Source organism: Lactobacillus sp. wkB10, from assembly GCF_000760615.1.
Classification (GTDB): domain Bacteria; phylum Bacillota; class Bacilli; order Lactobacillales; family Lactobacillaceae; genus Lactobacillus; species Lactobacillus huangpiensis.
In genome coordinates this window covers 230,686-288,356 of the sequence record NZ_JRJB01000001.1, presented here as the reverse complement: position 1 = coordinate 288,356, position 57,671 = coordinate 230,686, and the positions used below count along the sequence as shown (strand labels likewise).

Here is a 57,671-nt window from a genome sequence, read left to right as displayed (position 1 = left end):
CAGCTTGCTGGGGACCAGCATGAACAAAAGAATTATAATCTGCTACAGATTCTCCCTTACCATCTTCGTTCCATCCGCCTTCAATTTGAAAGGCTGATGAAGATACGCCCCATAAAAAGTCTGGATTAAATTTTTCCATATTTACTCCTCTAATAATCATATTTTAGATTTGGATATTATGATTTCGATAACAGGTATAACAACTGGTCGTTATTAGTGACGTTATCCTTGTTCGTCGATCCAATGGCTGCATAGTTTTTCGAATTAGTCACTACAACGGTCGTGGTTAAGTCGTAACCTGCCTGCTCAATCTTTTGCATGTCAAATGAAACTAGCAACTGCCCCTTCTTGACATGATCTCCATCTTGAACGTGCTTTTCAAAATACTTTCCACTTAGTTTAACAGTGTCGATGCCAATATGGATCATCATTTCAATTCCACTGTCTAATATTAAACCAATTGCATGTAAAGTCGGATATATCATGCTGACTGTGGCATCTGCAGGAGCTAAAATTTTTCCTGAAGCAGGTTGAATTGCAATACCTTTACCCAAAACTCCGGATGCAAAAACTTCATCTGAAACTTGAGTTAGAGGTATCGTTTTACCTTCAACAGGAGAATTTACAGATAAGTCGCAATCATCTGCAACTAAATCTTCATCAATCGTTTTAGCAGGATTTTCTTCCTGATCATCCTCAATTTGATCCGTCCTTGAATTACTTTTTTCTACAGGAGTTTCATCACTAGGTAAATCATTAAATCCTAATATAACTGTTAAAATGCAAGCTCCACCAAAGGCAATCAAGCAACCCAAAATGTAACAAATAAATGCCTTAGTTCCGGCAGAAGCATAAACAGGAATGGTCAAGACACCTTGATTGGCAAAAGCATTTCCATAAGAGCCACCCCAGCCCATCAAGGCACCGCCTAAAGCACCACTAATTACTGCATAAACCATAGGTTTTTTCAGACGCAAGTTAGCACCATAAATAGCCGGCTCGGTAATACCAAACAATGCTGTCACTGTAGCTGAAGCTGCCACAGTTTTCAGATTTTTGTTTTTAGTTTTGAAGAAAACTCCCAAAGCCGCACCAGCTTGTGAAAAGTTTGCTGCACCTGCAAAGGCAAGCAGGTTTTGCCGTCCTGTTTTAGCAACATCGTTTATACCAATTGGAATGATTGCTCTGTGAGCACCAAAAATAACAAGTACACACCAAATACCACCAACAAAGGCACCTAATAAAATCGGACTCAAGTTCATGATATAGTGATATGCCCAGTTAACTGCGTTACCAATATAAATACCAATTGGGCCGAAAATCATTAAGGTTGCAGGTACCATAATAAGTAAAGACAAAGTTGGTACCATAATTATTTTGAGCACATCCGGCATTATTTTTTTAACAAATTTTTCAACGTAAGCCAGTACAAAAACCGCTATGATGATGGGAACAACCGAGGAAACATAATTTGCCTTGGTAATTCCGATCCCAAACAGCGTTACTGCTTTGTTTCCCGTCATCAACTCTACCAAAGTGGGATAACATAGTGTTGCTCCCAGAGTCATAGCTATGTATTCATTTGTTTTAAAAACCTTAGCAGCCGATCTAGCCAAAATCACTGGCATAAAATAAAATAGAGCATCTGACGCGGCATTCAAAATAATATAAGTATTAAATGTCTTTATATCAACGTGATAGACATTTAAGCCAATTAATGCTGCAACAGCCAAAATACCCTTTAACATTCCCGAAGCGGCAATGGCCGGAATAGTTGGCGTAAAAATAGCAGTTACAACATTTAAAATCTTTGTCCCAATACCAACTTTTTTGTCTTGCTCATCATCTTCCGTAGCGGTATTTTCAAGCAGCGGCATGATTTCATCATAAATTGCTTCTACTTTATTACCTAAAACTACTTGAAACTGACCACTGGCCTCAACAACCTGAATCACTCCCTCTATACTGGAAACTTTGTCTTTGCTTGCTTTACTTTCGTCCTTTAAAACAAATCTCAATCTGGTAAAACAATGCGTTAAACCAGAGACATTTTCTTTTCCGCCCACTCCATCTATGATTTGTAGCGCGATCTTATGATTATCCATAATTTTCCTTCTTTTATTTAAATAAAAAAGACCAAATATACGTAAATAAAACCGTCCATCTCGGTTATTAATTACATACACTTGATCTTGCCTGCATTACCAGTAACACGTCAAATAAAAGTTCTTTTATTTTACAAACTTAAATTTAACATTAGAAATCAATTTATGCAAGCGATTACATAAAATTTACCATTAAATCTATTTTTTAACATTTAAAATTTCATTCACACTTATTTGGAAAAATAAACCAACGAATTGTATATAATATAATTAGAAATATTAACTGAAAGACAGATTTTATGATTGACTACTCAAACACCCAAAATTTAATTGAATCAATGGTTACGGAACGCATTGTACCGGGCGTAAACTATGCGTTTTTTAAAAATGAACAAGTTTTCACTTCAACCGTCGGCTTTGCAAGTACCTACCCGACAGTTACGCAACTTAGCCCGTTTGCTATTTATGATTTAGCCAGTCTGACCAAAGTAATTATTACTGAAAATATTTTGCTTAAATTATATCAAGATGGACAGCTCAATTTTACTGAACCACTGCACGACTTTATTCCTGAATTTAAAGATGAACGTGTCCGCCTTTTTCATTTGCTTACCCATACCAGCGGAATCCGTGGCTGGATTGAAAAGCGCGACCAATTATCCCATGACGAATTAATCAATGCCATCATTCATTTACCTGTCACAGACGAGTTTGAACATAAAATGCGCTATGCCGATACGAATTTTATCTTGTTGGGGTTGGTTGTTAAAAAAATATTTGGTCAACCAGTTCAAGAGGTTGGTCAAAAATTAATAATTGAGCCTTCAGGTTTAAAAAACACTACATTCAATCCCCCTAAGGACTTATGTGTGCCCACCGCTGTTTACCAAGGGAAAGTTTTGCAAGGCGAACCGCACGATCCTAAAGCACGCCAGCTTGGCAGTGATTGCGGGTCAGCAGGACTTTTCTCCACAATGAATGACTTGGTTAAATTAAGTAAAGGATACTTGGGCTTGGATAAACACATTCTGCCCTTCAGTCAAGAACTTGTCGCAATGTTATTCGATAATAAAAATCCGGCGGGTGTCAAGCCACGCTCATGGGGCTGGGACTTGCGCTTTGACCCTCAGTTGCATTACCCGCTGATTCTGCATACCGGCTTCACTGGTGTTCTTATGCTTCTTGACCGCGTAAAAAAGTCGGGTCTAATTCTTTTGACCAATCGTATTCACCCTACTGGTCATAATCAGGTCTTTCTAACTATGAGAGAAAGAATTATTCAGAGTTTTTTAAAAGAAAATGACCAATAAAAAGATAGTTTGATCGCATTACAGCTGAAGTTGCCACTCCTTTTCAAAATTAGCTTGTAGTATACTGGTAAAAGAGGACAGTATTTTACTCCCAGTTCGTTGATATCAGTTCTGCCAGAAAAACAATAGTTTTCTGTTATAATGAGTGAAAAAAAGAAGAATAAACGCATAATCTTCGCAACAATTGCCGCTTTAAGTCTCGCCGCACCAATGACGGCAGTCTTTAATTTTGACAATGTTCAAACTGTTTCAGCCAACCACCAAGGAACAAAGATTTGGCTGCAATACGGTACTTTAAAGCACGCTCTAAAAGGACCACCTGGTCATGTTTACCCTGCTAGTACTATGGTAGTACGTAAAGCAAGTGATGATACTAAACCTTTAATTTCATTACGAGGTTATCCATTTTATTTAACTATGCAAATTGGTGGTATACCTGACAATGAATTATTACAGGATATCGGTGGCGGTGAAATTGCCGAAGCTTATGTTAATTATGAAGATTGGCTTGAAATTGTTTATCCATCAGATACAACAGCCTTAGTACAAAATACTAATGATTATACTGATCTAAAATCTGGTGATTTTCATCCTGTAGATAACAGTAATCCTGATGTACCTTATGCAAATACTGATAAGCTTAATGCAGCATATAACGAATATACATTTAATGTTAATTTTGCTAAATTAAATAAAGCAGATAAGGCTTGGAGCGAGGATATTTACAAACGCTTTACTTCAGCCGAAGCAATGGGTGCTACTCAGTCAACTGTTGACGCACTTACCGATGAGATAAATAGTGCTTACGCTAACTACAAGAAAACTGGTCCTCTCGTAAGTGGCACGTCAAATTCTGGCAACTCTAGCAATTCATCTAATAGCAATAGTGACTCTACCACAGTCACTGCCGCAAAACGCAAATCTAAGTCACGTTTTGTAAAATTACGTAAAGCATCGTACCAGTACACACACAAAGGCAAACGTGTTTCGAAGAAGAAACTCAAGAAAGGCGCGATTGTCAAAATCAACGGCAAAACCTACCGTATTAAGAAGAAGACTTTCTACCGTATTGGTAAAAACCGTTACATCCGCAAAGTGAATGTTGCCAAGAATTAAATTAGCTAAAAGCAAAACCTCGAAACTGGATAAGTTTCGGTGTTTTTATTGTCAAGGAAAACAAAAAAGGACAATTCTTTACCCACTGAGTTAAAAATTAATCCTTAATAAACTTGCGCTATTAAAATTTAAACCTTGTTTAGCACTTTTTACGATTTGGCCAAAAATGATAGACAAGGTCAACTACTGCTTGAGCCAGCATACCGCCTGCCATCCAGTACATCCCCATCATCATGTTGCCGGTAAAGGTATAATAAGCGGTAATAGCGTAAACGACTACCCACAAAATTTTAAAAAACAAATTATCACACATCATTTGTAAAAAAACTCCCTTCAATTCATTTCAAATTATACCTTTTTTTATGCAAAAATTGGGGCTTTTTTTAGTTATTTAATCACTTAAAAGTCGTTTCGCCAAAATTATTTACAATAAATGTTATTATATAAAAATGTTTACATTCGTAAGCGTTAATAAACTTTTTTAAAAATAATTTTTTTGATCAAAGCATTTTAATGCTTTTTATTTTTTATGTAATTTAATTGCTTTTGCAACCATCAAAAAGAACTTTAAGCACAGTAGTTTAAAGTTCTTTTATTATTTAAAAATTAATTGGATTACCGCAATACTCTTTGACGCGATTTAAATATTATTCAGAAAAATTATTATAAAATAACCTTTTACAATTAAAGTTTATTCATCAATATCTATCTTCATCACGTTTTTTTCGTTCCAAGCAATTACTTTATAATAAAAGTAAAAGCTATCCTTAAGTTATTTTTTCATCAAGTGATGAGCTTTGCAGGATGGTATTTCATCCTCATTTACTTGAAAACGGGATTGAAATTTATTCAACCCTCTTATCTCCTGTTAGAACGGTATTTTGCTGGAGAAATACCAAAGTAATGTCTGAAAATTTTATAAAAATAGGACGCATTTTCATATCCAACTCTGGCAGCAATCTTTTCGATAGGTGCCTTAGTGTAAGTCAAATATTCTGCAGCTACATTTACTCTTTGCAACTGAACTAATTTAATAAACGACAATCCAGTTTCATTCTTCAAGTAATCTGATAAATAATTTGGATTAAAGCCAAAGTGCTGTGCCATTTGCTCAAGTGTGATATTAGAATAATTTTTCTCAATATAAAGTAACAATGAGAGCAAATTATTATTTTTCTTTTTTGAATCAGTTACTTGAGCCTCACGATAATAAGTTTTTCTGATCAGCAGGGAAAACATAGTCAACATTTCTAATTTAATGATCTGATCGGACTGAATTTTATTGTCATAATATTCGTCAATGATATCGTAAATAATATCAGTAATTTTGGGGTCATGGTCAATCTCGAACAGACTATATCGACCTTCACCATGATCTTCGTCAGATAATAAAGAAAAAAGTAAGTTGGAAATTGAAATACCTTTGCCCTTTGATTGCAAAAAATTAAGTTCATTTAAAGAGAAAGCAGACGTACGCAATTCAATATTTAAAACCACACCATTCTTATCAATTGGTTCTACTTTGTGAGGAGTTTTGATACCGATAAAAATCATGTTATCCTGATTAACTTTAATACGCTCATGCTCAGTTACTACGACACAGTTACCTACCAAAGGAATGTTGATTTCTACATAATCATGTATATGAAAGGGAATATATGATTTTACAGGTTGAACAGAAATTGTGATAGAACTACTGTTTAATACAAAGTTATCAGAATAAGTATTGAAGAACTCATAAACAGGCTCACTATTGATATGACCAGCAACTTTCAAGTTAAACTCACCTAATTTAAAATCTTGCAACATCGTGTTCCAATCGCGAAACCCATTATTCTGACGTAACATTTGGATTGTTTTTTCGTGCATTTTGATACCTTTAATTTATGAAAGAGATTCTGTGAAATAAACAGTTTTATTATGTAATTTAACAATAGTTTGCTTTTTTACATTAAGTTAAAATGAAGAACAAAGCAAGACTTTTCTAAATTTGGGAGGAAAATATGACTGATTTAACTCAAAGTCCATATAACTTATCAGCTGCAGAGATCGCTTTTGTCAAAAATAAAATAACTAACATGTCTCTTGCTGCTAAAATAGGACAGCTTTTCTTTGTTATTGGTGAAGATGAAGATCAAAAAGATTTAACTAAATTTATTCAGAAATATCAGCCTGGCGGGATTATGTACCGTCCTGATAAAGCTCAAAAATTGCAGCGTGAAATAGCAGTTTCGCAGAAAGCAAGTCAAACTCCCCTTTTTGTTGCTGCCAATTTGGAAGCTGGTGGGAATGGATTATTAAGCGAAGGAACATGGTTCGGCAGACCTTTGCAAATTGCTGCTACCAACAACGAAAAGAATGCATATAATTTGGGTTATGTATCGGGCTATGAGGCTAAACAAGTCGGTGGAAACATGGCTTTTGCACCAATTGTAGATCTTGATTTAAACTTTCGTAACCCCATAATGAATGTACGCACATATGGCAGCAATAAAGAGCGTGTGCTTAGAATGTCTGACGCACAAATCAAAGGTTTTAATGCTAATCATATTATTCCAGTAGCAAAACACTTTCCCGGTGATGGCGTTGATGAGCGAGACCAACATCTTTTGAGTTCAATTAACTCGTTATCTGCTGACAAATGGATGGAATCATACGGGCAAATTTATCGTCACTTAATTCAAAATGGTTTGCCTGCCATAATGATCGCCCACATTATGCAACCAGCTTGGGAACGCCGTTTACAACCAGGTATTGAAAATAAAGGTTTACGGCCTGCTTCTACTTCCAAACTATTAGCTGATGGACTTTTACGGACTGTTTTGCATTTTAACGGTCTCACAATTACTGATGCCACGCCAATGATAGGATACAATGCAATTTTGCCACGCTCAGAAGCATTACCAGCCACCATTAACGCAGGAATCGACATGATCTTATTCAACAAGGATATCGATGAAGATTATCAGTTTGTGACTGACGCAGTTAAAAGCGGCAGGATTTCAAAAAGTCGACTCGAAGAAGCTGTTACCAGAATAATTGCCACTAAAGTTGCACAAGGCGTAATGGATACAGAAAATAATCTTTGCGAACCTGCATCGCAAGATCTTGATTTGAAATTGGCAGAACATGAAAAGATGGCAAAAAAAGTAGCACAAGAATCGGTTACCTTAGTTAAAGACCGCGATAAGCTTTTGCCTATTACTCCGGAAAAATATCCTCGAGTACGGTTAGTTGTTTTAGGAGATACAGACGATGGCGGCTTTAAAGAGGGCGGAAAAGTAACCACAAAATTTAAGGAAAAACTTGAAGGAAAAGGATTTAAAGTTACAGTTTTTGACCGCAAAAATCTTGATTTTAAAGAAGTTTTTGAAGGTGGAGTGCAATACGAAAAGGAACAATTTGACCTGGCATTTTATGTAGCTAACGTTGAAACGGCAAGCAATCAAACCACAACTAGACTTGATTGGATTCATCTAATGGCAGCTGATGCTCCATGGTTCATGAAGAGCATCCCTACAGTTTTTGTTTCTACTTGCAATCCCTATCACCTCTTTGATATTCCAATGGTTTCAACTTACATTAATGCTTATACAGGCAATGATGTCACAATTGATGCTCTTCTAGAAAAAATGATGGGACATGAAAAATTTACCGGGCAAAGCCCTGTAGATCCGTTCTGTGGCCATTTTGAAACTCATTTATAAAGAGGAAAATCAATGTTAAAAATCAAAGATATTTTAGTCAATCACTATACCGAACCTCTTGGTTATGACTTAGACAATCATTTAAGAATTGAATTCAGTGCTGAAACTAATCAAAAGGCAGGTGTTGTACAAAAGCGTTTAACAATAAATGCCAATAAACCTGTTTATGATAGTCAGTGGCAACAATACAACAATAATTATTTTGACTTAGAACTGGAGCTAAAGCCCCGAACCCGTTATGAAATAACAATTTTTCTAAAAGATAATAAAACTAAAACAAGTAAAAATAGCTTCTTTGAGACTGGTAAAATGAATGAACCTTTCACTGCAGAATGGATTGGTAATCAAAATAAAGACATTCAAAATACCTTATTAAAGAAAGCCTTTGTTTTAAACAAAAAGGTGGTAAAAGCCCGCCTCTATATCAGCGGTTTAGGTGTTTACGAAGCTGTTTTGAATAAGAAAAAAATTGGTAATGAGTTCCTTGCACCGGGAGTCACAGCCTATGACAAACTGGTACAGATTCAAACTTATGACGTAACTGAGATGCTGAATGAAAAATCACAACAGGAACTTTTAATTTCCCTTGGGGATGGTTGGTATAAAGGCAACTTCGGTTTCGATGGCGGTAAAGATTGCATCTATGGTGACCAACAAATGGCTATTGCTGAGTTGCATATCGCTTATGATGATGGCAGCAATCAGATAATAAACACGGACGCCACATGGCAAACTTCTGCTGGTAAAGTAACCAAATCAGCCATTTATTACGGAGAGGACTTTGACGATACCAAAAAAATAACTAATTGGCAGCCTGCAATTATATTGCAGCATTCTAAAGAAATATTGCATGATCGTCTAAGCTTGCCCTTAAAAACAAAAGAATATTTACCTGTTAAAGAAATTATACGTACTCCTAAAGGTGAAACAGTCCTCGATTTCGGTCAAAATCATGCTGGTTGGCCAGAATTTTACAATCACGAATCAGCTGGCAAGGAAATTGACTTACAAATGGGAGAAATACTCCAAGACGGCAATTTTTACAGGGATAATCTTCGCCAGGCTCGTGCAGCTTTTCATTATATTTCAAACGGTGAACAAAAATGGATCAGACCACATTTCACCTACTATGGTTACCGTTATGTCAAAGTTTCCGGCAATTCTCAGCCTTTAAGAAAAGAAGATTTTAAAGCCGCGGTAATCTATTCTGATCTTGAAATTACTGGTGGTATCAAAACCTCTAATACCAAAGTTAATCGCTTGCTCCAGAATGTTTTATGGAGTCAAAAAAGCAACTTCTTTGATGTTCCAACAGACTGTCCGCAACGAGACGAGCGTCTGGGCTGGACGGGCGATGCCGACATTTTTTCAGGAACTGCAATTTTAAATATGAATGCATACCCTTTTTTCAAAAAGTATGCTAAAGACATGAAAATTGAGCAGGTTGCCCATCAAGGTATGTTAACAATGTACGCGCCAGCTATGGGAAATGACAATGGCGGTGCAGCAATTTGGGGGGATGCCGCGACTGTTATTCCGTGGACAGCATATCAGGCTACCGCCGATCCAGCTATCTTAAGACAAAATTATTCTAATATGAAAGCTTGGGTAGATTGGGTTGGTCAAGCGACTACGACCAAGAACCTTTGGACAGGATGCTTTCAATTCGGTGACTGGCTTTCTTTAGACGGTGAAAACTCAGCTATGCCTAGTGGAAAAACTGACGAAGACTATATTGCCTCAATTTATTACGCTTATTCCAGTTGGATTGTTGCTCAAGCAGCTCGCATTTTAGGTAATACTGCTGATGCTCAAGAATATGACCGACAAGCTCAAGCTATTAAAAAAGCTGTTAGAGACGAATTTATTACTAAAAATGGCCGTCTAGCAATTGACACACAGACAGCTTATGCTTTAGCTCTTCATTTTGATTTAGTACCAGAAAAACAGAAAAAACGCGTTGTTAAAGATCTCGTTCAGAGGCTAAAAAAGGACCACAATCATTTACAAACTGGTTTTATTGGAACGCCCTTTATTTGTCAGGTTCTGTCAGAAAATGGAGAACATAAATTAGCAACGCAAATTTTTCTAAACGAAGACTTTCCAAGCTGGCTCTATGAAGTTAATTTGGGTGCTACTACAATTTGGGAACGCTGGAATTCAGTCTTGCCTGATGGCTCAATGAATCCCGAAGGAATGAACTCACTGAACCACTATTCAATCGGTGCAATTATGCAGTGGATTTATCAACAAGTTTTGGGCTTAAGGAAACAAAATAATGGCTATCAAAACGTGCTTTTTGCTCCCCAATTTGATTATCGGTTTAAAAAGATTTCAGGACACTATCACAGTTCTTATGGCGATCTCAAAATGGCTTACCAACTTGAAACTGATGCCCAACACACTATCAAGGTCAGCTTAAGCATTCCTTTTGGTCAAAGAGTAACCGTAAAATTACCTAGAGTGAAGGATAAAGTTGAAATTAACGGCAGGCAATCATCTTTGCCATTGGAATTAACTAACGGTGATTTTACAATTTCTTATGTGCCAGAAAATAGTTATATTGAATACTACAATATCAATATGCCCGTAAAAGAACTAATGAGCGATGCGGAACTTGTTAAAGAGCTAAGACCAATCAATACTGTTTTTGACTTTTTGCAAGATCCCGATAATCTCAAAAAATTTGGTGAAAATTCTATGGTAGAATTGAATAGTCTGTTGCCATTTATTAGTATTTCAGACGAAGATTTTAACCAAATTAACAAAATACTTGATACTACGCCAGTAACAAGTGAAAGGAAGTTTTTAAATGAAAGGCGTTCTCTTTGATTTAGATGGAGTCATTGCAGATACATCCGTATACCATTTCCAAGCTTGGAGACAATTAATCAAAAATCATTTTAACCTCGAATTGCCGGATGAACTTGAAAAGCAAACAAAAGGTGTAAGTCGAACAGATTCTTTAAATGCAATCTTAAAATTTTTAAATATTTCCGTTTCACAAGAACAATTTAATGAAATGACCAATGAAAAAAATAATATTTTCCGCAATTTGTTGGCCAGTTTAACTCCTGCAAATATCTTACCTGGAATTAGTGAATTAATTTCATCCCTTAAGAAAAACAACGTTAAACTATCTTTGGCTTCTGCTAGCTTAAATGGTCCATTCATACTAGAAAAATTACAACTGACAGAGGCATTTGATGCAATTGCAGATCCAAGTAAAGTTGCCGCTGGTAAGCCAGCACCAGACATTTTTATTGCTGCAGCTGAAGCAATTAATCTTAAACCACAGGATTGCGTAGGTATTGAAGATTCAATTGCAGGTATCACTGCTATCAACAAGTCAGGTGCTTTATCAGTTGGCGTTGGCTCTAAAACGGATCTAAAAGATGCTAAATTACTTTTTCCTAAGACAGCAGCATTAAATTATGATCAAATCGAAACTGCATGGGAAAAATTTAATTTAAATTAGAAATCAGTTTACAAATAAAAACTCGTGAATAAAACAAAATTTGTTTTTCACGAGTTTTTTGATGTTTAAAATAAATTGATGTAAGTAAGGATTTGTTTTTTATGACAGATTTAAGTAATTACAATTATTCACCTAGATAGGCAAAGGCTACCTTTTCATCATAAACATGAAATACTTTTTCAAAGAGAAAACGGCAAACCATTGCTACTAGAACAGGGAATACTATCCAGACAATCAAGGCCATTACAATATTAATACTTGCTTTGCCAGCATCTAAGGATGCCAGAGGCCCTACCAGGCCAACGAGACCGAAACCAGCAGAAGCTGGAGTGCCACTAACGTGAAATAGAGCCACTGGAATAGCGGAAAGCGCTGCTGTAATTAATGTTGGTAAAACAATAACTGGATGCCTGAAAAGATTGGGCATCATCATTTTCATTGCTCCTAATGCAATTGCAATAGTAACTCCTGATTTATTAGTTCGCCAAGAATGAACGACTAATACCAGTGTCGTTGCCGCGACTCCCATTGCTGCTGCACCTGCAGAAAGACCATTTAATTGGATAGCCATTCCAATTGCCACAGTTGATATAGGTGAAATTATCAGAATTGCAAACATACAGGAAATTAAAATACACATTAAAATTGGCTGTAAATTAGTAAAGGAATTAATTACTGACCCAAGCCAGGTGGTGATTTTGCTTACATATGGCAAAATCATCATGCCGATCCAACCTGCTCCTCCACCAACAACAATCGGAGCTGCAACAATTTTGACAGAGCCAAAACGTTGACCCACTAATAATAAAAGCCCGACAGCCAAGCCAGCCGTAATCATGGTATTAATAAGATCTCCTGTTCCTGCCGAAACAAAGACACCTTGAGCTTTAGTAGCAGGGTTCACAATTTGTGGTACGAATTTTGTAACGCCAGAGCCAACATAAGCAGCGGCCCCTACAATGGCAACATCTAGTGGAACCATTTTAAATTGGATGGCAATTAACGTACCAATTAGCAAAGGTGTAGCACATTGAAAAATCAGTAATGCCTGGTTAATAGATGCCGTCACCGGATTTTGACCAAAAAGTTTTAAGATTGCACTGACAACTGCATTTGGAATCAAGCCCACGATTATTCCAGTTGCGGTTCCTGCTAAAATGTTGTTTAGAAAAGTTTTTACTGTTAGTTTGTTAGTATTGGTTGTATCAGCCATATTTATACTCCTTTAATATAATAGTGATTAGGTATACATTGTCAGCAAAATAATTTGTGACAAAATCGAAATATGCTGATTGCTAATTCGCCTCATTGCTTTTTCCTCCTCAAATTTAATTATTAAGTATTTTATCATTTTATTTAAAAATGTACATAAAAATATTAAAAATATTTAATTTTATACTAGGTAATAAAAAAGTATAACTAGATACTCTTGGTGTCTAGTTATACTGCAAAAATGTATTTTATTTTTATAATATCAATGATAATATCATTAAAATTTCAAAATCAGTCTTTTTAACGAAAAACTTAAGATAACAAAATTGTTACCTATTTAAAAGTTAACGAAACTGGTTCTCACTATTCTTAAGCAAAAAACTTCTTATAATGCACTAAATCCTATCGAAAAATTTTTATTTTTAATTAAATCATCTCAAAAAGTGCATTTGTTGCTTTTAAAAATTTTTTCTTATTCCTGATTCATTTATATATATTTACCATTCGAGTTAATTACTTGTTTATACCAAAAATAACTATCTTTTAAGTAACGTTTTTTACTTCCCTGACCATTATCATCAATATCAACATAAACAAAGCCATAACGTTTTGACATTTGTTGAGAAGAACACGAAACGATATCAATCGGTCCCCAAGCGCAATAAGCTATTACTTCTGCCCCATCATGTATTGCTCTTCCTACTTGTTCAATATGCATACTCAGATATTCTGAACGATAAGAGTCATGTACTTTTTTGTCTCTTTCCAATTTGTCATAAGCACCTAAGCCGTTTTCAGCAATAATAATTGGTTTCTGATAGCGATCATAATATTGAGATAAAGTATTGTATAGTCCTTGAGGATCAATAGCCCAGCCCCAACTACTTTGTTTCAAATTCGGATTTTGTAAATTATCTGCTGGTTGCATTTTATTCTTTGTTGAGTCAACCATACGAGAATAGTAATAAGAGATAGCTAAAAAATCCATACGATTTTCGTTAATTAATTTCATTTCATTTTGCGTAATATCAAGTTCAATATTCTTATCATTAAAATAATTTAAAGCAAATTTGGGATATTTACCTCTAAATTGAACATCTGTAACAAAATATTGCATACGATTTTGCTGCATTGCAAGAATAACATCGTCCGGCTTACTACTTGCAGGATAAACAGTACCATCAGCAACCATTGTTCCAATGTGTATATTAGGATTATTCAAAGAACGTGCATAATTTTTTATTTCTGCTGCTCCCACAATTTGATTATGCATTGCTTGATAAAGAGCTTGTTCTTGATTTAGATATTGATCACTAGCTACTCCGACTGAAAGCCAAGGTTCTATTTGAACCATATTAATTTGATTAACTACAATCCAATATTTTACGCGATCACCGAACCAATCCAACAATACTTTGCCAAATTTCACAAAAAGAGGAATTACTTTCTTATTAGGCCAACCCCCATATTTAAGTGTAATATTAATAGGAGTTTCATAATGATTCATTGTGATAATTGGTTCAATTCCTAATTGCACCATACAATCAATCATGTCTGAGTAATGCCTTAGTGCCTTTTCACTAGGCTTTTCATCGTCTCCATTAGGAAAAATTCTCGACCAATCTAGAGAAGTTCTAAAGGTAGTAAAACCTGCATTAGCTAAAAGCTGTAAATCTTCTTTATAAGTATGGTAAAAGTCAATACCAAAACGTTTGGGATAATAATTTTCAGTATCTTGACTGTTTTTCTTAACTTCGTTTAGCGTCATCCCTTGTGACTCCGCGGCTTGCAACTCTTTATTTGATAATCCTTGAAGATAGGGTTGCACATCTGAGGAATTTAATCCTTTTCCATCTGCCTGAAAAGCACCATCTGCTTGACTGGCAGCTTGAGCACCTCCCCACAAAAAGTTTTTGGGAAAGTATGAAAAATTATTTTTTCTCATTCAGATCACCTTTACACTGACAATCACGCTTTTCAAATATCTTTATTAGATGATTTGCCAAATTATACTCAGTGTTGATTGTCATCAAAGTATCTTGAGCATGTGTAAATAATACTGAGTATTGTATTGGCTTACCTTCAGCTTCTTCTTGAATTTTTTTGGTTTGCAGACGATGAGCTTTTACTAATTTTTCGTTTGCTTTTTTCATGTTCTCTTTTGCGTTATCGTAATTCGAATTTGCCACATCATCCAAGGCTTTACTGATAAAATCACGGGCATCACCGGCATTTAAAATAATGTTCATTGTATTTTTAACATTTTCTTCACTGAATTGATTATTATCTTCCACGTCTATGCCTCACTTTCAGTTTCTTGTTTAACCAAATTTCTGTCATAAACTTTGAAAAATGGATAATAAATTAAACCACCAACGATAAAAAGGATTACTAATAAAATCATAGAGCTGAATGCTGGACTGACAATCCAGGTAACAAAAGGAAATGGAATATACCACATTTGCATTAATGAGTGTGGTATAGGAGAAAGACCTGATTTAAACCAAAAAGCAGTAATCAAAGGCAAAACAATGCCGTTGATCCATAATGGAATCATTAAGTAAGGATTCCAAACTATTGTGCCAAATACAACAGGTTCATTAATATTAAAAATTGTTGGTAAAACACTGGCTTTTCCAAGAGCTTTAAGTCGATTCGATTTTGCCCAAAATAGCATCATTAAGACAAGCGGCATTGTACATCCAATACCACCAATCCAAGGAAAACTAAAAATAAGCTCACTAGTGAATATATGTTTAGCTGCATGTCCCAAAGAATATGCACTTGCATTGGCAGCTATACCAGCCAGCATTACTGGCTTATCAATTCCAGATAATACCCAGCTGGAAATTCCCATTGAATAAATAAAACACTGTAAAAATAAATAAAATGTGAAACCCCACCAAGTATCTAAAGATGTCGCTATAGGTGAAAAAATAGCTACAATTAAGTGATAAAGATTAAAGTGCAAGACATCGGTAAGCAACCAACCTGTTGCTATTACAACAGCAATAGGCAACATTGAATCAAACCAAGCTGTCACAAAATCTGGCATTGAAGTATCATCACTAAAGAAACTAAACTTAGCAAATAGTTCCATAATCAAAGCAACAAAAACACCAACAACTAAGGCAACAAACATCCCTCCTGCACCGAGTTCTGAAAATTGGTATGAGATTACATTACCAGTTTTATCCCATGAAGGGTTAGCAAGCATCAGAAAAAGTGCAACTGAGGATAGGCCTGCTATAATTCTTTGCTTATTGATCTTTTTAAATTCCATGAAATTAAACGGGACTAAAAAGGCAACAAAAATTGAGGTCAAGCCAAAAGTGAAACTATTAATTGGCGAAAGATTTGGCCACCATTTCCAAAAGTTTGTCGGTATATTTAATAAAGTAATTAGTGAACCGACGAAGATAAATGGTAAAACTTCCAAAATAGAATTTTTGATAGTGATAATCCATTGATTATTAGCAACTTTTTGTGCCTTAGGAGCAAATTTTGTATTTAAAAAGGTCATGAAGCCATTCATTCTTAAATTTTCCTTCTTTCTTTATTGTTCTAATTCTTTTTTCAAATGATCTATTGCACCCTTACCATCAAGGATTGCATAATATTCTGGCTTCATTAAGATTACTTTTACCTGTGAAGGTACTCTTTCTTTTATTGCATTAAATTCAGCTTTCAAGTGAGGTCCAACCATTAGTGCATCAATATCATTAGCATAATCTGAAAGCTCTGCTTCGCTTCTTGCTTGAATTTTAAAATCCAAACCTGCTTTTTTTGCAGCTTTACGCATATTTGCTGCCATAAAGCCAGAAGATGCTCCGGAACCACAAATTAATAGAACATTTTTTGTCATTGTTTTTTCCTTTCAAGTATTTTTTGGTGATATTTCTTGACTATTTTTTTAACATACTTTTAGTTTGTTTTATGTATATGGTTTTTTCACTTTTTCACCTCAAAACATAAAACGACTTTTCTACCAAAGCCATGGTAAAAAAGCCGTTTTAAAAACAGAAATCAATGTTTTAAATGCTGATTTATCCATAGTTCGGAATTTACGGTTCCGAGTAGAAACTGTCGTCCGTATTACGACAATATATAGATATCTATATCTCCTGTATTTTAGCAAAGCTTTATTTTAAGTGCAAGATCGCCAAAAATAGAAAAAGGGAATATTTTAGCAAATATTCCCTTAATAGTTCATTTTCAATTTTGATATTTATTTTTGATTTTATTTCAATTTCTTCTCAAGTCTGAATAAATTTAAATAACTAAGCAAAATTATCACACTGACAAATGTCAAAAATAAAAATGCTTCTTGACTGCCTTGTGCCGTAAGTGCTGCATAATTACCAGGTCTTTTTTGCCAAGATGAAATAATAGCGGCCATTACTGTAGTTCCCATTGATCCAGCATACTGTTGACCCGTTTGAAAGACAGCAGTTGCATCAGTATGCAATTTTTCTGGCTGTAATTTCGATGCTTCAGCCATTGTATTATTAAACGCCATCTGGCGACCAATAATCATAATGCCATAAAAAACACCGACCATGAATGTACTGATTTTCAAACTAAACAAAGAAAAAAGCAAACAGGCCGTTAAGCAGAATACTGTTCCCGTAAGTAGTGGCAATGGCGCACCCTTTTTATCATAAATATGACCAAACCAGGGGTTTAAAATACCACTGATAATACAACCGGGAAGCAAAACCAAACCTCCGATTAAAGAACTGGCATGATTAACAATTTGCACATAATTAGGCACAGCGAAACTGGTACCAATATTGATAAACTGCAATAATAGATAAGATATCATGGCAAAAATAAAGGGTTTATTTTTAAAAATATTCAAGTTTATCAGTTTCTTTTTGCTGGAGCGTGACAATTTTATAAACGCGTATACCAAAATTGCCACGACAATCATGCTAAGCCAAAAACCAATATCTCTAAAACCATTACTAATTCTATTGAAACCTAAGTTAAAAATTACCATTGCACTAGCAATAACAATATAACTTAGCCAGTCAAAAGTCGGATGTTTTTTCTCATGGTATTGTTCAATTACGAATAAACCCAAAATCATAATAAATACAGCAATTACCGCTACAATCTCAAAAATTAGTGGCCAGCCAAAATAGTAAACAACTGTGCCACCAAACGTGGGGCCTAGAGACGGTGCAAGAATAATGACTAAACCAGTCAAACCCATATAGAAGCCCCATTTTTCTTGCGGCATTAATTCTACTACCATATTAAACATTAACGGTATTGACAATCCTGCTCCAACCGAAGAAATCAAGCGACCTGCGAGTAAAACCCAGAAATTTGTTGCAAAACCAGCCACAATTGAACCAGCGATGAATGCAATTGCGGCAGTTAAAAACAATTGTCTTGCTGAAAAGCGTTCATTTAGATATGAACTTGCAACCATTATTACAGAGATCATTAATAAATATCCCGTTGTAGTCCACTGAACTAATCCCAACCCAATATGAAATTGTTTCATCAATGTGGGAAAAGTAACATTTAAACTTGTTTCTGTCAAAATGGAAACAAAAGCCATTAAAGCACAACTGATAATTGCCAGAACCCTCTTGGGTGTTTCTTTCTTTTCTTCCATATAATTAAATCTCCCTAATAAAAAAAGGTTAAAAGTCAAAAACTTTTACCCTTTCCATAATGGTTAACATGAATAGATACAATGTACAGGATGATATATATTTTATATTTAATTTATATCAATATAGCTTGTATAAAGTAAGCATATAATTATAATAAGCTTATTTTAAAAAAGTTTCAATAATTAAAAATTATTTTTCTTCCTTGAATCTAGCTGTCAAATCATCGTGTAATTCTTCATAACCTGGTTTATTAAGCAATCCAAACATGTTCCGTTTATATTCTTCAACACCAGGTTGGTTGAATGGATTAATGCCATTAACGTAGCCAGAAACAGCAATTGCCAGTTCAAAGAAGTAAATTAAGTAACCTAAAGTGTGTTCTGTTTGATCAGGAATATTTACTGTCATAACAGGAACACCACCATCAGTGTGAGCAAGAACAACTCCTTCATAGGCACGTTCATTTACAAAGTTTAAACTTTTACCAGATAGGAAATTTAACTGGTCTAAATTACGATCATCAGAAGGGATTTTCACATCATTTGTTGGATTTTCGACTCTAATAACTGTTTCGAAAAGATTTCTTCTGCCTTCTTGAATATATTGACCCAATGAGTGCAAATCAGTCGTAAAGTTGGCACTGGCCGGCCAAATGCCCTTATTATCCTTTCCTTCTGATTCTCCCATTAATTGCTTGCACCATTCACTGAACATTCTTAAAGTTGGTTCATAGTTTTCAACAATTTCAGTGGTGTAGCCTTTGCGATAAAGAATATTACGCAAAGCAGCATATTGATAAGGAGTCGCGTTGCTTAAATCCGTATTAGTATACTCTGCTCTGGCATCAGCAGCGCCTTTCATTAATTGGTCAATATCAGCTCCCGAAACTGCAATCGGCAACAAACCAACAGCTGATAGTACGCTGTAGCGTCCACCAATATCATCCGGCACAACAAATTCTTCATAACCTTCAGCATCTGCTTCAGTTTTTAAAGCTCCTTTAGCACGATCTGTTGTAGCAAAGATTCTATTCTTAGCCTCATTTGCGCCATACTTCTCAATTAATTTATCTTTAAAAATTCGAAAAGCAACAGCTGGTTCAGTAGTAGTACCAGATTTAGAAATAACATTAACACTAAAGTCCTTGTCGCCGAGCCATTCAATCAAATCATGCAAATATGAGCCTGATAAGGAGTTGCCGCAGAATACAACAGTAGGATATTTTTCTTTACCCTTGCCATAAAATGCACCATTTAAAAACTCAATAGCTGCTTGAGCGCCTAAATATGAACCACCAATACCGATACAAACTAAAACTTCAGAGTCACCTTGAATCTTTTGGGCTGCTTTTTTGATTCTGGCAAATTCCTCTTTGTCATAATTAACCGGCAAATCGACCCAACCTAGAAAATCATTGCCTGCACCTGAACCATCTCTAAGTTCTTTATCGGCAACATTAACTAAAGCTTGCATCTCGCCTAGTTCATTATCGTGAACAAATGGTGTCAGTTTTGTACCATCAAATTTAATTAAACTCATAAACACGCTCTCCTTACTGAATTAAATATGTATTTCACAAGAACATTTTAGCAATCTTATTTTACAAATACCAGTGCTTTTAGTTAGTTTTATGGGTCCTTCTCCTGATTATCATTACAAGCCAATAGCAGAAATATCCAATTACCGTTCCGCAACTGTTAAAGAACACATCATCAATATCTGTAACTCCAGTTTCCAGTAAAAACTGCATCCCTTCAATAAAAACTGAAAAAATGATACCAGCGAGAACAACACGCCAAAAGGTTTGCTTTTTGGAAAAAACAAATGGTGATAAAAATCCAAATGGAATAAAGCACAGGATGTTACCCAAAGAATTGTATACAAAGTCTAGCCTGCTGGGGGCATGATACATTTTCCAGGTTTCCCTCAAAAAGACAAAATTCATTTCGTTTAAAGGTCTGTGCAGATTAAGGGTCAGGTTCCAGGGAAAATAAGTGTTACGAAAAGTAGTTAACATCAGCACTAAAATTAAATAAAAAGCAAATAACCATACTGACGCTTCAGATTTAATTGTACGCCGACTCCTAATAGTCATTAGCCAGATTAAGCGTATTACCATAAAAAACAGAAAATAAAAGATGGTTTTATCAAGTGCCAGTACAATCAACTTAATCAAAGCAAAATGATTTATTTTAGTAGCGTAAAGTTGCGAAAGCAGGTTATATAGTGGTCCTAAAAATATCATTCTGATTCAATTCCTAAAATATAGTTCATTTAAATTATACTCAAGTTTCTGCAATTAATTATTAAAAAAGGTCTAACAAAACAGAAAAGATTGTCTAAAAGGACAGAAACTTTTAAAATAGTCTGATAAGGGAGAGTTCATTTTGAATAAAAAAAATCTGACTAACTTCATTCAGACTCGCATAGGCTTTTTCTGCCTTCTGGTTGTTTTATTTGCGCTCAAGTACATTTTTGCAGCCTACCATGATTTCAATTTGGGTATTTCAGATCCTTATCAACATATTATCATGTGGTTAAGTCCTGTCGGTAGTGCAATTTTACTAATGAGCATTGGATTATATTTTTCCAAGCCTCTTGTTTCATATTGTGCAATGGTCCTGCTTGATGTAGCAAATTCGGGACTGTTATTTGCTAATGTTCTTTACTACCGTCAATTTTCTGATTTTATTACGGTGAAGACCATTACTAATGCTGGTAAAGTTGCACCTGGCTTAGGAAAAAGTGCAGTTGCACTGCTTCAACCTTCTGACTTGTTGTTGTGGCTTGACCTTATCATAATTATCATATTACTAATTTCGCACAAAATCAGAATTGATCAAAAATCTTTTGGCCTCCTTACACCTTTTGCTGTTACTTCAGTTGGTGCTTTAATTTTAGTGCTAAATATTTTTTTGGCTGAATCTTCCAGACCACGCTTGTTAGGTACCACATTCGATCGTTCATACATTGTTAAATATCTTGGTATTGATACCTACACGGTTTATGATGCTGTTAAAAATGAACAAACCGAACAGGTAAATAAAAATGCCAATACTGCTGATTTAAATAAAATTTTAGCTTATACCAAAAAAAATAAATTACCAGTAAATACAGAATATTTTGGTAAAGAAAAAGGCAAAAATGTAATAGTAATTCATTTGGAAAGCTTCCAACAGTTTTTAATTGATTTAAAAATTAATGGTAAGGAAGTTACTCCCTATCTCAATTCACTTTATCACAACAAACATACATTAAGTTTTGCCAATTTTTACCACCAAGTTGGAATTGGCCGAACCAGTGACGCCGAAAACATGCTGGAAACCAGTACCTATGGTATTTCTGACGGATCATTATTCACTGCCATGGGCAGCTCAAATACTTTTCAGGCTGCTCCTCAAATTTTGCGTCAACATGGCAACTATACTTCTGCTGTATTTCATGGAAATGTTGGCACTTTTTGGAACCGTGATGATGTTTATAAAAATATGGGTTATAACTATTTCTTTGACCAAAATTACTTTAGTCATGATAAAAATGACCATATTGGCTATGGCATCAAAGATAAAATTATGTTTGCTGAAAGCATCAAATATTTAGAAAGGATGCAGCAGCCTTTTTATACTAAATTTATTACCGTTACAAATCATACTCCCTTTGACATGGACGAAGAGGATCTCGATCCGAGCTTTAAAACCAGTGATACTTCAGACAATTCAATTAATAACTACTTTGAAACAGCTCATTATTTGGATCAATCTATCCGTGAATTTTTCAATTACCTGAAGAAATCAGGTTTGATTAAAAATACTATGGTTGTAATTTATGGAGATCATTATGGACTAACTAATTCTGAAAATGAAACTTTGGCACCAATCGTAGGTGAAAGTTCTGACACTTGGAATACCTATAATAATGTTCAAATGCAACGTGTACCTTTTATGATACATGCTACGAACCTAAAAGGAAAAATCAAACAGGAAGTTGCAGGTGAAATAGATGTATTGCCGACTTTGCTCCATCTTCTGGGAATTTCAAATCGCAATTATATACAGTTTGGCAGTGATCTGCTAGCTCCAAAATATCGCCCGTGGCTTACTTTTAGGAACGGAACTATTGTTAGTCAGAAATACGTTATTATTGGAGGTAAGGGGTTAAAGGGCATTGTTTACGAACGTAAAAGCGGCAAGCAGATCATTAATTTTACTGAACAAGAAAAATATGAAATTACAAAATTGGCAAAAGAAGGCAAGATGTCACTGAAATACTCTGACTTACTAAATAATCATAATTTGTTGCGTTTCTATACTCCCAGCGGCTTTAAACCTGTTGACCCTACACAGTTCGACTATTTAACCAATTACAGACAGATGGAAGAGCTCCGGCAGAAATTGAAAAATAAATCCACAGCTCTTATAAGCAAACAACGCAAATCTACTACCAGATTATACAAAACGGACGCTACTGAGCTTGAGGGTCGTGAAGATGAAATCACAACAATTCCAGAATCTGTTTCGGGCAATCATTTAACTGAAAAGCAGAATAAACCTAGAAAAAATCGTAAAAAGTCATATAATTAAGAAATAATCATAATTTTTTAATTTGGAGGTTAAAATGAAATTTATCATAATTGTCGTGCTGATTTTGCTTTTATTATGCTCTATGTGCCGTGTTGTCCCGCAAAACAATGAAGGTTTAATAGAAACATTAGGCAAATATTCCAGAACCGTAAAAGCTGGTTTAGTACTAATCATTCCGGTAATACAGAGATTGCGCAAAGTTTCCCTGGCAATGTTTCCGGCAGAAATTTCGAAATATTCAATTATTACTAAAGACAATGCAGAAATTACTACCAGCTTAACCTTAAATTACTTAGTAACTGATTCATATAAGTATTTTTACAATAATACAGATTCAGTTAAATCAATGGTTGAACTTATCCGTGGCCATTTAAGGGACATTATTGGGCGGATGGATCTAAACGATGCCTTAGGCTCAACAAGTAGTATAAATAGTCAGCTTTCGGAGGCTATTGGTGATTTAACGGACGTTTATGGCATTCGTGTAGTAAGAGTCAACATTGACGAACTTTTGCCTAGCACCGAAATTCAAAAAGCCATGGACAAACAGTTAACTGCTGACCGTGAGAAAATAGCTGCTATTGAAAAGGCCGAAGGTGAAGCTAAAAATATTGAATTGACTACAAAGGCCAAAAATGATGCTTTAATTGCAACAGCTAAGGCTAAGGCAGAAGCTGTTAAAACAGGAGCAGATGCTGAAGCATATCGGATAGATCAATTGCAAGCGAGTCTGGCTAAGGCTAGTGACGGCTACTTTAAAAATCAGAGTCTGGACAGTTTCAATAATTTAGCCAAGGGACCTGATAACTTAATTGTAGTTAATAAAGACGACCTCACAAATCTGGGAAGCATTCCAGCAACTGCAAAGATTTGGCATGAGACAACTAAAGATAACGAATAAACTCTGAAAACCAAAAAATCATTTCCAAATTTGGAAATGATTTTTTTTAGTTCTCGAGATATTGTTCATATCCACTGTCAAATAAAATAATAGTAAATTCTGCCCCATGATTCATTTCTGACTGCACAGTTATTTTGCCACCGTGCTGTTTGACCAAAGAGGAAACTATTGACAATCCTAGTCCATATTCTCCTTTACCTGAACGGCTACGGGACGGATCGGCTTTAAAATATCTTTCAAAAACATATTTAATTTGTTGCTGGTTCATTCCAATACCATTATCTTCAACAATAATTGTTGTTGCATGTGCAACCCGATAGCCGCTTATTTGAATTTTGCCATCAGAAGTGAACTGAATTGCGTTCTGAACCAAATTGACCATTATTTGAGTAAAGCGATCTTTATCAGCATAAATTGGCAGATCTCTTGGTGCATTGACAATTATTGTGTCATTAGCCTTAGCAGCATTTTGTTTAAGCTGCATTGTCACATCATCGAGCGTTTTTCTAGCATTAAAGGTGGTCTTAACTAAGTTTATTTGATTATTACGAATTTTCTCATAATCCAAATTTTCGTTAACTAATCGAATCAGTCGCTTAGTTTCCCTATTCATCAGGTCAATAGATTTAGGCTTTGCTTTATCAGGAATAGCATCATATTGCAAGCCCTCTAAAATACCATTAATGGTAGTCAGTGGCGTACGCATTTCATGTGCTGCATCAGCCATAAATTGATCACGTCTTTTTTCCTGCTCCTTAACTTCTTGGTTTGATTTCTTTAAAACGCGAACCATTTGATTGAAGTTGTCAGCCAGCTGGGTTATTTCGTCATGTCCACTGTAATTTGTTTGTACATCAAAATCACCAGCTGCAACTTTCTTTGTAGCAAGTGACAGTTTTTTTATTCTGTCCGTTGCATAGAAGGAAAGAATGAAACTAAGTACCAGCCCAACGATTATTGCCGAAATAAGAGCATTAAACAAATTTTGCTTGGCTATGGTCACTGGCCTTTCAACTTTGGCAACTCGCACGCCTAGCCAAATCGCTCCAATGAATTTACCTTTGTTTTTCCATGGTAAGAGAACACCGGTACAAGCATCTTTTTTATGTCCTAAGCTGGAAAGTGCCTCATTATTATTTTTGATATGAAGTTTCTTTCCCTTCTTTAGTTGCGTAACTCGCTGTGAAGTTAGTCGGATGTCTTCATTTTTCTTAGGATAAATCTGAGCACCTTGATCATCAAAAACACTGAGATACACCCTGTCACTATGGAGAACAAATTCCAGTTTATGCAAAAATTTGGGGTTCAACATAGCCGAGCCATCTTTTTTATCACTTTCAGCTAAAGTACCTAAAGCTGAGGCAAAGTCTTCCATTCTGCGATAATTATATTCATATGATTGTTTAGTTGCATTATTTATTTCAGAAAAACCGATTATTGATACCGTAGTAAGAATGATAAGTAAAAAGCTAAGCATATGCTGATAAATTAACTTCATGTTAAAACCTACGAATCATCAAATTTATAGCCAACGCCCCAAACGGTTTGGATGACATTTGCACCTACTTTTTCCAATTTTTGGCGTAGTTTTTTTATATGTGCATCCACGGTGCGATCTTCACCATAATAATCATAGCCCCAGACGGACTCTAATAATTGTTCACGAGAAAATACTTGTTTAGGCTTCTGTGCCATAGTATAAAGCAAATCAAACTCTTTAGGTGTAATATTTTCAACATATTGACCATCATAAAGCACTTCACGCCGACTTTTAGAAATTTTTATGTGATCCGTTTCGACATCAAATTTTTCAGTATTCTCTGCTGATTTTGTTTGTTCTTGTTTATCCTCAATTCTAATTCTTCTTTGTAAAGCCTTGATGCGAGCTATTAAAGCCAGGGGACTAAACGGTTTGGATACATAGTCGTCAGCACCAGCATTAAATCCTTGAATCTGTTCTTCTTCACTACTACGAGCAGTCAGCATGATAATTGGTATGGATGGTGAAATTGCACAAACTTCTTTAGCAACTTCTATGCCATCTTTTTTCGGCAAGTTAAGATCTAATGTTATTAAATCATATTGATCTGGATTTTTTGCAAACATTTTAACGGCTTGTTCTCCATCAGTCGCAATTTCAGTGGTCCATCCTTCTTTTTCAAAGAACATTTCCATCATTTCTGCAACCGACTGATCATCCTCGACCATTAAAATTTTCAATTTCATTTTCGGTCCCTAAATCCTTTTGTTCTCTCCTTTTTTACTTTGTCAGGGTCTACGTAATCTGCTGGCAATTCATGGCGTTTTTGCAAAAAGCTTTTTAAACTTTTTTCCGTAGCCATGATTGGAAAGATAATGAAAAGATAAAATGTCAGCAGCCAAAGTAAAAAATATCGATCCCATTTAAGCAAATGGATTCCAATCCCTAATACTAATTGGATTAAACCAAATATAATAAAATAGTAACTTGCCATATGCTGAGCAAATTTGAAACTAGCTTTATTAACTTGGGCCAAGTACGAATAATAACTATAAAATGGACGTGGTCTTTTAGGAGGCGATATCAGCCATAACAGTCCAACCACTATCATAATCGAACCGCATGCTATATAAATCATTCTTTTTTCCTTTCCACCTTAAGAATTAATCCTGATTACCAGGAGCAGAAATAACCATTTTCATATTACCTGAAAATTTAAATTCCTTAATATTATTTGGAATTATCATATTTGTGCCAATAGATAAATTGAAAGTCTTGTTTTCGCACTCAATTGTACCTGAACCATTGATAATGGTTACTAATAAAAATGGATGTTTATTTAAACCAGTATTCCATTGACCATTTAGATCTATTTGCCATAGATAAAAATGGGGAGACAATGGTGGCTCAACCAATGTCTTAATCGTGGCATCTTGTTTTTTACTAGTTGTTATTTTAAGTTTTGGGTCAACATGAGGTACTTGAGTGACCTCAATAGACTTCTGGGTATGCAGCTGCCTTTTTTTACCAGTTTTCTGATCTACACGATCATAATCATATAAGCGATAAGTAACATCACTTGACTGCTGCGTTTCAATGACTAGGATTCCTTTAGTCAGTGCGTGAATCGTTCCTGAAGGAACATAGAAAAAGTCACCAGCTTTAACAGGAACCTTGCGCAATAATTTGTCCCACTCGCCCTTGTGAATCATTTCAGCAAGCTCTGAACGTGTTTTAGCAGTATGACCATATATTAGATATGATCCTGGATCTGCTTGTAAAACATACCAGCTTTCTGTTTTTCCACTGTCATTTTCTACTTTGCGAGCATATTCATCATTTGGATGAACTTGCACAGATAAATTATCATTGGCATCCAAAAACTTAACAAGAAGTGGAAATTCTTGACTCTTGGGGTTACCAAATAGTTCTGGATTTTCATAATACACTGTACGTAAACTCTGTCCTTTAAAGTCACCGTTTGTAATAGTTGAAGCGTCATTCTTATATCCGGAAATAACCCAAGCTTCACCAACTTTACCGTCAGGTATATCGTAATTAAAAATAGTTTTTAATTTTCGTCCACCCCAAATTTTGGGTCTAAAATATGGGGTAAGAAAAAATGGCTCCATTATGATCACCTCACTATTAGTTTAATCTTTTAAACTATAAATTTAAAACTATTTTTTCAAATATGAAAACAAATGTTATTATTTTAAAAGCTGATTCCATAATAAAATATTTATAATAAATAATTTCGTTTATTTTAATATAGCGTTTCAAAAATACCAAAGAAAAAACCTGTCATATTGTTTTGACAGGTTTTTAAATGGGGAATAATTTACTACTATTTTTATTGTTTTCTTCTACTGTCTTTTGCTTTTTAATCCCTCCAGTCTTGATTCCGCAATCTCGTGTTCCAACTCGTTTTCATATTGTTCTCTTTGGGCTTTATCCCAGCCATAATAATCAGACATGTGTTTAATCACGCCATTCTTTACCTGGTCTAATGTATCGCTCTTGAATAAAATATGATAAGTACGTCTTAATAGGTAGTCAACTGGTGTTAATGTCATTTCCTCTGCAAGAGAGTAATCAAGAGCTGCAGTTTCACCAATACTCAATCCTTCTTCTGGTTTAATTGTTTGGGCATAGTCGTAAATTTGCTCCGCCTGAGAGCCAAATAAGTTTGCAATCTCTTTTGCATCATCAGCTGCAAGGCCGGCAGCCACACCATCTTTAGCAATGCGAGCAAGTTCTGCTTCTGCATTGTCAGAATCGAAATCGCCACCAGCAACTTTAATTTCAGCTGAATCTTGCAAAGTAAAGTTTTTAGAAAACTCATCATGAAATTTTTGCTGGATTTTCTTCATTGCACCATTGGCCATGATGCGGTAATCTGTCAGCTTACCGCCGGCTAAAGTGATCAATCCATCTTCTGCTTCAGTTAACGAACTACCACGTGATACTGCAGATGGTGCTGAAGTGCTGTCAGAAACGCTGGCACCAGTTGCTGCATCTGCAGCTTCATTACCTTCCACTTCTACTTCGATTAGAGGACGTACACCGGCCCAGCTGGCTTCAATATCGTTAATTGTTAAACGAGCTGCAGGATACTTTTTATTAATGATATTTAACAAGTAGTCTACATCGCCTTTTTCAACGGTAGGATGAGCATAATCACCGGTAAAGTCAGTATCCGTTGTACCAAAATAGGTTTTACCTTCCCGAGGAATAGTGAAAATCATTCGGCCATCAGCGGTACCTGAACCAAAATATGTTGGCTGTGGCACAGTCAAGCGGGATTGGTCAACTACCAGATGGACACCTTTTGTAGGACGCAAACGCGGTTTTTTGTAAACTTCTTTATCTTCTTGTCTTACCAAATCAGACCAAGGTCCAGAAGTGTTAATAACAACATCAGCATGAATTTCAAATTCTTCACCAGTTAAATTGTCATGAACGCGAACACCATTAACTTGTTTTTGATCATTATGTAAAATTGCTACACATTTCAAGCGACTAACAGCTAGACATCCTAATTCATGCGCTTTTTTAACATTTTCTACTACCAAACGGGAGTCGTTATTTTGATAATCTAAGTAAACACCTGCACCCTGCAAGTTCTCACTATTTAATTGTGGCTCTCGTTTCAATGTTTCTTCCTTATCCATCATGTAGTTGGCATATTTAATTAAAGGAGAGTCTCCTTCAATACCTGCTAAATGATCATAAAGATCCATTGCCACTTTTACCGAGAACATAGTAAACGTTGTCCCTGGTTCGTCATAAATTGGCAAAATCATTGGATCAGGTTGGGTCATATGCGGAGCAATATGCTGGATAACTGCACGTTCCTTGACTGTATCAGAAACGACTTGGACATCAAAGGTCTTCAGATAGCGGATACCACCGTGTACAAGTCTGGTAGACCGAGATGACGTACCTCCACCAAAGTCTTGCATATCAATCAAGCCTGTCTTCATTTTAGCTGCACTAGCCTGAAGAGCAACGCCTGCTCCGGTAATGCCGCCTCCGATAACCAGCAAATCTAATTTTTCATTTTTTAAACGTTCAATTTCTTCTTTTCTGGTTTCAATTGAAAACGCCATGATTTAGCCTCTTTCTTTTTAATAAAAATTTCTAATTATTTTTTTGATATGGCTTATATGAAAAGCTCTGAGCAGCTTTAACAGCTGATTTCCAGCCTTCATAAAGGTGATCTCTTTCTGCACTGCTCATTTGCGGTTTAAAGGTTTTACCTACTTTTTGAATTTTCTTGATTTCATCAAAGTCCTTCCAAAAGCCAATAGCTAAACCAGCTAGAAAAGCTGCACCTAACGCCGTTGTCTCGAGGTTGGCAGCACGCTCAATTTCGATCCCCAAGATATCAGCTTGGAACTGCATTAAATAGTCATTATTAGCAGCACCACCATCAACCTTTAATTTTGGAATTTGAATTTTGGTATCTTCGTGCATCGTATCAATAACGTCCCGACTTTCATAAGCTAGAGACTGTAAAGTAGCTTTTGTAAAGTCATCACTGGTTGTTCCACGAGTCAGACCGAAAACAGCTCCACGGACATTAGAATCCCAGTACGGAGCACCTAAACCGGTAAATGCAGGAACAACGAAAACTTCATTGTTATCTTTTGAGCGCTTGGCAGCTTCTTCTGACTGAGGAGCATCGTCAATAATTCCCAGTTGATCACGCAGCCACTGAATAGCTGAACCAGCAACGTAAATACTACCTTCCAAAGCATAATTTACTTTGCCGTTTATGCCATATGCCACAGTAGTTAACAAATTATTAGCTGAAAACTTAGGCTTTTCACCCGTATTCATAACGGTGAACGCACCAGTTCCGTATGTATTTTTAACCATTCCCGGCTCAAATGCCAACTGCCCAAACAAGGCTGATTGCTGGTCACCTGCCATGCCGGCAATTGGTACTTGACTGCCATAAAAGTGATATTCAGCTGTAGTGCCATAAATTTCGGAGTTAGAACGAATCTCAGGCAACATTTTTCTTGGAATGTTTAATAACTTAAGAATCTCATCATCCCAGTCAAGTTTGGTAATATTAAACAGCATTGTTCGACTTGCATTTGTATAATCTGTCACATGAACCTTGCCGCCAGTTAACTTCCAAACTAACCATGAATCAATAGTACCAAATAATAATTCACCGTTTTCTGCGCGTTCCTGCGCACCAGGAACATGATCAAGAATCCAGCGAATTTTGGTTGCTGAAAAGTAGGCATCAGGAATTAAGCCAGTTTTTTCATGAATCATATCTGAATAGCCATCAGCAATAATTTTATCTGCAATATCTGATGTCTGACGAGACTGCCATACAATCGCATGGTAAATTGGCAAGCCAGTTTTCTTATCCCAAATAACAGTCGTTTCACGCTGATTTGTGATACCAATAGCTGCAATTTGGTTGGGTTTAATCCCTGAGTTAATAAATGAATTGGCAATTGTAGATAAAACTGAATTCCAAATTTCATTGGCATCATGTTCTACCCAGCCAGGCTTAGGAAAATATTGGTTAAACTCTTTCCGTGAGTCAATTACTTTTTTACCAGAATGGTCCAAAATAATTGCCCTTGTACTAGTAGTACCTTCATCAATCGCTAAAATATATTTTTCAGCCATTATACTTTCTCCTTTTTAGTATTAAAACTAATTTTGTAAAGGTAACTGTCGTTACAATTCAATTTTACCCTCGCTTTTTGGGAAGCGCTAACATATAATGATAATAACTTATTAGTTAAAGTTATAAGTAAAAGGACAAAGTGTAATGAAATATAGTTTATTAACATATAAGTACTTTATTGACGTCGTTGAAACTCAAGGATTTACCCCTGCTGCCAAAAGAAATTTTGTCTCCCAAACAGCAATTAGCAATGCAATAAAAAATTTAGAGAAAGACCTGGGCGTTCAACTTATTGATAGGTCAACTTCTCATTTTAAGGTCACTTTAGCCGGAATTAATTTGTATCATTGTGCAGTGCCTATACTAAACAAATATTATGAGTTTAGCGAAAAAATCAGCCAATTAAACAATTCATTTCAAACAATAAGAATTCATTATTTGCATGCCTTTAATTATTGGGCAGTTCAATTGGCTCAGTCTCTTGCAAAAAGCAATCCCAGTTTACAATTACAACTCGATACTGAAAACTTCGCCACTAGCATTCCTAAACTCGATGCAGGAGATTATGACGTATTGATTGGTTTTTCCACTGCTGTTAGTAAAATTAAAAATATCCATGTTAGGAAAGTTGGCACTGCTAATTTTGGCATTTTATTAAATCAAAAAGCTATTGATCAAAAAGGAAGACTCAAAAAGGAAGTTATAAAAAAGCAGCCCCTTTTCTTACAAAAATGGACCGCTACTGATAATAATGACGTACAAACAAAAATTAAAAATATTCTGGAAAAAATGAATATCAGTTATGATCAGATAATTTACTTAGACAGTTTCGATGCAGCTTTATCAAATGTTGTTTTAAATTATGGCATGGCAATTTATCCGGAGGAACTGCCGCTGCCGAAAATATATGATAAATATGTTACTTTTTTACCAAACTTGCCTAAATTAAAATACGATGTTGTTGCGATATATAAAAATCCAGCTATTTTTAATATATTAGATCGTTCCCTGGCTAAAAAATAGATATTAAGCTTCTTTCTATAATTAGTCTAGTTTTCCCAATTTGCCTAAACCAGTAACTACAGTTATAAGCATTGAAAAAAACATACAGATAGCGGCAACAATAAATATTGAATGGACTTCTGCTTTGATTAGAAAACCACTAATTAGTGACATAATTGGCCCTATAATCCTGGTTAACGAAGTTGAAATAGAAGTTATTGTTCCTTTAAATTTAGATGGGGTTTCTGCTTGAATAACAGTAAAGAAGTTGGCTTGCGACCAGACGCTACCAAACGAAACCAATGCGTAACCAAAAGTGACCCAAATAAATGACTGGACATCAAGCATAATTAGGAAGCCTCCCATTATTAACAGTGCAATCATAATCATTTGAGTACCGAGTCTCATGCTTTTATTAACGCGCAAATAAATAAAATTGCCTAAAATACTTGCAATCGCTGCTACTGTGTAAAAGATACTGACCATATTGACAGAAACTTTCATTTCTTGTTTTAACAAAAAAGTAAGCATGGGAACAACTGCTTGAAAGCCAATATTTGCCACGAAAAAACTTGCGATCAGCCATTTAATATCATGATGTACAAATAAAAAAGTGATTCCCTCTTTTGCGCTTTTATTAAAAGACTTTTCTTCTTTCACTGACTTATTTTCTTTATACAACGGTTCATAATCTTTAATGACATAGGTTAAGTAGCCAAAACTTAAGGCATCTAGCAAAAAACCACCTACGTAATCAATTAAATTAATAATGACAGCTGCAATACCTGGACCAAAAGTTTTTTGAATCGATGAAATTAATCCCATTTGTCCTGAAACGGATGATAGTTCTTCTTTTTTAACCGATTCGGCTATGAAAATTTGATATCCGGTCCAAGTAATTAAATCAAACGAACCAAGTATAAAGACTACTAATAAAAGCCAATATAATGAAATATTTTTAATAACCAAAAATGGTGCAATTATAATTAGCACCATTTGCATTATCAAAGAAAAGAGCATGATTTTCTTACGAGAATATATATCAAAAATGGGTCCAATTGTTAGTCCAAACAATGCTGTCGGCAGATATTCAACTGCGGTTAAAAGTCCCATTATGACTGATGAATGAGTTCTAGACAGCATCAGCAGTGGAATTGCAAAAGTGTAAAATTGATCACCCAGTCCTGAAATGGCATAGCCTAAAAGTAGTTTGTTTTTTTGTGTTAAATTTTTCATTGTCAATTCTTTTCAAATTTACGACAGACTATGTACTTAACTATTAAAACGCACATAATTTGCCTTTTTTAAGTTTAAATTAATTTAAGTGGCTTTATTGTTAGTAAAATAGTTTTTAAATCAGATCGTTTTTTGCTTTATTTTTAGTATAATAAATATATATAAATAGAATAGCAGATTTTCTCAAGATTTGTCCATATTGCCAGCGACCTAAAACCTAAGGTAAAAATTAAGGAGTGTAATAATGAAAGCAAATTTAAAAAGTGATAAAACGGGAGTAATTAAACAGGTAAAAGTTGGGGCAAGTTGGACAGCCCTTTTCTTTGGTGCGTGGGTACCAATCTTCAGAGGAGATTGGAAGTTTGCCATTCTTTTTGGAATTATTCAATTACTTGAATTTTGTTCTTTTGGAATTATAGGACTAGTTATAAGAATTGTAACCTGTGTCAAATATAATTCTTGGTATATATCAGAACTACTAAATAATGGTTATTCTCCTGCTGATAAAACTTCTGAACAGGTATTAAGACAAAAAGGTCTTTACCTAATCTGATGGGATTTCAAATAAACGAATTTATAATTACAAGTAGAATGGTAAACTTTAATACAACTAACTAACTAAAATTAAACTATTCCAAAAAACAATTATCTCAAAATGTGACCTCAAAACTAAAAAAATATTTGGAGGTCATTTTTTTGGTTAAAATTTTATTTCTTGATTTCACACGCACTCACAATTTCTGAGATGCGAACTTCATTTTCTTCAGAACCTCCAATAAAAGTTAATTCTGGTTCATCATCTTCTTCATTCATAATATCTTGGACAAATATTGTTTTCGTTTTACCATTTTTTAACTTAAATTGAACAGTTCTACCATAAAAATGTTTTCCTAACTCTTGCAATGTCATTTTATGTGGATCCATTTCATCAACTTCCAAATAAAAACTTTACCTTTTTATTATTTCTTATTAAAACTTGGATAAATTCCTTTTTTTCTGTTAATTTCATCTAATTTTTCATCTATGAAAAAATCGTTCAAGTCTTTCATTTTCCAAATTTTTGAATCACTTTCATAGAAGCCTTGTGTACTATAATCCTTACTATCAAGCTTAATTTCTTTAATATTGATTAACCGTAAGCATCCAAGATTATTATCTTCAACAAATTCACATTTAAGATGCTCGTTTTCAGAAGTTGTATACCAAAGAGTAATATTATGTACTATCGAAGGACTTGCTATAACTTCTTTATCGTGAACATAAACTTTTTGCTCCTTCGTCAATTTTTTAAAATCAGAAATATTAATATCAGGAAAGGCAAATTGGATAGGTATACAATTTATTCTTTCACTCGGCTCTATCCTACCTATATAAAAAGTTTCATCTTGTATACCAGATATCTTTAATTTATATCTTATCATAAGCTTGACAAACAATAATGTACATATAATTAAAATTATGAAAATTGATTAACTGATTTTAGAAGCGTTAAAATTAGTTACTAAAAAGTACACTTTCAACTTCATAGACTAAGTCCCGAACTACCAACTTAGCGTCTATTATAAAATTGTTTCTTTACACGGTCGTTAGTGATCTTTTTAGTAACTTTAGCAAAAATTTTTGCTTTCATGATAGACAAGCTCAAAAGCCAAAAATGATAATCACATCGAAGAAATAGTAGATATTCTATAAATAAAAATCGACTAAACAATAGTTATAATAAGCACTTTGTATTCCATTTTTAGGCCATTCTTGAACTTAAAAGCTGTAGTATCAGTACTTAAGATTTGTGGAGGTGAGGGCGTTTTGCTATTTTATAGTAATAATGTTTGATTGTATTTACTTTAATTCCTTTCCTCTCAAATATTTACCCATTTCAATAACAGGATAAATAAAAGCAGCATAAGCTTCAAGATACAAAGAAAGCAATAAATAAAGCCCACTTAATTTCATTTTAAAAATCGATATAATAGTTACAAATGATACACCTGATTTCAAAATTGATTCAAGAAAAATAAAATTAAATTCTATCTTATCATATTCTATTTTCCACTCTTTTGCCTCTTTATAAAAAAGAAGCCATGAAAGCACTGCAAATATAACGAAAATTAATAAAATTGAACTGAATTTCGAAATATTTTTTCCTAATTTGATATTTTTAAGCAGTTTTTCAAATATCCCAATGTAATTACAATATAAAAAGCTCAATAGGACATCAAAATAAATACTATATAAACTTATAAAAGATAAATAATAATTTCTTTCTTTTAGTTCTGTGAAAAGAAAATAGAAACCAAGAGAAAAAATAAATATATTTATTAAAAAATAATAGAATAGATTTTCGTTTTTTAATAAAAAGAGCAAAATACTGAATTTATCCCAGCAGCCATGATAATTATTAGCAGTTAAGGGTAAGATAAAAACAATAATAAAACCAAGTATTAATAGAATAATTTGGGGATTCTTTCTTATATATTTTTTGAAAAAATAAGTTAAACATAGAACTATTACAAGCCTTTTTTTAAAGCACATATTCTGAACCAAACCTAGTCTCTTTTTTATTTTTAACAAGTCAATGAATAATAGAGAATTTCGTTTATTATTTTAACACAAATAAATTTGAAATTAACTGGATGTTTTATGATTTTTTTAATTTTCAATAACGCTTTAATATAATCTTATTTCATTATATTGCTATTATAACCTTTTTCTCATAAATATATCAGCCGTAGGCTCCATGTTTTTATAATACAGAATGATATTTATTGCACTATCTTTAGCTAGTTCAAAAATTTCTGATTCATCACTTTTGCTGAAATTTTTATTTTAGTACTTTGACTAAAATTATAAAATCCCAAATTTTTTAAGTCAAACAATTTTTCGAAACTTTTTTAAATATTATCCTTTCTTATCTTATATAAATAAGGTCTGCACTTGTGATAAATAATAGAGACTGATGTCTGTTCACACGGTATTTACTAAAAGTCTTACTATATATTTTTTGCACCTACATATCTAAAAACAGTTTTACCTTCTAATCCTAATGGATTAAAAGTTAATCTGATTTTATTTTGGCTAAAGTTAAATTCAGTTGCTGCTTTATTGAATGAATAGCCATTATTTATTAATGCAGTAATTTTAGCGTCAACAATTTCTTCTTCATTATTGTTTAGTGATCTTTGAATAGACGTTAAGGTTAAATTGTGAATAACTCCATGAATAGTATTGGTTTCCATTAAAAGCTGATAAAATGAAACTTGTTATGGAGTCAGCCGTCTAGTTTAGCTTTTACTTCAATAAAAATATTTTGTTATCCATCGACTGATTGCATACTAAATCAGGAAAACTAAACGAGAGACTGATATTAAACTTGTGGCCATCTTGTGAAAAAATTTACCAAAATTTGCTCGAAAAATAGTACATTGGTTTTGAGAAAAAGCACAAAAAATAATTTTTTGAGTTTCATGTTTTATAATAGTTTCACCTATTAGAAATAAAGTAGTTTAGTTTCTTTAATAAATTTATATTTTTTTACTACAATTATTATTTAAGTTGATAATAAATCAAATTTTTAATTGAGTTATCTGTTCTTTCCTAATCTTATTAAACTTAGGTTCTTTATTCGCAGAGTTATAAATTTGCAAGCTACTCATAATTCATATCAAACTACATAAAAATGTTCTAGGAACTCATGTGGTAGATCTATTTGTTCTTACATGACTACTATAAAGATTTTTAAACCTTGTTGCTTTATAATGAGATATATTAAAAATTAATTCTTAGGAGAGAAAATTAAATGAACCCCAATTTTTTAAATCAGGTTCCTCAAAGTACTAAAGAACTTTTACTTAATCCAACAGCTAAAAATATTGGTGAAACATTAGGAGAAGTGTCAAAATTCATGCTATGGCCCTTAAACTTTCCGGTTATGTGGGCAAATAAACATATTGAAAAATTCAAAAATGCGATAATTCATAATATTAATAAAATACCTGAAAATTGTCGCGATATTTCCAAACTTAATATAGCAATAAAAACCATAGAAGACTCTAAATATCAAATATCTGACGATAATTTAAGACAAATGTTTGCCAAATTAATTGCAGCTTCAGTTGATAAAAGAAATAATCAGGATATATCTCCCAAATTTTCTTCAATATTATCACAACTATGTCCATCAGATGCAAAACTATTAAAAAGCTTATTTTTTAATCCTGTACTTCCAATACCTACTGTGTCTTATGCTCTTTATGAGGATAAGGGATATTTTTATCCTGTATTAGATCATTTTATTGGCATTAAATATTCTAAAGAGAATATCATTCACGATGAAGCTGGGCTAGATACTTTAACCTCATTAGGAATAATTCAAATAAAAGATAACTTTGAAATTTCAGAAAAGCATATTCAAAAATTTTATCAAGAAATGAAATATTCAGACTATCCGATAAAACCATTAGATAAAAATAGAGAAAGGGATATAAAAATTATAAATGGAATTATAGAATTTACTAGTTTGGGTAAAAATTTTATGAAAAAAATTTTGTAAAGTATTATGAAAAACTTGATTAGTCAGAGAAATCAATAATTTTCAGCCTTGTTACTCCAGTTTCCAAAATGTACTAACTAGCATTGCTTCGAAGAAAACAAGGTAAAAGAAAAATCAAAGCAGTTTATTAAATATTTTATTCTATTTATATACTCCATATAAAAAATGGAAAAGAAACGAAAAAAGGACTAAATAATGCTAATGATAAGCATCGTTTAGTCCATTTTTAGTCCATCATTATGCTTAAATGCGGTAAAGTCAGCATTTACAACATAGATTATATGGAGGTGAGGGGAATTGAACCCCTGTCCAAACGCATTCCGTCACTGACATCTACGATCATAGTTATATTATTTGAACTTCACTAGTCCAAAACGCCATATAACAGGCTAGTATGGACTAGCTAACCTGGAATGACTCTTTTTAACTATTCAGATGAGGTAGTTAAACGTAACTCACTAAGTTGATACTTGAATTCAGACGTGAGTAATCCGAAAACAAGCAACACATACGCCTAAATTAGGCAGCTAATGCGTAAGAATTTTCTTTATTTGCAGTTATAAAACTGTGACGTTTTTACGTAGACGTGACCTACGAACCGCAGTCAATGCGAATCTACGCCTGTCGAATCCCAAAACACCCCCGCTTTGGGTAGAAATAATTATAGCATAATATAGCAATCTTGCCTAATATTATAAAATCACTTTTTATTTATCAAAAACAAATTTGCTAAAAGCTAAGGCTATACCATCTTGATCATTTGATGCAGTTTCAAAGTCAGCTTGTTTTTTTGCTTCTGCAGAACCATTATTCATGACTACTGAAGTTCCAGCTACTTGAAACATTGGTATGTCATTTCGTTCATCCCCAATTGCCATTATTTCTTCCGTTTTGTAATTTAACTTTTGTGCTAAGTACTGTAATGCAATACCTTTATTAACATTGGCATGCATTACTTCTAAAAAATTAACGGCTGCTCTGACAACATAATTATCTTGACCAAAAACATGCTTAACTTCAGCTTCAATTTTATCTAGTTTTTCTTTTTCATCGCCAAAAACGGCTTTGATAACAGTTTCTTTACTTGATAAATCTTGTGGTTTCCTAATCAATATTCCGGCATTGTTTTCCCATGCCTGCGTTACTGTTATTCTACCCACATTCAAATTGCTGGTAATAATTTGACTGTCAGCATTCACAATATTATAAAAAACTTTGTTTTTCTGACTAAATTTGTCAATTGCTTCATAAGTTTTTGCAGACAAACATTTCTCAAGTAATTTTACGTGCAACCCTGTTTCAATTACGGCACCATTAAAAGTTATTACATATTGATTATTGTTATTCAACGCTAATTCATCAATGAATTTTTTAACTCCAGCATAGGGCCTTCCTGAACATAAGACCACTTTAACATTTTTGCTAATTGCTTTTGTAATTGCTTCTCGAGAAGATTCTAGAATCTTACCTTGACTATTTAATAAAGTATCATCAACATCAACAGCTACTAATTTAATCATTTATGTTTCTTTCTATGGTTCTTTCCAATAGTTAGTTATTGTATAGCCTGGCTTCCAAACTTACTTTTCATTATACAGAAATTTTCAAAATAAAAAATTGTATATCTAAAGGGTTTTAAACATTTTTTATGTTAACTGTTAACACAAAATATGTAAATTCTATAACTAAGTCACTTCTAAGATCAGCAAATCAACCTCATATTAGCTCATTTTCAAAGTAAAAGAAAACCGTTAAGAAACTTTCTTAACGGTTCATAATTTTTTGTTTTTATTAATTCAAATGTGCTAATCGAACGACATCACGCTCAATCATTAATTCCTCATCAGTTGGAATAATTAGAGCTTTAATCTTTGAATCTGGTTTAGTAATAAACTTCTCGCCATTGGATTTATTTGCTTCCAAGTCAGGCTTCAAGCCTATAAATTCAAAAGATTTCATCACATTTTCACGAATGCCGGAATCATGCTCACCTACGCCTGCTGTGAAAATAATTGCATCTGCGCCCTTCATTTCCACCATATAGGAGCCAATATATTGGATAACACGATTTACAAAAATAGCTCTAGCGAGATCAGCTTTTTTATCAGAATTATTCTCTAGGTCACGCATATCAGAAGAAATTTCAGAAATTCCCAGCAGACCAGACTTATCATTCAAAATTTCAATCATTTCATTGATATCAATATGGTCTTTATTCATGATATATTGCAAAACAGATGGGTCAACATCACCTGAGCGTGTACCCATAGTTATACCAGCCAATGGAGTAAAGCCCATTGATGTATCAAAGGACTTACCACCTTTAACTGCAGTAATGGATGCACCTGAACCAAGGTGACAAACAATTAACCTTAAATCTTTAACATCTTTACCCAACATCTGAGCAGCGCGTCCTACAATATAACGAACGGAGGTACCATGAGCACCATACTTGCGCACACCATATTTTTCATAATATTGATAAGGAATTGAGTAAATATAATGCACAGGATCTAAAGTTTGGTGAAATGATGTATCGAAAACGCCTACTTCAGGAACACCAGGCAGTAATTTCATAAAGGCTTCAATTCCCTTTCCTTCTGCCGGATTATGAAGTGGGGCATATTCCTTCAAATCATAAATCTTTTGAAGTTTTTCCTTGTCAATTAGAGCAGAATCAGTAAAGTCTTCTCCACCTGCAACTATTCTATGGCCAACACCTACAATTTCACTCAAATCGTTAATCACATGGTATTTCTTTAATGCTTCAAGTAGTAAATTAACTGCAGTTTCCTGATCTGGAATGGCAACATTCTCTGAATGTTTTTCACCATTCTCCAGTTCAATTTCAAAAGAAGAACCGTCAATACCAACTCTGTCAGCAATTCCATTTGCTAAAACCTTTTCTTCAGGTAAAGCAAACAACTTATATTTAAATGAAGAACTGCCTGAGTTGATTGCTAAAACTTTTTTCATAAATGTAATTCCTCCATAAACTTGACTTTGAAATTTTCACAAATCAATCAATGTTTTTAGTATACCACTCATTTAGTTTAACATTAAGCTTTATTAGGTCTTGTTCACTTTTAAATGAATCTAACTTTGTGAGAAAAACTTCACTATTTCTGATATTTTTTCCATGATTTTGAAAGGCCAAAATTGATTTTTGATTAAATTTATTCTGAAAAGCACTGTCGGGTAACTCAATTATTGCACGCAGAAAAACCTTATCAGTTAGCCATGGCATAAAGTCACCACCACCTTTGCCAGACAAAATATTTTGTGGCACAATCAGAAAAGCATAGCCACCGGCTTTAAGATTTTTAATGATCTGTTCAATAAATAAAAGATGAGCAAGCGAATGTCCATTCTCAGATTTGGTAGCAAAATTTTTAGCGTTTTTATCAATTGGATAATAACCAACTGGTAAGTCACTTACAACAACATCAGGGCTTTTAAACATCCAGGGAGTTAGAGCATCCTGACAAAACATTTCAATATCAATATCACTCAAATGAGCTTCAATATCAGCAAAGCTCAACATTTCTTCATCATTATCAATACCATAGAGTTCAAAATCAGACTTTGAGTGATTAGCACTTTTCAACTGATTGACTACAGAAAACAATAAATTTCCAGTTCCAATAGCAGGATCGGCAATTATCAACCTTTCCTTTGGTAAAAGTTTTAACATAAACATTGCAATTACTGTTGAAATCGCTGGAGGCGTCGGCATCTGATTAACATCCAACCCGTCTTCATTAATTGCTTTTAAAGTTAAATAAGTAAAAATTTGCAGCTTTAGCTTATTAGAAAGTCCGCTATAATCTAATTTTTCATATTTTTGACTCAATTCTTGAACCGTTTTTTTGTCGGGAGCTCCCAGTTCAACCTTAATTTGACTATTTTCGAGATTATCAAAAGTTTCTGTCAGAGCTTCACCAAATGAGACATTTAGTGCCTCTTGCAAGCATTTAACACAGTCCAAGAAATTATTAAACAGTTTTTCAATATTATCCATTGCTTATTCCCCTTATCTCTTAAATATTTTAATAGAAGAAAGGTAATTAGAGCAAGAGAATCAATCATTAATTAAGTACTCAATTAATAAAAAATCATTTTCCATGCTTTTTTGATAAACATCTAGATAAAATTGAATAAAAACTAAGCAGGTGATTAATACCAAAATACTGCTAAGAAAAGCATTAGCTTTTAATCTTAGTCTTTTGTTTTCGATCATTTAATACCTTCTCTTTCTCATTTTTTGTCGGTCTTGAATTAAATTTAAAATATAATTCTGATTTTCTGCCGTCTGTTTCTGTAACTTCTATTTTCAACATTCTATCATTGGTTGTAAAGCTAGACCTTTTTACATCTAACAATAGTGGCATATGTCCGCCTTCGGGAGTGGTCACGCGCAACATATTTTTATATTGAGTCAAACGATATATTGTATCTTTTCCTTGCGCATCAATTTTCTTAAAAACAGCCTTTTCAGAATTAGATCTCTCTGGTAAGGTAAATGCTTTTACATTCTGTTTCTCTTTAATAAATCGGTTTAGTTGCACATATGAAAATACTATGTCATCTGTTCGATGCTGAACTTTATTTGCTAGAGTAAGACTTTTTACTAAATTCTGTAAAATTAGAACTACCACAAATGTCACAAACACCGCAAATACTGCTTCCGCCAAAATGAAGCCTTTAGTTTTTAATTTTATATGTCTTTTTTTCTGCCATATCATAAATGCTATTATTACCATTAAGCTCATAAATATGATCGTGGATTAATATTCTTTTTAATCCATGCTTTTTCAAAACACTCCAAGCATATGTGCGATCAGTTTTTTGTTCTACTTTACGCTCAATTATTCTACTTTCTCTGACTGTTAAAGCTAACGTTATGACACCGACTGTTGCGATCATCAAACCAATCATGCTTTCTGCCATTATGAACCCGCTCTTTTTCCTATTTATCATCAATTGCTCGTCCCCAAGTCATTTGCAACTTCACTCTTCGTGTATAGTGATGGTTAGTAACAGTAATTGTGTGAGGTGGTAACGAACCACTAATTGAAATTTTTAAAAAACTTAAATTACTTATACTTATTTGCGGTTTTATTTTTATTATCTGCGGCTTTTTTCCACCAATAATTATCAATTTTTTTGACGGAGGATAATATCTGACTATACTTGTGCGGTTTTGTATAGCTGATCTTCTTGCTGCATGTTCAATAGAGCTTTTAATCTCTTTGACCGTGTTTTCCAATATCAGCTTTTCCCTATATTCATTTATTTTTATAGTGCATAGACCCACTAATCCAAGCATAATAGTGAGGGTAACAACCATTTCAGCTAAAGTAAATCCTTGCAACTTGAACCTATTTAGCATTTCTTTCCACTACGCCATCATTTACTGTATAGTTTTTAGACTTTGAGAATTGCTTTTTCGTTAAGTAGCCATCATCAAACATATTTTGAAAGTTAATTTCTTTACCATTACGGTCTTTATCATCCTCATAAAGTGTAGCTTGAGTTTGCAAGGTTGTTTTAAAAGCATCATTAGTCCTTTCATTAGCACTATTTTTTTGCTTTGTTAAATTTGGTGCAATAATTATAAGCAGCATCACTATGATTGCAACCACTACTACCATTTCAATTAAAGTAAAACCTTTTACTTTATGTTTATTAGATGTAACTTTTGTCAAAATGTTTTTCACTTTTTTCTCCTATATTTCCTGCATCATTGCATACATTGGCAATAAAAGTTTCAAATATAATCCAATAATGCATAAACCGATTAAAATAAAACAAACAGGTTGAACATTTACTATTAATTTTTCAATTTTTTGTGCTAAGTCATTAAAAAGAGATCGTCCTAATAATAAAAATTTCTTACTCAAATCTCCCCTTTTTGATCCAGCTTTTAACAACAATAGAATTTCATTAGGCAAAAATTGTTCATTTTTAATTATCTCTTCCGGACTCATTCCTTTTGCCAGCTGTTTACCAACTTTTGTGCCCACATATTGCTGTAAAGATCCCTTAACTTGCATTGCAGAATAGTCACAAATTTTTTGCAAGGAAAATCCACTAGCCAGTAGTAGTCCTGTATCATAGATCAAAATATATTTCACATAAATTTTGATTAATGGTCCGACAACTGGAAAGTGACTGAGTCTACTCAAAGAGCTATAATCTTGTTTTCTTAGTAACAGAAGTATTCTGCTCATAAAATAAATTAAGCCTAAACTCAAAATTAATAAAAGTAATAACAGGTAGTCTCCAGTATGTTCACCAGATTCAGCAAACTGATTAGATACAAAAGTCTGCATAAACAATAAAAGAAAAATCATCATTAACACTAAAATAAAAGGGTATGTCATTTCAGATTTTAACTTTTTTATTTGTTCATGTTTCAAACGAGTAAGAGTCGCAATTTGGGTAAGACATTCAATTAGGTTTCCCTGTACCATTGACAGCTCAATCTGAGTAGCAATAGTCTTAGAAAAGCCCAAATTAAGCATTTCGAAACTTAGTCTTTTTCCTGACTGAATGCTGTTACTTAACCTATTAAATAAGTTCTTTCTTTTAGGCCATATTATTGGCATCATTTCTAAACTGGTATTTAACGAAAAGCCATTTGATAAACTATTTTGTAAATATTCTAGAAATTCAATCCGTTCTTTATTTGTTAGCTTATCCTGCCTGAAATTGTTCAAAGACCTGTTCACTAATTCTTTTCCTTTCCTTTAGCTTGACCAAATTTTGGTGCCAACTAACATAATCACCTCGTTTATGCTTGCTTATGTCTGCCTGTAATTGATGTCCACTATCAATATCCATTAAGCAGGCAAAACCCGTATTAGTTGGCAGTAAGCGTTGATAGCTAACAGCGGTCAAACAATTATAAAGATCAGCCGCATTAATATTTAGACTTTCCAATCTCGAAATAGTCTGCAAAGTACTTTTGGCATGAACAGTTGCAAAAACAAGATGGCCACTTAGAGCAGCATCTACTGCCAGCCTCGCAGTTATTGCATTTCTAATTTCACCGATTATTAGAATATCTGGTCTATGCCGTAAAGCTGCTTCAAGCAACCTGGAATATGTGATTTCCGCTGTCATGTTAACCTGCGTTTGTAAAAAATTTATTTCATGTATTTCTACAGGATCTTCAATCGTCATAACCATCCGATTTTGACCTATCATTTTTGCCAAGTTATACATAGTTGTAGTTTTACCCGATCCTGTAGGACCACTTGTAACTATTAAGCCTCTTCTTTGAGCCAAAGTTTTCAGATTCTCAATTTGTTCATCAAAAAAATATTTACCTGTACTTATCTGATAAATAATTCTAATTACCAAAGATTCATGATCATTGAAATCTCCAATACTTGATAAACGCAAGTAATATATTTGTCCCTTAAAATCATATTCGAATGCTCCCACTTGTGGTCTACGATGTTCGGCTATATCCATTTGAGCAGCAAATTTTAGAAAATTGATCATTTCTTTGCCTTCTCTTATTGAATATTCAGCCTGATTTTCTATACCCATAATTGTGCGAAATCTCACAACTAGATTAACTCCCCGCATTAAAAAGAAAATGTCACTTGAATGCTTATTTATTGCATCTTCAATTAAAGAATTAACAGCTTCTTTGATTTTCATAAAAACCTCCTTATCTTGCTACCATTATTAATTACGCAAAAAAAGGAATTTTTCTCATATAACAAAAAAAGCTCACACAATTGTGTGAGCTTAACTAAAAATAACTAATGAGAAAGAAAGCTATTTGTTGCTTAAAATATAGTCAACATATCTCTCAGATTCCTTTTTTAACTGTTCATCTGTTAGATTTTGCATTACTCCTTGGAGGATAAAAGGTTTCAGAAATTTTGTCCCAATTAAGTTACTTGTAGCTTTAAAAGGAATAAGCATTTCATCAATGGTATAATGAAAATCACCGTAAATATGATAATTTTTAGCTGGAGCACCAGTAGAAACAGCAATAATCATCTCTTTGCCTTTAAGAGCATTTCCGCTACTTCCATAAGCCCAGCCATGTAGAAGAACTTTGTCTTCCCATTTTTTTAATAAGCTGGGGGAACTATACCAGTACATTGGAAATTGTAAAACTATTCTACCGGCTTTTTCTAACAGACTTTGCTCTAATTCTACATCTATTTTTTCATTTGGATACTTTTCGTATTCATCCCTTACTATCACCTCCTTTGAAGAATTTTTCAGAACTTCTTGTTTCAAAGCTTTATTTACTCGTGAATTATTTATATGAGGATGAAAAATTAAAACTAAAGTTTTCAATATGGTTTCCTTTCTTTTTATGTTTAATATCCTAAATCATGAAGCCAAGAATCTACTTTGGCTTTGGCAGAAGCAGCATTTTCTCCTTTAATTTCAAAGCCTTTTTTCAATTTTGCTTTTGGAAAAACACTATGAATAGTATTTAATGACTTGCCCCAACCTGAACTCGCATTTGTAGAAAAGGGTATTATTGTTTTATTATTAAGGTCGACCTGATCCATAAAAGTCCTGACAATCATTGGAATATCATCCCACCAAATTGGGTAACCCAAAAAGATGGTGTCATATTTAGAAACTTTAGGCAGCTCCCCTTTTATTTTTGGTCTAGCCTTATTTTTTTGCTCCCTTTCTGCTTGACTTACTGTTTTATCATAAGACTTTGGATAAGCTACCCTGGGTTTAATCTCAAAAGTTTGAGCACCAGTAACTTTTTTAATTTCATCAGCGATACGGGCAGTATTTCCTCGCTTTAAATTAACTCCAGGATAATTTTGACCAGATCTTGAAAAATAAACGATTAAAACGTGACTTCTGTTTAAATTTTTTACTTTTTTAGTTGAAACCTGTTCATTTCTTTTGTCATCAGCTTTTTCCTGAGCCTGATTTCTATTTATAAACCAGTACATGCCTAAACCCAGAAACACTAGTATTAAAAGTAAGACCACAATAATTGTAGTTTTCTGCTTTGAAAATTTTTTCATTGATATTCTCCCAAAGTCTGCTTATAAAATTAATGATTGATTCGTTTATCAAATTATAAAAGCTAATAAATATAAGTTAGTTTTTTATATTTATTATTTCTCATTTACATAAAATTTATAGTTTGCCTGGCTTTATTGCCGTTCACCACCTTTTACAATAAAAGTTTAAAGTCACGGTTAATAATTGTCTAATACTTAAAAAGCATGTTTAATCATGCTTTTGTCGCAATAAATCAGAAAATTTTACAAATAAAAAAACATACAATAGTTTGTATGTTCTTTATTTTATTATTTTAAAAAGTTTATATATAATTGGAAATTTCAATTAGATTCTGATCTGGATCTCTAACGTAAATTGATTTTATTTTTCCCTCAGCACCAGTTCGCAAAACTGGCCCTAAAACGATATGTAAGTTATTTTTTTGAAAAGTCTTCAGTAAATCATCAATTGGCTTATCACTGATCAGACAAATATCTCCAGACCCTGGCGTTGGAAATTCAGCTTTAGGATCAATTTCATGTCCCAATTCATGTAAATTAATTTTTTGATGTCCAAGTTTTAAAGCAGTCCGACCATTTTGAAAATTAATTGTTTCTATACCAAAATATTTATGGTAAAAATCAGTAGTTGTTTTAATATCTTTAACTGTAAGTACTAAATGATCAAGTCCAATTATAGCCATATTTGCCTCCCCTTTTTTGCAATTATTATATAATGACACAGAGAAAAATGTTTGGATTTGGTTTTGAGTGTTTGTTTCAAACAAAAAAAGCAACACTTTCGTGTTGCTTTAATCCATTAAATACCTATTCTTACTGCGATTTTAAAAACATACTTATTTAGATAGAAAAATTTTTTATTATATGAATAAACACTAGGAATAATAAAATTAGATCTTCACAGATAATGAGTTGATATTTAAGGTTGAGACTTATTGGCATCACTTCCCTTTCTATTTAATAATTTCAGAGGTAAGCATAATTAAGTCAAAAAGCAATAAATTTTTGTTCTTAAATTAAAATTACTATTGGTTTTTAACTGAGTTAAAGGAAAAACTCTGTCAGATTCAAGTCTTTTTTGTAGTCTCAATTACCAATTTCTCATAATAATATAAGTGAGTGCTGCTTGCATATAAGTTTTTTATTAAAACCATTATTTAAGCATTATCAAGATTTAAATAGGGTTATCCCCAATTTTCAATTTTTCATTATGGCAAACTATTTATTAATATTTAAAAATATATTATTTTATTATTAATTTTAACCAAAAACAAAAGACAATTTTACCATTAACTTAATTCTACATTTTTCCTATATGTATCTATAAACTTCACTTAAAAATTAAACCCATCATCGGCTATTACGCCAAAAAAAGTTAATCCATTTTTTCAAGTTTCATTTTTCATAGCATTTATTTTTAATGAAGATAGCATCTTAATGTCTCTTTATTCCCAAATTTTTACCTTATCATCTACCGTTATAGGTGTTATAAAAAGAGACTGATAAATTTTAGCTATAATAAATACATATATAATATTTTTTGATAAAATATTGATTAGCAATCTAAGTTGTAATCAAACAAACCTGATTACAGCCTAAGCCAACTATTAGAATTGTTACAATTCAAAAATTATATGCTAGGTAAAATGAATATGTAAAAATCCATTAGTTGTGATTGCTAATCAATACATTGCAACAAAACATTTTTTATTGCTATTTTGTCTCTTTGTATATATCATTAACAAAGAAGTAAAAACTACAAAAAATTTTTTCTTTAGCCCAGATATTATTAAATATGAACATTTTAATTGAACATATTTTATTTAGGCTACTACTAACCTCCCGTTTTTTTAAAATTGCAACATTTGATATTGCTTTTTCTACTACCACAAGTGATACTATATAAGTATATAAAAAAGTAGTCGATGTTGAACGCAGACTACTAAATTAGTTAACACGATGATAAAAATCATGCCGACCACTATGTGGATGCTTTTATTATATTACCATTTATGATAGCGGTCAAGCACAAATACAATCATTTGTGATACTTTTTTAAGGAAGAATTTGAATGAATGTATATTCGCGTATTTTTGATACCGCTAAAAAACATGGCATGTCTATTAAAGAACTTGCTAGAAAAGCCCAAATTGGTGAAAATAGTATTTATAGGTGGAAAACTATTAAACCTTCCACGCAATCTTTGACTAAAGTAGCTCGAGAATTGCATGTTTCTACTGATTATTTATTAGGTCAAGAAAAAGGTAGTAATAAAAAAGACTGCCTAGATATAGCTAATAAAAATGCTCAGTTATTATATGAAGGTCAACATGTACCCGAAAAATATGTCAACATGCTCCGCTTTATTATGGAAGAAGATCGCGCAGAAAAAACTAAAACTCCCGAAAATTAAGAAAAAAAAATTCCCCAGAATTGACTAGTCAATTCTGGAGAAACAACTAAATAAGATTTTTCTTATTCTTCGTCAGCTGCAGCCGTATAAACATTCTGAACATCATCATCATCTTCTAGAGCATCAACCAAATGGTCAAATTGCTCTTTTTTATCATCTGGAACAGGTGTTGTGTTTTCAGGTATCATTGTCAATTCTGCGTTGGCTAACTTATAGCCATCTTTTTCAAGTGCATCACGAACTTGCGCAAATTGCTTTGGATCTGTATAAATTTCATAAGCATCATCGCTGGTTTGCAAGTCATCTCCACCAGCATCCATTACGTCAAGCAACATCTGATCCTCATCAGCATCAGTAGTTGTGCGATCAATGACAATATAACCTTTACGATTGAACATATAAGCAACAGAACCAGTTGCTCCTAAAGAACCACCATTGCGAGTAAAAGCTACTCTGACAGCAGAAGCAGTCCGATTCTTATTATCAGTCAGTGCTTCAACAAAGATAGCCACACCACCTGGTGCGTATCCCTCATAAGTGATTTCATCATAATGCTCTTCTGAATTGCCCTCTGCCTTTTTAATAGCACGATCAATATTTGACTTAGGCATATTGTTAGCATGTGCCTTGTCCATAACCATACGCAAGTTAGGATTTCCGGAAGGGTCAGGACCACCATTCTTTGCAGCCATGTATATTTCACGAGATAATTTTTGGAAAATCTTACCCCTCTTTGCGTCTTGTGCATTCTTGCGGCCTTGGATATTGTGCCATTTTGAGTGTCCTGACATTTAAGAATCCTTCTTTCTTTTCTTATCATTAACGATATTATCTTACCGCAGAGGACTATAAATTTCAATACTAGCAACTATTTCTCCCGCTTTTTTAATTAAATTTGAATGTGCTTTCATTAAAATAAGTTTGTCTAGCCTCTGGTCATCTTTTTATTTAATTAGTAAAATAAAAACATTAGTTGTTTTTCAAAGGAGAGAACTTTAGTGGAGGAAATAAATTCAAACAAAAAGTATATTTCTTGGCCCGTTTTAACCTTGATGGCTTTTTGTACTGTTATTGGGTTAGACGATATAATGTACAACTTCCAGAATCAAGGAATGCCGGTTGTTACTTCATGGATTATCATGTGCTTATTTTATGTTATTCCTTATTCTTTAATGGTTGGGCAACTGGGATCTGTTTTCAATAATGAAGGTGGAGGCTTATCTTCTTGGGTTCGTGGGACTAATGGCGAATTTCTGGGATATTTTACTGCCTGGACATACTGGGCTGCATCTATTCCCTATGCTGTTGATTCTGCTAATGAAATTATAGTTGACATTGGTTGGGCACTGACAGGTTCTGAAAAGTTTCAAAGCCAAATTTCTAACACAAAATTTGCTTTAATGACATTTGCCATGTTTATTATTTTCATTATTGTTGAACATTACTTTTCTCACTCAATGGAAGTCTTATCTACTATTGGTGGTGGACTCATGCTTATTATGACCTTGATGTTTGTTTTTCTCGCATTTCTAGGACTAGCAAAATCAGGCGGTCATATGGCTACACAACCATTTACCTGGCGGACATTAATTCCCAAGTTTGACATGCATTATTGGACAACTATCGCAATGCTCATTTATGCTTTAAATGGCTGTGAACTTGTTGCTCCTTATGTGACCAAAATGAAAAAGCCTAAGTCTGACTTCCCAAAAGCAATGATTGCACTTGCTTTAATGACTATTTTTTTAACAGTTTTCGGTTCATTTGCTTTGGGAATATATTTCAACAGTTACCATATTCCAAACGATTTAAAAATGAATGGTGCCTACTATGTATTTGATATGGTAGGGCATCAATATGGTTTGGGCAAAACTTTGCTTTATGTATGGGCTTGGACTTCTGTCTTTTATAACGCTGCTTTATTAGCAGTACTGCTTGACGCAATGACCAGAATGCTCATTTCTGATACTGGCGACAAGTACATGCCTAAATTTTTACAGAAAAAAGATAAAAACGGCCTTCCTATCAATGGTTACGTATTAACCGTTTCTTTATCAGCGTTTATCATGCTCTTAGGTATCTTTTTACCAGACATGAACGACATTTTTAATTGGCTATTGAACTTAAATGGCATCATCTCACCGGGAGTAACTTGTTGGATATTTTTCTCGTTTATGCAAATTAGGAAAAACTCTAAAAAGTTTACTTCAGACTATGTCTTTATTAAAAACGATAAATTAGGATATCTTGCGGGACTATTTTTACTAATAGTTACTGCTGCGGCTACAATTTTAGGCATTGCACCACAAGATATTAAAAAATTCAGCGGTTATTGGTGGTATGAACTAATTATCAACATCGTTGCCATTATTGTCTTAATTGGCTTAGGAGTCATATTACCAAGCATCAGACGTCGTGAAGAAGAGTATGGCATTGCATTTAACCGTAAACAATGGATCACTATGTTCATCTTAATCATTGGTTCAATTATCTTTGACCTTTATTTAGGCGAAAAAAATGCTTTATTTAATAATGCAGTTATTAATTTTGGTCAGGTAAAAATTGGTATAAATATCTTCCTGATTATTATCGAAACAGTATTCGCAATTTTAATCTGCTGGCTAGTTGGCAAAAGAAAACCCATTACAACTAAATAAATATAGATAAAAGCAGGAATGTTGCTAATAACATTTCTGCTTTTGCTTTTATTTTGCTTTTAAATTAATGAATATCTGGAGTTAAACCTTACAATAATTACTATATAATATACCTGAGAACTTATATTAAGGAGATTAAAATGACACATATTCCCTTTAAAGCAGTAGCAGTAGACATGGACGGTACTTTTGAAAATGATGACAAACAATATGATCATCAACGCTTTGAAAAAATTTTAACCAAGTTGAGACAACATCACGTTCATTTTATAGTTTCCAGTGGTAGGCCATTATCACGTTTGCGCCAAGATTTCTATGATTTCTTGGACAGGATAGATATTGTAGCTGATAATGGTTCAATTCTCACTCAAGACAATAAAATAATTGTTCGTCACGTTTTTACCTATAAAACGGGTATTAAACTGATCAGTTTTATTGAAAATAATTATCCACAAGTACATATTGCCGCTAGTGGGTTAGATCATTCTTATATTAACAAAAAAGCCCCGACTCAATTTAAAAATATGATGCATTTCTTTTACCCCAATGTAGTAGAGATTGCGAAATTAGTTGATATACCTACAAGCGATAGTTTAACAAAGCTAACTCTAAACTGTTCCTCCAAGCTCGCTGGCGAACTAGAAAAAAAGTTCAATCAAACAAACTCTGAACATATTCACTGTACTACCAGTGGCTTCGATAATATTGATGTTATGCCCAACAATGTTAATAAAGGGCAAGGTATTAAATATTTTTTGAGATATTTCAATGTTAAACCAGAAGAACTCATAGCGTTTGGAGATGGCATGAATGACCGTGAAATGATTGAATTGGCTGGGTACAGTTATGCGATGAAAAACGGTCATGAAAAACTTAAAAAGATTGCAAAATATGAAGCACCATCAAATAATGAAATGGGCGTTTTACAAGTATTAGAAAGTTTTCTAGATTAAAATAAGTTTATATCAGTTATATTAAAATCAATAAGGACAGATTTTCATGAGTTATATTGACGTAAGACACAACTATAAGCGCTATCAAACTGGAGATACTGAAATATTAGCCAATAATGATGTCAGTTTTACTGTGGAAAAAGGTGAATTGGCTATTATTTTAGGTGCATCAGGAGCAGGTAAATCCACGATTTTGAACATTTTGGGCGGAATGGATACTAATAGTTCTGGGGATGTTATTATCGATGGCAAAAATATTGCTAAATATAATAAAAGACAACTAACCAGCTATCGCCGCACTGACATTGGTTTTGTTTTCCAATTTTATAATTTAATTCAAAATCTAACTGCAAGAGAAAATGTAGAATTGGCATCAGAAATAGTTCCAGATGCACTTGATCCGGTTAAAGCTTTGATAGATGTTGGTCTTAAAAATCGCATTAATAACTTTCCTGCAGAACTTTCAGGGGGTGAGCAGCAAAGAGTGGCAATTGCTCGAGCAATAGCTAAAAACCCTAAAATTTTACTTTGTGACGAACCAACTGGCGCACTTGATTATCAAACTGGTAAAAGTGTTTTGCAAACCATTATCAATATGAGTCGTGAGAATGGTACTACAGTAGTCATAGTTACTCATAACAGTGCTTTAGCTCCCCTTGCAAACCGTGTGATTCACTTCCATGACGGCAAAGTTACGCAAATTGAAGAAAATAAACATCCAGCAGATATTGCCAGCGTTAAATGGTAGAAAAGGCTAATCATGAATAAAGTTATTCTGAAAGATTTTTGGCGATCAATTAAACATACTAAGGGGCAATTTGTTTCTATCATGGGGTTAATGATGATTGGTGCATTTGCTTTAGTTGGTTTAATGGTGACAGGACCTGACATGCGTGATACCGGCAATCACTATGCGCAAAAACTAAAAACAGCTGACCTCACTGTTATATGTAATTATGGTCTAGACCAAAAAGATAGCCAAAAAATAAAACAAACTAAAGGTCTGCAAACCGTTGAATTTGGCTACATGACAGATACAGTTGTCAAAAATAGTCAAGAAAGTTTTCGTATTTTTTCAAAACCAAAATCAGTAGGAAAATATGAATTGCGTAAAGGTCGTTTGCCGGTAAAAACAAATGAAATTGCTTTGGCAGACCATTATTCACATAAATATAAAATTGGCCAAAATATCAGTTTTACAGAGAAGAAGAATATTTTAGGAAGCACTCTGCTAAAACGAAAAAGCTTCAAAATCACAGGTTTCGTTAGGTCCAGTCAAATTTTATCAAATGTAAACTTAGGGCAAAGTAACAGTGGTACTGGAGAACTTAAAGGTTATGCAGTAGTCAGCCCTGATGCTTTTAATCATACGGTTTATACAGTGGCTAACCTAAGATACAAAGATTTGCGTGGCCTTGACTCTTATGGCAAAGTCTACACTAGTAAAGTTAAGCACCATAAAAAAGTTTTACAAGATAACTTAAAAAACACCGCGCATCAAAGGCAGAAAAGAATAATGACTGCCGCTAACAAAAAAATTGCACCTCAAGAAAATAAAATTCAACAAGCAGAGCAGAAATTACAGGCTGCAAGTGAGCAAATTAGTTCCGCAGAAAAACAACTAACCCTCCAAAAAAGTAAATTAAATGCGCAAATATCACAGACTGAAGCTGCAGGAGCTAATTTACCTCAAGCAGCAAGATTGCAACTACAACAGGCTCAGCAAGAAATTGCTGAAGGCGAGCAAAAATTAAAACAAGAAAAAAAGATCTTTGCTCGTAAATCTGCGAGAGTCAATAATAAAATTAAAAGTGGCAAAGAAGAAATCAGAAAAGCTAAAAAGCAATTGCGGAAATTGGCTCTGCCAAGCTATAGCGTATACAATAGGCGCGAGGTACCAGGCGGTGAAGGCAATTTAGTTTACACAACAGTTGCGCAAGTAGTCGAAGATTTAGCTAAAGTATTTCCTATTTTTCTTTATTTTGTTGCCGCTTTAGTTACCTTTACTACAATGAACCGCTTCATTGATGAAGAAAGAATCAATTCTGGTACAATGAAAGCCTTAGGCTATAATGATCAGGTCATAATTAATAAATTCATCGCTTATGGCTTTATTTCAGGTACAATCGGCACTATTTTGGGCGTTTATTTGGGACACACTTTGATGCCACAAATTGTTTATCATGCTTATTACAAGTCTCTGACCATCCCGCCCATTGAATTACACTTTCATTGGCAAATCAGTCTGATCGCTTTATTATTGTCTTGGATCAGTTCCGTTTTGCCTGCATACTTAACTGCTAAAAATGAATTTAGAGAAAAACCGGCCGCATTACTATTGCCTAAGCCTCCTGCAGCTGGCTCTAAAATCTTGCTGGAAAGAATTCCTTTTATTTGGAACCATCTCAGCTTTACTCATAAAGTTACTGCCCGTAATATTTTTCGTTATAAAAAGCGCATGCTGATGACTATTTTTGGTGTTTGTGGTGCTGCTACTATGCTCTTTGCCGGTTTTGCTGTAAAAAATTCGATTACTAATATGAATAACAGGCAATTTAATGATCTCATTCACTACAACATGATCGTTGCCCAGAAGCCTGATATTTCAAAGCATCAGCACAAAGCTTTAAATAGCAAATTAAAAGAAGACAGTATTAAATCAGAAACACCAATTTATTATGAGTCAATGTCTAAAACTGCTGGTAAAACTGGTGATACACAAGATATTACCTTAATTGCTCCTTCTTCTAGCAAAGTACTGAAGAACTATGTTCATTTAAATAATCGTAAAACCAAGCAGACATTGCACTTATCAAACAACGGGGTTATTATTTCAGAAAGATTGTCCACATTGCTCAAAGTGAACAAAGGTGACTATATATCTCTAACGGATAAAAATAATCAATCTAGGAAAATGAAGGTAGCTGGCATCACTGAAATGTACATGGGACATTTCATTTTCATGAACAAAACGCAATATCAGAAAATTTTTAACAAACGCTTCACGTCAAATGCATACCTTGTTAACTTAAAAAATTCCACTCGCAAAAACACGAGAAAAATTGCTGCAGAATTTATGGCTCTTAATGGTGTGGCAGGAGTGGTGCAAAACACTGCAGTTAGCCAAGAGCTGGACGTGGTGGTAAAATCTCTTAACTTGATCATGGTTGTTTTGATTGTAGTTGCCGGACTTTTAGCAATTGTAATTCAATATAATTTGACCAACATCAATATTGCCGAAAGAATTCGCGAACTCTCAACCATCAAAGTTTTAGGTTTCTACGATAATGAAGTAACGATGTATATTTATCGCGAAACTATTCTTTTAACAGGTATTGGCATTTTAGTCGGTTACCTCACAGGAGATTTGCTTTACCGCTATATTCTTTATGTGGTGCCACCTGACAATGTCATGTTTAATCCGGCATTATCTGTCTCAAGTTTTTTGTGGCCGTTAGGAGTTATCGGTATCATTACAATAGTTCTAGGATTTATTGTTAACAAAAAATTAAAAGACCTTGATATGCTTGAAGCTTTAAAATCAGTTGATTAAATAAAATAGAACTGCTCTAATAAGAACAGTTCTATTTATTTCTGCAAAAATTAAAAACTAAATAAAAATATGTTATACTTTATTCATTAGATTTAATGCTCACAACAAGATCTTCAAATTAACGTGTATAAAGAACTTGATCATCCTTCCTTTTTAATTGATGAAGTTCCACCAAATTAATTTTGGAGATAAAATTGAATAATATTTTACAAGTTAAACATTTAATAGAAACATATAAAGATAAAAACCAAAAGTTTCAAGCTTTAGACGATGTTTCTTTTACAATTGATCAAGGAGAAATATTAGCTCTATTAGGACCTAATGGTGCGGGGAAAACTACCACTGTCTCAATTATAGGTGGCTATTTGCTCCCTACTTCTGGTCAGGTAATTTTAAACGGACAGGATATTACTACTGCTCGTAAAAGACCCAATATAGGCGTTTCTTTTGGTGGAGATCTAGGGTTTTACCGTAACGCCACAGCAAAGCAAAATTTACAATTTTTTGCGGATCTGGCCAAAGTACCCTTTCGTAAGCAAAAAAAAGAAATACATCGTGTTCTGTCTATTGTTGAGCTGGATAATGTCGCAAATAAAAAGGTAGGGAAATTTTCTAAAGGAATGACGCAGAGACTGCATATTGCTCGTTCCTTGTTAAATAATCCAAGTTTATTACTTTTAGATGAACCTACTAGTGATTTAGATGTTGAAATAGCGCAAAGCGTTCAGAAGACTATTAAAAAATTAGCAGATTCCGGCATTAGTATTTTATTAACAAGTCACACGATGTCAGAAGTTGAAAAGCTAGCTAAAAATGTAGTTATTCTAGGTGCAGGAAAAGTTTTTTTCACTGGCACCGTTTCTGCTGTTTTGGGCTTGGCTGAAAAAGAAATCAACCAAAAACCTAAAAATTTGGAAGAAGCTTATTTGGCAATAGCTCCTAAACTAAGGAGGAATTAGATATGCGTTTTATTCGTCTTTTCCTCTTTCATGTAAAAGATTATCTTTCCGATCAGTACTTTGTCTGGTTAACAATCACTAGTACTGTTTCCATTTTCTTGATGCAATATATTATGGCCTATGCTTCTCACGATTTGAA

53 protein-coding genes, 1 other RNA gene and 1 riboswitch (2 of these 55 only partly in view) are annotated in these 57,671 nt (G+C 33.7%); of the genes, 17 read left to right on the top strand and 37 right to left on the bottom strand.

Features of this window, described 5'->3' with window-relative positions; translation table 11 throughout:
• Positions 1–139: the 5' end (the start) of a glycoside hydrolase family 1 protein gene (locus tag LACWKB10_RS01365; RefSeq protein ID WP_034977741.1), read on the bottom strand. 1,268 nt of this gene lie to the left of the window's left edge; the window shows 139 of its 1,407 coding nt (coding positions 1–139); it begins with the start codon at positions 137–139; its stop codon lies beyond the left edge, outside the window.
• A gap of 37 nt (positions 140–176) precedes the next feature.
• On the bottom strand, positions 177–2,105 hold the full coding sequence (locus tag LACWKB10_RS01360; RefSeq protein WP_034977738.1) for a beta-glucoside-specific PTS transporter subunit IIABC: 1,929 nt from the start codon (positions 2,103–2,105) through the stop codon (positions 177–179).
• Positions 2,106–2,404: 299 nt separating this feature from the next.
• On the opposite strand from LACWKB10_RS01360, the gene LACWKB10_RS01355 reads away from it, so the two are divergent.
• Together LACWKB10_RS01355 and LACWKB10_RS01350 are read left to right on the top strand one after the other, a co-directional pair.
• Positions 2,405–3,415, top strand: coding sequence for a serine hydrolase (locus LACWKB10_RS01355; RefSeq protein WP_034977735.1), 1,011 nt, complete (start codon positions 2,405–2,407; stop codon positions 3,413–3,415).
• 141 nt (positions 3,416–3,556) lie between these two features.
• The gene (locus LACWKB10_RS01350; protein ID WP_034977732.1) at positions 3,557–4,531 is read left to right on the top strand and encodes an SLAP domain-containing protein; all 975 of its coding nucleotides are present in this window, start codon (positions 3,557–3,559) and stop codon (positions 4,529–4,531) included.
• A 139-nt stretch (positions 4,532–4,670) separates the two neighbouring features.
• Here the strand turns inward: LACWKB10_RS01350 and LACWKB10_RS10250 are convergent, their stop codons facing one another.
• Positions 4,671–4,847: a hypothetical protein gene (locus LACWKB10_RS10250; RefSeq protein ID WP_162833769.1), complete on the bottom strand. Its 177-nt coding sequence runs from the start codon at positions 4,845–4,847 to the stop codon at positions 4,671–4,673.
• Positions 4,848–5,389: 542 nt separating this feature from the next.
• Positions 5,390–6,400, bottom strand: coding sequence for an AraC family transcriptional regulator (locus tag LACWKB10_RS01345; RefSeq protein WP_034977729.1), 1,011 nt, complete (start codon positions 6,398–6,400; stop codon positions 5,390–5,392).
• Positions 6,401–6,534: 134 nt separating this feature from the next.
• On the opposite strand from LACWKB10_RS01345, the gene LACWKB10_RS01340 reads away from it, so the two are divergent.
• The 3 genes from LACWKB10_RS01340 to pgmB are packed head-to-tail and all read left to right on the top strand — an operon-like array spanning position 6,535 to position 11,716.
• Positions 6,535–8,238, top strand: coding sequence for a glycoside hydrolase family 3 protein (locus tag LACWKB10_RS01340; protein WP_034977726.1), 1,704 nt, complete (start codon positions 6,535–6,537; stop codon positions 8,236–8,238).
• 12 nt (positions 8,239–8,250) lie between these two features.
• Positions 8,251–11,070: an alpha-L-rhamnosidase gene (locus LACWKB10_RS01335; protein WP_034977723.1), complete on the top strand. Its 2,820-nt coding sequence runs from the start codon at positions 8,251–8,253 to the stop codon at positions 11,068–11,070.
• Positions 11,051–11,716: a beta-phosphoglucomutase gene (gene pgmB / locus LACWKB10_RS01330; protein WP_034977721.1), complete on the top strand. Its 666-nt coding sequence runs from the start codon at positions 11,051–11,053 to the stop codon at positions 11,714–11,716. Before LACWKB10_RS01335 ends, pgmB begins: the two co-directional genes overlap by 20 nt.
• Positions 11,717–11,840: 124 nt before the next feature.
• Here the strand turns inward: pgmB and LACWKB10_RS01325 are convergent, their stop codons facing one another.
• From LACWKB10_RS01325 to LACWKB10_RS01290, 8 genes are all read right to left on the bottom strand, one after another.
• Entirely contained in the window at positions 11,841–12,929 is a 1,089-nt protein-coding gene (locus tag LACWKB10_RS01325; protein ID WP_034977718.1) for a PTS sugar transporter subunit IIC, read from the bottom strand.
• A 486-nt stretch (positions 12,930–13,415) separates the two neighbouring features.
• Positions 13,416–14,873, bottom strand: a complete 1,458-nt coding sequence (locus LACWKB10_RS01320) for a glycoside hydrolase family 1 protein (RefSeq protein WP_034977715.1) — start codon at positions 14,871–14,873, stop codon at positions 13,416–13,418.
• A complete protein-coding gene (locus LACWKB10_RS01315) occupies positions 14,860–15,222 on the bottom strand; it encodes a PTS lactose/cellobiose transporter subunit IIA (protein WP_034977712.1) in 363 nt (120 codons plus the stop codon). The genes LACWKB10_RS01320 and LACWKB10_RS01315 overlap by 14 nt, the downstream gene beginning before the upstream one ends.
• Positions 15,223–15,224: 2 nt before the next feature.
• A complete protein-coding gene (locus LACWKB10_RS01310) occupies positions 15,225–16,463 on the bottom strand; it encodes a PTS sugar transporter subunit IIC (RefSeq protein ID WP_034977710.1) in 1,239 nt (412 codons plus the stop codon).
• A gap of 21 nt (positions 16,464–16,484) precedes the next feature.
• Complete coding sequence (locus tag LACWKB10_RS01305; RefSeq protein WP_034977708.1) at positions 16,485–16,793, bottom strand: PTS lactose transporter subunit IIB; 309 nt, start codon at positions 16,791–16,793, stop codon at positions 16,485–16,487.
• 168 nt (positions 16,794–16,961) lie between these two features.
• Positions 16,962–17,059, bottom strand: a riboswitch (purine riboswitch).
• Positions 17,060–17,168: 109 nt separating this feature from the next.
• Positions 17,169–18,557, bottom strand: a complete 1,389-nt coding sequence (locus tag LACWKB10_RS01300; RefSeq protein ID WP_034977706.1) for an MFS transporter — start codon at positions 18,555–18,557, stop codon at positions 17,169–17,171.
• A gap of 190 nt (positions 18,558–18,747) precedes the next feature.
• Positions 18,748–20,097, bottom strand: a complete 1,350-nt coding sequence (locus LACWKB10_RS01295) for a glucose-6-phosphate isomerase (RefSeq protein ID WP_034977704.1) — start codon at positions 20,095–20,097, stop codon at positions 18,748–18,750.
• 79 nt (positions 20,098–20,176) lie between these two features.
• Entirely contained in the window at positions 20,177–20,803 is a 627-nt protein-coding gene (locus LACWKB10_RS01290; RefSeq protein WP_034977702.1) for a VanZ family protein, read from the bottom strand.
• A gap of 142 nt (positions 20,804–20,945) precedes the next feature.
• On the opposite strand from LACWKB10_RS01290, the gene LACWKB10_RS01285 reads away from it, so the two are divergent.
• Positions 20,946–23,138, top strand: a complete 2,193-nt coding sequence (locus LACWKB10_RS01285) for an LTA synthase family protein (RefSeq protein ID WP_034977699.1) — start codon at positions 20,946–20,948, stop codon at positions 23,136–23,138.
• Between the two features lie 34 nt (positions 23,139–23,172).
• On the top strand, positions 23,173–24,039 hold the full coding sequence (locus LACWKB10_RS01280) for an SPFH domain-containing protein (RefSeq protein ID WP_034977697.1): 867 nt from the start codon (positions 23,173–23,175) through the stop codon (positions 24,037–24,039).
• Positions 24,040–24,085: 46 nt separating this feature from the next.
• Here the strand turns inward: LACWKB10_RS01280 and LACWKB10_RS01275 are convergent, their stop codons facing one another.
• The 6 genes from LACWKB10_RS01275 to glpK form a co-directional block, all read right to left on the bottom strand.
• Positions 24,086–25,537 carry a HAMP domain-containing sensor histidine kinase gene (locus tag LACWKB10_RS01275; RefSeq protein ID WP_034977694.1) on the bottom strand — a complete coding sequence of 484 codons (1,452 nt, stop codon included), beginning with the start codon at positions 25,535–25,537 and terminating at the stop codon, positions 24,086–24,088.
• Between the two features lie 8 nt (positions 25,538–25,545).
• The gene (locus tag LACWKB10_RS01270) at positions 25,546–26,265 is read right to left on the bottom strand and encodes a response regulator transcription factor (protein WP_034977691.1); all 720 of its coding nucleotides are present in this window, start codon (positions 26,263–26,265) and stop codon (positions 25,546–25,548) included.
• A complete protein-coding gene (locus LACWKB10_RS01265) occupies positions 26,262–26,657 on the bottom strand; it encodes an SdpI family protein (protein WP_034977688.1) in 396 nt (131 codons plus the stop codon). The genes LACWKB10_RS01270 and LACWKB10_RS01265 overlap by 4 nt, the downstream gene beginning before the upstream one ends.
• Before the next feature lie 25 nt (positions 26,658–26,682).
• Positions 26,683–27,651: a mannose-6-phosphate isomerase, class I gene (gene manA / locus LACWKB10_RS01260; RefSeq protein ID WP_034977685.1), complete on the bottom strand. Its 969-nt coding sequence runs from the start codon at positions 27,649–27,651 to the stop codon at positions 26,683–26,685.
• Positions 27,652–27,885: 234 nt separating this feature from the next.
• Positions 27,886–29,631, bottom strand: a complete 1,746-nt coding sequence (locus tag LACWKB10_RS01255; protein ID WP_034977683.1) for an FAD-dependent oxidoreductase — start codon at positions 29,629–29,631, stop codon at positions 27,886–27,888.
• A gap of 31 nt (positions 29,632–29,662) precedes the next feature.
• Positions 29,663–31,180: a glycerol kinase GlpK gene (gene glpK / locus LACWKB10_RS01250; protein ID WP_034977680.1), complete on the bottom strand. Its 1,518-nt coding sequence runs from the start codon at positions 31,178–31,180 to the stop codon at positions 29,663–29,665.
• Positions 31,181–31,325: 145 nt separating this feature from the next.
• On the opposite strand from glpK, the gene LACWKB10_RS01245 reads away from it, so the two are divergent.
• Positions 31,326–32,204, top strand: coding sequence for a LysR family transcriptional regulator (locus LACWKB10_RS01245; RefSeq protein ID WP_034977677.1), 879 nt, complete (start codon positions 31,326–31,328; stop codon positions 32,202–32,204).
• Positions 32,205–32,225: 21 nt separating this feature from the next.
• Here the strand turns inward: LACWKB10_RS01245 and LACWKB10_RS01240 are convergent, their stop codons facing one another.
• The gene (locus tag LACWKB10_RS01240) at positions 32,226–33,419 is read right to left on the bottom strand and encodes an MFS transporter (protein ID WP_081945314.1); all 1,194 of its coding nucleotides are present in this window, start codon (positions 33,417–33,419) and stop codon (positions 32,226–32,228) included.
• A gap of 244 nt (positions 33,420–33,663) precedes the next feature.
• Here LACWKB10_RS01240 and LACWKB10_RS01235 point away from each other — a divergent pair, with 244 nt between their 5' ends.
• Entirely contained in the window at positions 33,664–33,972 is a 309-nt protein-coding gene (locus LACWKB10_RS01235) for a hypothetical protein (protein WP_034977674.1), read from the top strand.
• 155 nt (positions 33,973–34,127) lie between these two features.
• Here the strand turns inward: LACWKB10_RS01235 and LACWKB10_RS01230 are convergent, their stop codons facing one another.
• From LACWKB10_RS01230 to LACWKB10_RS01215, 4 genes are all read right to left on the bottom strand, one after another.
• Positions 34,128–34,343, bottom strand: a complete 216-nt coding sequence (locus tag LACWKB10_RS01230; RefSeq protein WP_034977671.1) for a hypothetical protein — start codon at positions 34,341–34,343, stop codon at positions 34,128–34,130.
• A gap of 35 nt (positions 34,344–34,378) precedes the next feature.
• A complete protein-coding gene (locus LACWKB10_RS01225; protein WP_152560543.1) occupies positions 34,379–34,840 on the bottom strand; it encodes a hypothetical protein in 462 nt (153 codons plus the stop codon).
• Between the two features lie 418 nt (positions 34,841–35,258).
• Entirely contained in the window at positions 35,259–35,963 is a 705-nt protein-coding gene (locus LACWKB10_RS01220) for a hypothetical protein (protein ID WP_034977665.1), read from the bottom strand.
• Between the two features lie 446 nt (positions 35,964–36,409).
• Positions 36,410–36,655 (bottom strand): hypothetical protein, encoded by a 246-nt coding sequence (locus LACWKB10_RS01215; RefSeq protein ID WP_034977662.1) that lies wholly within the window; start codon positions 36,653–36,655, stop codon positions 36,410–36,412.
• Between the two features lie 560 nt (positions 36,656–37,215).
• Here LACWKB10_RS01215 and LACWKB10_RS01210 point away from each other — a divergent pair.
• Positions 37,216–37,968 (top strand): DUF4393 domain-containing protein, encoded by a 753-nt coding sequence (locus LACWKB10_RS01210; RefSeq protein WP_034977659.1) that lies wholly within the window; start codon positions 37,216–37,218, stop codon positions 37,966–37,968.
• 279 nt (positions 37,969–38,247) lie between these two features.
• On the opposite strand, the gene ssrA is transcribed toward LACWKB10_RS01210, so the two are convergent.
• The 13 genes from ssrA to LACWKB10_RS01150 form a co-directional block, all read right to left on the bottom strand.
• Positions 38,248–38,612: a transfer-messenger RNA gene (ssrA, locus tag LACWKB10_RS09950) on the bottom strand.
• Between the two features lie 63 nt (positions 38,613–38,675).
• On the bottom strand, positions 38,676–39,488 hold the full coding sequence (locus LACWKB10_RS01205; protein ID WP_034977656.1) for a Cof-type HAD-IIB family hydrolase: 813 nt from the start codon (positions 39,486–39,488) through the stop codon (positions 38,676–38,678).
• A gap of 271 nt (positions 39,489–39,759) precedes the next feature.
• Complete coding sequence (locus tag LACWKB10_RS01200) at positions 39,760–40,944, bottom strand: acetate/propionate family kinase (RefSeq protein WP_034977653.1); 1,185 nt, start codon at positions 40,942–40,944, stop codon at positions 39,760–39,762.
• Between the two features lie 43 nt (positions 40,945–40,987).
• Entirely contained in the window at positions 40,988–41,989 is a 1,002-nt protein-coding gene (locus LACWKB10_RS01195) for a class I SAM-dependent methyltransferase (RefSeq protein ID WP_034977650.1), read from the bottom strand.
• Positions 41,990–42,173: 184 nt separating this feature from the next.
• Positions 42,174–42,662, bottom strand: a complete 489-nt coding sequence (locus LACWKB10_RS01190; RefSeq protein ID WP_161779299.1) for a ComGF family competence protein — start codon at positions 42,660–42,662, stop codon at positions 42,174–42,176.
• 10 nt (positions 42,663–42,672) lie between these two features.
• Complete coding sequence (locus tag LACWKB10_RS01185) at positions 42,673–42,918, bottom strand: hypothetical protein (RefSeq protein ID WP_034977645.1); 246 nt, start codon at positions 42,916–42,918, stop codon at positions 42,673–42,675.
• A 19-nt stretch (positions 42,919–42,937) separates the two neighbouring features.
• Complete coding sequence (locus LACWKB10_RS01180; RefSeq protein ID WP_161779298.1) at positions 42,938–43,342, bottom strand: Tfp pilus assembly protein FimT/FimU; 405 nt, start codon at positions 43,340–43,342, stop codon at positions 42,938–42,940.
• Positions 43,343–43,349: 7 nt separating this feature from the next.
• Complete coding sequence (gene comGC, locus LACWKB10_RS01175) at positions 43,350–43,688, bottom strand: competence type IV pilus major pilin ComGC (protein ID WP_034977638.1); 339 nt, start codon at positions 43,686–43,688, stop codon at positions 43,350–43,352.
• Between the two features lie 9 nt (positions 43,689–43,697).
• Positions 43,698–44,702, bottom strand: coding sequence for a type II secretion system F family protein (locus tag LACWKB10_RS01170; protein WP_034977635.1), 1,005 nt, complete (start codon positions 44,700–44,702; stop codon positions 43,698–43,700).
• The gene (gene comGA, locus LACWKB10_RS01165; RefSeq protein WP_034977633.1) at positions 44,668–45,642 is read right to left on the bottom strand and encodes a competence type IV pilus ATPase ComGA; all 975 of its coding nucleotides are present in this window, start codon (positions 45,640–45,642) and stop codon (positions 44,668–44,670) included. The genes LACWKB10_RS01170 and comGA overlap by 35 nt, the downstream gene beginning before the upstream one ends.
• A gap of 120 nt (positions 45,643–45,762) precedes the next feature.
• On the bottom strand, positions 45,763–46,296 hold the full coding sequence (locus LACWKB10_RS01160; protein WP_034977631.1) for an NAD(P)H-dependent oxidoreductase: 534 nt from the start codon (positions 46,294–46,296) through the stop codon (positions 45,763–45,765).
• Positions 46,297–46,319: 23 nt separating this feature from the next.
• Positions 46,320–46,997: a flavodoxin gene (locus tag LACWKB10_RS01155; RefSeq protein ID WP_081945312.1), complete on the bottom strand. Its 678-nt coding sequence runs from the start codon at positions 46,995–46,997 to the stop codon at positions 46,320–46,322.
• A gap of 302 nt (positions 46,998–47,299) precedes the next feature.
• Complete coding sequence (locus LACWKB10_RS01150; RefSeq protein ID WP_034977629.1) at positions 47,300–47,680, bottom strand: VOC family protein; 381 nt, start codon at positions 47,678–47,680, stop codon at positions 47,300–47,302.
• 1,388 nt (positions 47,681–49,068) lie between these two features.
• Here LACWKB10_RS01150 and LACWKB10_RS01145 point away from each other — a divergent pair.
• A complete protein-coding gene (locus LACWKB10_RS01145) occupies positions 49,069–49,410 on the top strand; it encodes a helix-turn-helix domain-containing protein (RefSeq protein ID WP_034977626.1) in 342 nt (113 codons plus the stop codon).
• 62 nt (positions 49,411–49,472) lie between these two features.
• Here LACWKB10_RS01145 and LACWKB10_RS01140 read toward each other — a convergent pair whose 3' ends face one another.
• A complete protein-coding gene (locus LACWKB10_RS01140) occupies positions 49,473–50,201 on the bottom strand; it encodes a YebC/PmpR family DNA-binding transcriptional regulator (protein WP_034977621.1) in 729 nt (242 codons plus the stop codon).
• A gap of 261 nt (positions 50,202–50,462) precedes the next feature.
• Here LACWKB10_RS01140 and LACWKB10_RS01135 point away from each other — a divergent pair, with 261 nt between their 5' ends.
• The 6 genes from LACWKB10_RS01135 to LACWKB10_RS01110 form a co-directional block, all read left to right on the top strand.
• Entirely contained in the window at positions 50,463–52,067 is a 1,605-nt protein-coding gene (locus LACWKB10_RS01135; RefSeq protein ID WP_369792465.1) for an APC family permease, read from the top strand.
• Between the two features lie 140 nt (positions 52,068–52,207).
• Positions 52,208–53,020 carry a Cof-type HAD-IIB family hydrolase gene (locus LACWKB10_RS01130; protein ID WP_034977615.1) on the top strand — a complete coding sequence of 271 codons (813 nt, stop codon included), beginning with the start codon at positions 52,208–52,210 and terminating at the stop codon, positions 53,018–53,020.
• Positions 53,021–53,066: 46 nt separating this feature from the next.
• Entirely contained in the window at positions 53,067–53,768 is a 702-nt protein-coding gene (locus tag LACWKB10_RS01125) for an ABC transporter ATP-binding protein (protein ID WP_034977613.1), read from the top strand.
• Between the two features lie 12 nt (positions 53,769–53,780).
• Positions 53,781–56,573 (top strand): ABC transporter permease, encoded by a 2,793-nt coding sequence (locus LACWKB10_RS01120; protein WP_034977611.1) that lies wholly within the window; start codon positions 53,781–53,783, stop codon positions 56,571–56,573.
• 194 nt (positions 56,574–56,767) lie between these two features.
• Positions 56,768–57,532 carry an ABC transporter ATP-binding protein gene (locus LACWKB10_RS01115; protein ID WP_034977610.1) on the top strand — a complete coding sequence of 255 codons (765 nt, stop codon included), beginning with the start codon at positions 56,768–56,770 and terminating at the stop codon, positions 57,530–57,532.
• 2 nt (positions 57,533–57,534) lie between these two features.
• Positions 57,535–57,671 carry the 5' portion of a hypothetical protein gene (locus tag LACWKB10_RS01110; RefSeq protein WP_034977608.1) on the top strand. 595 nt of this gene lie beyond the right edge of the window, so 137 of the gene's 732 nt are visible here — the first part of the coding sequence; it begins with the start codon at positions 57,535–57,537; its stop codon lies off the right edge, out of view.

Bases quoted from the DNA above. Each gene is read 5' to 3' on its own strand.
- LACWKB10_RS01360 (WP_034977738.1), bottom strand. From the start codon at position 2,105: ATGGATAATCATAAGATCGCGCTACAAATCATAGATGGAGTGGGCGGA.
- LACWKB10_RS01355 (WP_034977735.1), top strand. From the start codon at position 2,405: ATGATTGACTACTCAAACACCCAAAATTTAATTGAATCAATGGTTACG.
- LACWKB10_RS01350 (WP_034977732.1), top strand. From the start codon at position 3,557: ATGAGTGAAAAAAAGAAGAATAAACGCATAATCTTCGCAACAATTGCC.
- LACWKB10_RS10250 (WP_162833769.1), bottom strand. From the start codon at position 4,847: ATGATGTGTGATAATTTGTTTTTTAAAATTTTGTGGGTAGTCGTTTAC.
- LACWKB10_RS01345 (WP_034977729.1), bottom strand. From the start codon at position 6,400: ATGCACGAAAAAACAATCCAAATGTTACGTCAGAATAATGGGTTTCGC.
- LACWKB10_RS01340 (WP_034977726.1), top strand. From the start codon at position 6,535: ATGACTGATTTAACTCAAAGTCCATATAACTTATCAGCTGCAGAGATC.
- LACWKB10_RS01335 (WP_034977723.1), top strand. From the start codon at position 8,251: ATGTTAAAAATCAAAGATATTTTAGTCAATCACTATACCGAACCTCTT.
- pgmB (WP_034977721.1), top strand. From the start codon at position 11,051: ATGAAAGGCGTTCTCTTTGATTTAGATGGAGTCATTGCAGATACATCC.
- LACWKB10_RS01325 (WP_034977718.1), bottom strand. From the start codon at position 12,929: ATGGCTGATACAACCAATACTAACAAACTAACAGTAAAAACTTTTCTA.
- LACWKB10_RS01320 (WP_034977715.1), bottom strand. From the start codon at position 14,873: ATGAGAAAAAATAATTTTTCATACTTTCCCAAAAACTTTTTGTGGGGA.
- LACWKB10_RS01310 (WP_034977710.1), bottom strand. From the start codon at position 16,463: ATGAATGGCTTCATGACCTTTTTAAATACAAAATTTGCTCCTAAGGCA.
- LACWKB10_RS01305 (WP_034977708.1), bottom strand. From the start codon at position 16,793: ATGACAAAAAATGTTCTATTAATTTGTGGTTCCGGAGCATCTTCTGGC.
- LACWKB10_RS01300 (WP_034977706.1), bottom strand. From the start codon at position 18,557: ATGGAAGAAAAGAAAGAAACACCCAAGAGGGTTCTGGCAATTATCAGT.
- LACWKB10_RS01295 (WP_034977704.1), bottom strand. From the start codon at position 20,097: ATGAGTTTAATTAAATTTGATGGTACAAAACTGACACCATTTGTTCAC.
- LACWKB10_RS01290 (WP_034977702.1), bottom strand. From the start codon at position 20,803: ATGATATTTTTAGGACCACTATATAACCTGCTTTCGCAACTTTACGCT.
- LACWKB10_RS01280 (WP_034977697.1), top strand. From the start codon at position 23,173: ATGAAATTTATCATAATTGTCGTGCTGATTTTGCTTTTATTATGCTCT.
- LACWKB10_RS01275 (WP_034977694.1), bottom strand. From the start codon at position 25,537: ATGAAGTTAATTTATCAGCATATGCTTAGCTTTTTACTTATCATTCTT.
- LACWKB10_RS01270 (WP_034977691.1), bottom strand. From the start codon at position 26,265: ATGAAATTGAAAATTTTAATGGTCGAGGATGATCAGTCGGTTGCAGAA.
- LACWKB10_RS01265 (WP_034977688.1), bottom strand. From the start codon at position 26,657: ATGATTTATATAGCATGCGGTTCGATTATGATAGTGGTTGGACTGTTA.
- manA (WP_034977685.1), bottom strand. From the start codon at position 27,651: ATGGAGCCATTTTTTCTTACCCCATATTTTAGACCCAAAATTTGGGGT.
- LACWKB10_RS01255 (WP_034977683.1), bottom strand. From the start codon at position 29,631: ATGGCGTTTTCAATTGAAACCAGAAAAGAAGAAATTGAACGTTTAAAA.
- glpK (WP_034977680.1), bottom strand. From the start codon at position 31,180: ATGGCTGAAAAATATATTTTAGCGATTGATGAAGGTACTACTAGTACA.
- LACWKB10_RS01245 (WP_034977677.1), top strand. From the start codon at position 31,326: ATGAAATATAGTTTATTAACATATAAGTACTTTATTGACGTCGTTGAA.
- LACWKB10_RS01240 (WP_081945314.1), bottom strand. From the start codon at position 33,419: ATGAAAAATTTAACACAAAAAAACAAACTACTTTTAGGCTATGCCATT.
- LACWKB10_RS01235 (WP_034977674.1), top strand. From the start codon at position 33,664: ATGAAAGCAAATTTAAAAAGTGATAAAACGGGAGTAATTAAACAGGTA.
- LACWKB10_RS01230 (WP_034977671.1), bottom strand. From the start codon at position 34,343: ATGGATCCACATAAAATGACATTGCAAGAGTTAGGAAAACATTTTTAT.
- LACWKB10_RS01225 (WP_152560543.1), bottom strand. From the start codon at position 34,840: ATGATAAGATATAAATTAAAGATATCTGGTATACAAGATGAAACTTTT.
- LACWKB10_RS01215 (WP_034977662.1), bottom strand. From the start codon at position 36,655: ATGGAAACCAATACTATTCATGGAGTTATTCACAATTTAACCTTAACG.
- LACWKB10_RS01210 (WP_034977659.1), top strand. From the start codon at position 37,216: ATGAACCCCAATTTTTTAAATCAGGTTCCTCAAAGTACTAAAGAACTT.
- LACWKB10_RS01205 (WP_034977656.1), bottom strand. From the start codon at position 39,488: ATGATTAAATTAGTAGCTGTTGATGTTGATGATACTTTATTAAATAGT.
- LACWKB10_RS01200 (WP_034977653.1), bottom strand. From the start codon at position 40,944: ATGAAAAAAGTTTTAGCAATCAACTCAGGCAGTTCTTCATTTAAATAT.
- LACWKB10_RS01195 (WP_034977650.1), bottom strand. From the start codon at position 41,989: ATGGATAATATTGAAAAACTGTTTAATAATTTCTTGGACTGTGTTAAA.
- LACWKB10_RS01185 (WP_034977645.1), bottom strand. From the start codon at position 42,918: ATGGCAGAAAGCATGATTGGTTTGATGATCGCAACAGTCGGTGTCATA.
- comGA (WP_034977633.1), bottom strand. From the start codon at position 45,642: ATGAAAATCAAAGAAGCTGTTAATTCTTTAATTGAAGATGCAATAAAT.
- LACWKB10_RS01155 (WP_081945312.1), bottom strand. From the start codon at position 46,997: ATGAAAAAATTTTCAAAGCAGAAAACTACAATTATTGTGGTCTTACTT.
- LACWKB10_RS01150 (WP_034977629.1), bottom strand. From the start codon at position 47,680: ATGGCTATAATTGGACTTGATCATTTAGTACTTACAGTTAAAGATATT.
- LACWKB10_RS01145 (WP_034977626.1), top strand. From the start codon at position 49,069: ATGAATGTATATTCGCGTATTTTTGATACCGCTAAAAAACATGGCATG.
- LACWKB10_RS01140 (WP_034977621.1), bottom strand. From the start codon at position 50,201: ATGTCAGGACACTCAAAATGGCACAATATCCAAGGCCGCAAGAATGCA.
- LACWKB10_RS01135 (WP_369792465.1), top strand. From the start codon at position 50,463: ATGGCTTTTTGTACTGTTATTGGGTTAGACGATATAATGTACAACTTC.
- LACWKB10_RS01130 (WP_034977615.1), top strand. From the start codon at position 52,208: ATGACACATATTCCCTTTAAAGCAGTAGCAGTAGACATGGACGGTACT.
- LACWKB10_RS01125 (WP_034977613.1), top strand. From the start codon at position 53,067: ATGAGTTATATTGACGTAAGACACAACTATAAGCGCTATCAAACTGGA.
- LACWKB10_RS01120 (WP_034977611.1), top strand. From the start codon at position 53,781: ATGAATAAAGTTATTCTGAAAGATTTTTGGCGATCAATTAAACATACT.